56 protein-coding genes and 3 pseudogenes (1 of these 59 only partly in view) are annotated in these 55,431 nt (G+C 59.0%); 40 read left to right on the top strand and 19 right to left on the bottom strand.

The genetic code is table 11. The annotated features are described in order from the left end of the window. The 6 genes from ACP7BN_RS17270 to cysG form a co-directional block, all read left to right on the top strand. On the top strand, positions 1-1,057 hold the final stretch of the coding sequence (locus ACP7BN_RS17270; RefSeq protein WP_426205388.1) for a DNA translocase FtsK. It extends 1,385 nt beyond the left edge of the window; only the last 1,057 of its 2,442 coding nucleotides appear in the window; the start codon falls outside the window, past its left edge; its stop codon occupies positions 1,055-1,057. A 65-nt stretch (positions 1,058-1,122) separates the two neighbouring features. Further along, positions 1,123-1,743 carry an outer membrane lipoprotein chaperone LolA gene (gene lolA, locus ACP7BN_RS17265; RefSeq protein ID WP_426205387.1) on the top strand — a complete coding sequence of 207 codons (621 nt, stop codon included), beginning with the start codon at positions 1,123-1,125 and terminating at the stop codon, positions 1,741-1,743. A gap of 24 nt (positions 1,744-1,767) precedes the next feature. Then, entirely contained in the window at positions 1,768-3,090 is a 1,323-nt protein-coding gene (locus ACP7BN_RS17260) for a replication-associated recombination protein A (protein WP_420648957.1), read from the top strand. Beyond that, on the top strand, positions 3,090-3,464 hold the full coding sequence (gene crcB / locus ACP7BN_RS17255; protein ID WP_420648956.1) for a fluoride efflux transporter CrcB: 375 nt from the start codon (positions 3,090-3,092) through the stop codon (positions 3,462-3,464). Before ACP7BN_RS17260 ends, crcB begins: the two co-directional genes overlap by 1 nt. A gap of 15 nt (positions 3,465-3,479) precedes the next feature. Beyond that, positions 3,480-4,760: a serine--tRNA ligase gene (gene serS / locus ACP7BN_RS17250; RefSeq protein ID WP_426205386.1), complete on the top strand. Its 1,281-nt coding sequence runs from the start codon at positions 3,480-3,482 to the stop codon at positions 4,758-4,760. Continuing rightward, the gene (cysG, locus tag ACP7BN_RS17245; protein ID WP_426205385.1) at positions 4,761-6,155 is read left to right on the top strand and encodes a siroheme synthase CysG; all 1,395 of its coding nucleotides are present in this window, start codon (positions 4,761-4,763) and stop codon (positions 6,153-6,155) included. A 178-nt stretch (positions 6,156-6,333) separates the two neighbouring features. Here cysG and ACP7BN_RS17240 read toward each other — a convergent pair whose 3' ends face one another. The 7 genes from ACP7BN_RS17240 to ACP7BN_RS17210 form a co-directional block, all read right to left on the bottom strand. Then, on the bottom strand, positions 6,334-7,335 hold the full coding sequence (locus ACP7BN_RS17240) for a glutathione S-transferase family protein (RefSeq protein ID WP_426205384.1): 1,002 nt from the start codon (positions 7,333-7,335) through the stop codon (positions 6,334-6,336). Positions 7,336-7,426: 91 nt separating this feature from the next. Beyond that, a complete protein-coding gene (locus ACP7BN_RS17235; RefSeq protein ID WP_426205383.1) occupies positions 7,427-8,428 on the bottom strand; it encodes a glycosyl transferase family protein in 1,002 nt (333 codons plus the stop codon). Beyond that, on the bottom strand, positions 8,425-8,760 hold the full coding sequence (locus ACP7BN_RS17230) for a TusE/DsrC/DsvC family sulfur relay protein (RefSeq protein ID WP_426205382.1): 336 nt from the start codon (positions 8,758-8,760) through the stop codon (positions 8,425-8,427). Before ACP7BN_RS17230 ends, ACP7BN_RS17235 begins: the two co-directional genes overlap by 4 nt. Then, the gene (tusB, locus tag ACP7BN_RS17225) at positions 8,757-9,050 is read right to left on the bottom strand and encodes a sulfurtransferase complex subunit TusB (RefSeq protein ID WP_426205381.1); all 294 of its coding nucleotides are present in this window, start codon (positions 9,048-9,050) and stop codon (positions 8,757-8,759) included. Before tusB ends, ACP7BN_RS17230 begins: the two co-directional genes overlap by 4 nt. Further along, positions 9,050-9,406 (bottom strand): sulfurtransferase complex subunit TusC, encoded by a 357-nt coding sequence (tusC, locus tag ACP7BN_RS17220; RefSeq protein ID WP_426205380.1) that lies wholly within the window; start codon positions 9,404-9,406, stop codon positions 9,050-9,052. The genes tusB and tusC overlap by 1 nt, the downstream gene beginning before the upstream one ends. A gap of 1 nt (position 9,407) precedes the next feature. Next, positions 9,408-9,800: a sulfurtransferase complex subunit TusD gene (gene tusD, locus ACP7BN_RS17215; protein WP_426205379.1), complete on the bottom strand. Its 393-nt coding sequence runs from the start codon at positions 9,798-9,800 to the stop codon at positions 9,408-9,410. An 81-nt stretch (positions 9,801-9,881) separates the two neighbouring features. Beyond that, positions 9,882-10,211 (bottom strand): DUF6388 family protein, encoded by a 330-nt coding sequence (locus tag ACP7BN_RS17210; RefSeq protein WP_420648947.1) that lies wholly within the window; start codon positions 10,209-10,211, stop codon positions 9,882-9,884. A 135-nt stretch (positions 10,212-10,346) separates the two neighbouring features. Here ACP7BN_RS17210 and ACP7BN_RS17205 point away from each other — a divergent pair, with 135 nt between their 5' ends. Further along, positions 10,347-10,697 carry a hypothetical protein gene (locus ACP7BN_RS17205; protein WP_420648946.1) on the top strand — a complete coding sequence of 117 codons (351 nt, stop codon included), beginning with the start codon at positions 10,347-10,349 and terminating at the stop codon, positions 10,695-10,697. Between the two features lie 20 nt (positions 10,698-10,717). On the opposite strand, the gene ACP7BN_RS17200 is transcribed toward ACP7BN_RS17205, so the two are convergent. Further along, complete coding sequence (locus ACP7BN_RS17200; RefSeq protein ID WP_426205378.1) at positions 10,718-11,143, bottom strand: GNAT family N-acetyltransferase; 426 nt, start codon at positions 11,141-11,143, stop codon at positions 10,718-10,720. Positions 11,144-11,289: 146 nt separating this feature from the next. Between ACP7BN_RS17200 and ACP7BN_RS17195 the strand changes: the two genes are divergently transcribed. The 4 genes and pseudogenes from ACP7BN_RS17195 to ACP7BN_RS17180 all read left to right on the top strand — a co-directional run bounded on the left by ACP7BN_RS17195 (position 11,290) and on the right by ACP7BN_RS17180 (position 14,386). Further along, the gene (locus tag ACP7BN_RS17195) at positions 11,290-11,727 is read left to right on the top strand and encodes a hemerythrin domain-containing protein (RefSeq protein ID WP_420648944.1); all 438 of its coding nucleotides are present in this window, start codon (positions 11,290-11,292) and stop codon (positions 11,725-11,727) included. Between the two features lie 221 nt (positions 11,728-11,948). Then, positions 11,949-12,584 carry a lytic polysaccharide monooxygenase auxiliary activity family 9 protein gene (locus tag ACP7BN_RS17190; RefSeq protein ID WP_426205377.1) on the top strand — a complete coding sequence of 212 codons (636 nt, stop codon included), beginning with the start codon at positions 11,949-11,951 and terminating at the stop codon, positions 12,582-12,584. 39 nt (positions 12,585-12,623) lie between these two features. Further along, positions 12,624-13,658, top strand: a pseudogene (locus tag ACP7BN_RS17185) (chitinase); the annotation flags it as partial. A gap of 137 nt (positions 13,659-13,795) precedes the next feature. Continuing rightward, positions 13,796-14,386 carry an NUDIX domain-containing protein gene (locus ACP7BN_RS17180; protein WP_426205376.1) on the top strand — a complete coding sequence of 197 codons (591 nt, stop codon included), beginning with the start codon at positions 13,796-13,798 and terminating at the stop codon, positions 14,384-14,386. 136 nt (positions 14,387-14,522) lie between these two features. Here ACP7BN_RS17180 and ACP7BN_RS17175 read toward each other — a convergent pair whose 3' ends face one another. Continuing rightward, a complete protein-coding gene (locus ACP7BN_RS17175; RefSeq protein WP_426205375.1) occupies positions 14,523-15,038 on the bottom strand; it encodes a methylated-DNA--[protein]-cysteine S-methyltransferase in 516 nt (171 codons plus the stop codon). Between the two features lie 135 nt (positions 15,039-15,173). Between ACP7BN_RS17175 and ggt the strand changes: the two genes are divergently transcribed. From ggt to ACP7BN_RS17130, 9 genes and pseudogenes are all read left to right on the top strand, one after another. Continuing rightward, complete coding sequence (ggt, locus tag ACP7BN_RS17170; protein WP_420648940.1) at positions 15,174-16,901, top strand: gamma-glutamyltransferase; 1,728 nt, start codon at positions 15,174-15,176, stop codon at positions 16,899-16,901. Between the two features lie 63 nt (positions 16,902-16,964). After that, positions 16,965-17,498 (top strand): cysteine hydrolase family protein, encoded by a 534-nt coding sequence (locus ACP7BN_RS17165; protein WP_426205374.1) that lies wholly within the window; start codon positions 16,965-16,967, stop codon positions 17,496-17,498. 35 nt (positions 17,499-17,533) lie between these two features. After that, positions 17,534-18,589 (top strand): lysozyme inhibitor LprI family protein, encoded by a 1,056-nt coding sequence (locus ACP7BN_RS17160; protein ID WP_426205373.1) that lies wholly within the window; start codon positions 17,534-17,536, stop codon positions 18,587-18,589. A 606-nt stretch (positions 18,590-19,195) separates the two neighbouring features. After that, positions 19,196-21,694, top strand: a pseudogene (locus ACP7BN_RS17155) (type VI secretion system Vgr family protein). Positions 21,695-21,769: 75 nt separating this feature from the next. After that, the gene (locus ACP7BN_RS17150; RefSeq protein WP_426205372.1) at positions 21,770-23,476 is read left to right on the top strand and encodes an esterase/lipase family protein; all 1,707 of its coding nucleotides are present in this window, start codon (positions 21,770-21,772) and stop codon (positions 23,474-23,476) included. Positions 23,477-23,583: 107 nt separating this feature from the next. Next, positions 23,584-24,750 carry a T6SS immunity protein Tli4 family protein gene (locus tag ACP7BN_RS17145; protein WP_426205371.1) on the top strand — a complete coding sequence of 389 codons (1,167 nt, stop codon included), beginning with the start codon at positions 23,584-23,586 and terminating at the stop codon, positions 24,748-24,750. A gap of 43 nt (positions 24,751-24,793) precedes the next feature. Beyond that, positions 24,794-25,132: a hypothetical protein gene (locus ACP7BN_RS17140; protein WP_426205370.1), complete on the top strand. Its 339-nt coding sequence runs from the start codon at positions 24,794-24,796 to the stop codon at positions 25,130-25,132. A 175-nt stretch (positions 25,133-25,307) separates the two neighbouring features. Further along, positions 25,308-25,568, top strand: a complete 261-nt coding sequence (locus ACP7BN_RS17135) for a PAAR domain-containing protein (RefSeq protein WP_426205369.1) — start codon at positions 25,308-25,310, stop codon at positions 25,566-25,568. Positions 25,569-25,960: 392 nt separating this feature from the next. Further along, positions 25,961-27,406, top strand: a complete 1,446-nt coding sequence (locus tag ACP7BN_RS17130) for a SulP family inorganic anion transporter (RefSeq protein ID WP_426205368.1) — start codon at positions 25,961-25,963, stop codon at positions 27,404-27,406. A gap of 19 nt (positions 27,407-27,425) precedes the next feature. On the opposite strand, the gene ACP7BN_RS17125 is transcribed toward ACP7BN_RS17130, so the two are convergent. After that, entirely contained in the window at positions 27,426-27,944 is a 519-nt protein-coding gene (locus ACP7BN_RS17125; protein ID WP_426205367.1) for a carboxymuconolactone decarboxylase family protein, read from the bottom strand. Between the two features lie 129 nt (positions 27,945-28,073). Between ACP7BN_RS17125 and ACP7BN_RS17120 the strand changes: the two genes are divergently transcribed. Then, a complete protein-coding gene (locus ACP7BN_RS17120; RefSeq protein ID WP_420648935.1) occupies positions 28,074-28,895 on the top strand; it encodes a cupin domain-containing protein in 822 nt (273 codons plus the stop codon). Positions 28,896-28,898: 3 nt separating this feature from the next. Here ACP7BN_RS17120 and ACP7BN_RS17115 read toward each other — a convergent pair whose 3' ends face one another. After that, on the bottom strand, positions 28,899-29,792 hold the full coding sequence (locus ACP7BN_RS17115; RefSeq protein WP_426205366.1) for a DMT family transporter: 894 nt from the start codon (positions 29,790-29,792) through the stop codon (positions 28,899-28,901). A gap of 91 nt (positions 29,793-29,883) precedes the next feature. Between ACP7BN_RS17115 and ACP7BN_RS17110 the strand changes: the two genes are divergently transcribed. Further along, positions 29,884-31,215 (top strand): PLP-dependent aminotransferase family protein, encoded by a 1,332-nt coding sequence (locus tag ACP7BN_RS17110; RefSeq protein WP_426205365.1) that lies wholly within the window; start codon positions 29,884-29,886, stop codon positions 31,213-31,215. 170 nt (positions 31,216-31,385) lie between these two features. Beyond that, positions 31,386-31,757 (top strand): annotated as a pseudogene (locus ACP7BN_RS17105) (c-type cytochrome); the annotation flags it as partial. Here ACP7BN_RS17105 and ACP7BN_RS17100 read toward each other — a convergent pair. Beyond that, positions 31,739-32,626 (bottom strand): LysR substrate-binding domain-containing protein, encoded by an 888-nt coding sequence (locus ACP7BN_RS17100; RefSeq protein WP_426205364.1) that lies wholly within the window; start codon positions 32,624-32,626, stop codon positions 31,739-31,741. The pseudogene ACP7BN_RS17105 and the gene ACP7BN_RS17100 sit on opposite strands and share 19 nt — an antisense overlap. Positions 32,627-32,786: 160 nt before the next feature. Here ACP7BN_RS17100 and ACP7BN_RS17095 point away from each other — a divergent pair, with 160 nt between their 5' ends. Then, a complete protein-coding gene (locus ACP7BN_RS17095; protein ID WP_426205363.1) occupies positions 32,787-34,088 on the top strand; it encodes an NAD(P)/FAD-dependent oxidoreductase in 1,302 nt (433 codons plus the stop codon). 51 nt (positions 34,089-34,139) lie between these two features. After that, a complete protein-coding gene (locus ACP7BN_RS17090) occupies positions 34,140-35,228 on the top strand; it encodes a polyamine ABC transporter substrate-binding protein (protein ID WP_426205362.1) in 1,089 nt (362 codons plus the stop codon). Here the strand turns inward: ACP7BN_RS17090 and ACP7BN_RS17085 are convergent, their stop codons facing one another. After that, the gene (locus ACP7BN_RS17085) at positions 35,229-36,869 is read right to left on the bottom strand and encodes a sensor domain-containing diguanylate cyclase (RefSeq protein ID WP_426205361.1); all 1,641 of its coding nucleotides are present in this window, start codon (positions 36,867-36,869) and stop codon (positions 35,229-35,231) included. Positions 36,870-37,048: 179 nt separating this feature from the next. Here ACP7BN_RS17085 and ACP7BN_RS17080 point away from each other — a divergent pair, with 179 nt between their 5' ends. Continuing rightward, positions 37,049-37,384, top strand: a complete 336-nt coding sequence (locus tag ACP7BN_RS17080; RefSeq protein WP_426205360.1) for a hypothetical protein — start codon at positions 37,049-37,051, stop codon at positions 37,382-37,384. A gap of 79 nt (positions 37,385-37,463) precedes the next feature. On the opposite strand, the gene ACP7BN_RS17075 is transcribed toward ACP7BN_RS17080, so the two are convergent. Then, the gene (locus ACP7BN_RS17075; RefSeq protein ID WP_426205359.1) at positions 37,464-37,943 is read right to left on the bottom strand and encodes a phage infection protein; all 480 of its coding nucleotides are present in this window, start codon (positions 37,941-37,943) and stop codon (positions 37,464-37,466) included. A 265-nt stretch (positions 37,944-38,208) separates the two neighbouring features. Between ACP7BN_RS17075 and ACP7BN_RS17070 the strand changes: the two genes are divergently transcribed. From ACP7BN_RS17070 to ACP7BN_RS17060, 3 genes are all read left to right on the top strand, one after another. Further along, a complete protein-coding gene (locus ACP7BN_RS17070) occupies positions 38,209-39,570 on the top strand; it encodes an MATE family efflux transporter (RefSeq protein WP_426205358.1) in 1,362 nt (453 codons plus the stop codon). A gap of 92 nt (positions 39,571-39,662) precedes the next feature. Beyond that, the gene (locus ACP7BN_RS17065) at positions 39,663-40,220 is read left to right on the top strand and encodes a YceI family protein (protein WP_426205357.1); all 558 of its coding nucleotides are present in this window, start codon (positions 39,663-39,665) and stop codon (positions 40,218-40,220) included. 66 nt (positions 40,221-40,286) lie between these two features. Next, positions 40,287-40,973 carry a GNAT family N-acetyltransferase gene (locus ACP7BN_RS17060; RefSeq protein WP_426205356.1) on the top strand — a complete coding sequence of 229 codons (687 nt, stop codon included), beginning with the start codon at positions 40,287-40,289 and terminating at the stop codon, positions 40,971-40,973. Here ACP7BN_RS17060 and ACP7BN_RS17055 read toward each other — a convergent pair. Next, the gene (locus tag ACP7BN_RS17055) at positions 40,967-41,584 is read right to left on the bottom strand and encodes a TetR/AcrR family transcriptional regulator (RefSeq protein WP_426205355.1); all 618 of its coding nucleotides are present in this window, start codon (positions 41,582-41,584) and stop codon (positions 40,967-40,969) included. The two genes, ACP7BN_RS17060 and ACP7BN_RS17055, sit on opposite strands and share 7 nt — an antisense overlap. 66 nt (positions 41,585-41,650) lie before the next feature. On the opposite strand from ACP7BN_RS17055, the gene ACP7BN_RS17050 reads away from it, so the two are divergent. After that, the gene (locus ACP7BN_RS17050) at positions 41,651-42,232 is read left to right on the top strand and encodes an NAD(P)H-dependent oxidoreductase (protein ID WP_426205354.1); all 582 of its coding nucleotides are present in this window, start codon (positions 41,651-41,653) and stop codon (positions 42,230-42,232) included. An 18-nt stretch (positions 42,233-42,250) separates the two neighbouring features. Here the strand turns inward: ACP7BN_RS17050 and ACP7BN_RS17045 are convergent, their stop codons facing one another. Then, positions 42,251-43,192 (bottom strand): class I SAM-dependent methyltransferase, encoded by a 942-nt coding sequence (locus ACP7BN_RS17045; RefSeq protein WP_426205353.1) that lies wholly within the window; start codon positions 43,190-43,192, stop codon positions 42,251-42,253. A gap of 190 nt (positions 43,193-43,382) precedes the next feature. Between ACP7BN_RS17045 and ACP7BN_RS17040 the strand changes: the two genes are divergently transcribed. Both ACP7BN_RS17040 and ACP7BN_RS17035 read left to right on the top strand, forming a co-directional pair. Beyond that, positions 43,383-43,799, top strand: a complete 417-nt coding sequence (locus ACP7BN_RS17040) for a response regulator (protein WP_426205352.1) — start codon at positions 43,383-43,385, stop codon at positions 43,797-43,799. 62 nt (positions 43,800-43,861) lie between these two features. Continuing rightward, on the top strand, positions 43,862-44,530 hold the full coding sequence (locus ACP7BN_RS17035; RefSeq protein ID WP_426205351.1) for an HAD family hydrolase: 669 nt from the start codon (positions 43,862-43,864) through the stop codon (positions 44,528-44,530). 13 nt (positions 44,531-44,543) lie between these two features. Here the strand turns inward: ACP7BN_RS17035 and ACP7BN_RS17030 are convergent, their stop codons facing one another. Then, complete coding sequence (locus ACP7BN_RS17030) at positions 44,544-45,437, bottom strand: LysR substrate-binding domain-containing protein (RefSeq protein WP_426205350.1); 894 nt, start codon at positions 45,435-45,437, stop codon at positions 44,544-44,546. A gap of 114 nt (positions 45,438-45,551) precedes the next feature. On the opposite strand from ACP7BN_RS17030, the gene ACP7BN_RS17025 reads away from it, so the two are divergent. From ACP7BN_RS17025 to ACP7BN_RS17015, 3 genes are read left to right on the top strand one after another with little or no spacing between them, the layout of a single operon-like run. Further along, positions 45,552-46,574, top strand: coding sequence for an aldo/keto reductase (locus ACP7BN_RS17025; protein WP_426205349.1), 1,023 nt, complete (start codon positions 45,552-45,554; stop codon positions 46,572-46,574). Then, positions 46,571-47,368: an SDR family NAD(P)-dependent oxidoreductase gene (locus tag ACP7BN_RS17020; protein WP_426205348.1), complete on the top strand. Its 798-nt coding sequence runs from the start codon at positions 46,571-46,573 to the stop codon at positions 47,366-47,368. The genes ACP7BN_RS17025 and ACP7BN_RS17020 overlap by 4 nt, the downstream gene beginning before the upstream one ends. A 25-nt stretch (positions 47,369-47,393) precedes the next feature. Further along, entirely contained in the window at positions 47,394-47,804 is a 411-nt protein-coding gene (locus tag ACP7BN_RS17015) for an SRPBCC family protein (protein WP_426205347.1), read from the top strand. 120 nt (positions 47,805-47,924) lie between these two features. Here ACP7BN_RS17015 and ACP7BN_RS17010 read toward each other — a convergent pair whose 3' ends face one another. Further along, positions 47,925-49,319 (bottom strand): sensor histidine kinase, encoded by a 1,395-nt coding sequence (locus ACP7BN_RS17010; RefSeq protein ID WP_426205346.1) that lies wholly within the window; start codon positions 49,317-49,319, stop codon positions 47,925-47,927. Continuing rightward, positions 49,297-49,980 carry a response regulator transcription factor gene (locus ACP7BN_RS17005; protein WP_420648913.1) on the bottom strand — a complete coding sequence of 228 codons (684 nt, stop codon included), beginning with the start codon at positions 49,978-49,980 and terminating at the stop codon, positions 49,297-49,299. The genes ACP7BN_RS17010 and ACP7BN_RS17005 overlap by 23 nt, the downstream gene beginning before the upstream one ends. Before the next feature lie 299 nt (positions 49,981-50,279). Here ACP7BN_RS17005 and ACP7BN_RS17000 point away from each other — a divergent pair, with 299 nt between their 5' ends. From ACP7BN_RS17000 to hcnC, 5 genes are all read left to right on the top strand, one after another. Then, a complete protein-coding gene (locus ACP7BN_RS17000) occupies positions 50,280-51,218 on the top strand; it encodes a hypothetical protein (protein ID WP_426205345.1) in 939 nt (312 codons plus the stop codon). A gap of 237 nt (positions 51,219-51,455) precedes the next feature. Next, positions 51,456-51,995, top strand: coding sequence for a hypothetical protein (locus ACP7BN_RS16995; protein WP_420648911.1), 540 nt, complete (start codon positions 51,456-51,458; stop codon positions 51,993-51,995). A gap of 243 nt (positions 51,996-52,238) precedes the next feature. Further along, positions 52,239-52,553, top strand: a complete 315-nt coding sequence (locus ACP7BN_RS16990) for a (2Fe-2S)-binding protein (protein WP_426205344.1) — start codon at positions 52,239-52,241, stop codon at positions 52,551-52,553. Next, positions 52,550-53,959 carry a cyanide-forming glycine dehydrogenase subunit HcnB gene (hcnB, locus tag ACP7BN_RS16985; RefSeq protein ID WP_420648909.1) on the top strand — a complete coding sequence of 470 codons (1,410 nt, stop codon included), beginning with the start codon at positions 52,550-52,552 and terminating at the stop codon, positions 53,957-53,959. Before ACP7BN_RS16990 ends, hcnB begins: the two co-directional genes overlap by 4 nt. Then, positions 53,952-55,211, top strand: a complete 1,260-nt coding sequence (gene hcnC / locus ACP7BN_RS16980) for a cyanide-forming glycine dehydrogenase subunit HcnC (RefSeq protein WP_426205343.1) — start codon at positions 53,952-53,954, stop codon at positions 55,209-55,211. The genes hcnB and hcnC overlap by 8 nt, the downstream gene beginning before the upstream one ends. The last annotated feature ends 220 nt before the right edge of the window (positions 55,212-55,431 follow it).

Raw genomic sequence — 55,431 nt, 5'->3', positions numbered from 1 at the left:
GCCGCATTTGCTGGTGGCCGGTACCACCGGTTCCGGTAAGTCGGTGGGCGTCAACGCGATGATTCTGTCGATCCTGTTCAAGTCCGGCCCGGAAGACGCCAAGCTGATCATGATCGACCCGAAAATGTTGGAACTGTCGATCTACGAAGGCATTCCGCATTTGCTGTGCCCGGTCGTGACCGACATGAAGGACGCCGCCAACGCCCTGCGCTGGAGCGTCGCCGAGATGGAACGGCGCTACAAACTAATGGCAAAAATGGGCGTGCGTAACCTGTCCGGCTTCAACGCCAAGGTCAAGGAAGCGCAGGACGCCGGCGAGCCGCTGAGCGATCCGCTGTACAAGCGCGAAAGCATCCACGACGAAGCGCCGCTGCTGCAGAAGCTGCCGACCATCGTTGTGGTGGTCGACGAATTCGCCGACATGATGATGATCGTCGGCAAGAAGGTTGAAGAGCTGATCGCGCGTATTGCGCAAAAAGCACGTGCCGCCGGTATTCACTTGATTCTCGCGACCCAGCGTCCATCGGTGGACGTGATTACCGGTCTGATCAAGGCCAACATTCCGACCCGTATGGCGTTCCAGGTCTCGAGCAAGATCGATTCCCGGACCATCATTGACCAGGGCGGCGCTGAGCAATTGCTCGGCCACGGTGACATGCTCTACATGCCACCCGGCACCAGCCTGCCGATCCGGGTTCATGGCGCGTTCGTTTCCGACGAAGAAGTACACCGTGTGGTCGAAGCCTGGAAGCTGCGCGGCGCACCGGAATACAACGACGATATCCTCAACGGTGTCGAAGAGGCGGGCAGCGGTTTCGAAGGCAGCAGTGGTGGTGGCGACGGTGATGATCCGGAAGCCGACGCGCTGTACGACGAAGCCGTGCAGTTCGTGCTGGAAAGCCGCCGCGCCTCGATTTCCGCAGTACAGCGCAAGCTGAAGATTGGGTACAACCGCGCCGCACGCATGATCGAAGCCATGGAAATGGCCGGGGTCGTGACGTCGATGAACACCAACGGTTCGCGTGAAGTACTGGCCCCTGGCCCGGTGCGCGACTGATTCAAATGTAATGGACGGTGCATGAGGCGCCGTCCACTTTCCTACGCGTATTCAAGAGGACTCCCATGCGTCTTATCCGCATGTTGCTGCCAGTACTGGCGCTGACCACTTTTACAGCCCACGCCGATGACAAGGACGTGGCGCGTCTGACCCAATTGCTGGAGCAATCCAATACCCTGACCGCGCGTTTTTCGCAGCTCACGCTGGATGGCGGCGGCACCCAGTTGCAGGAAACCACCGGCGAAATGTCCCTGCAGCGTCCGGGCCTGTTCTACTGGCACACCGAAGCGCCTAACGAGCAGACCATGGTCTCCGACGGCAAGAAAGTCACCTTGTGGGACCCGGATCTGGAACAGGTCACGATCAAAAAGCTTGATCCGCGCCTGACCCAGACTCCAGCGCTGTTGCTGTCAGATGATGTATCGAAAATCAGCCAGAGCTTCGACATCAGCGCCAAAGAAGCCGGTGGCGTGATCGACTTCACTCTGAAGCCGAAAACCAAAGACACCCTGTTCGACAGCCTGCGTCTGTCGTTCCGCAACGGTCTGGTCAATGACATGCAACTGATCGACAGCGTCGGCCAACGCACCAATATCCTGTTCACCGGGGTCAAGGCCAACGCAGCGATCCCTGCATCGAAGTTCAAGTTCGACATCCCCAAGGGTGCCGATGTGATTCAGGAATAAGCACAGAGGTTTCAACGGTACGTGATGGATCTGTTTCGCAGTGCACCGATTGCCCAGCCGCTGGCCGCCCGTTTGCGCGCGACCAATCTGGATGAGTACGTCGGTCAGGAACACCTGCTCGCTCGCGGCAAGCCTCTGCGTGAGGCGCTGGAGCAGGGTGCCCTGCATTCGATGATCTTCTGGGGCCCGCCGGGCGTGGGTAAAACCACGCTGGCGCGGCTGCTCGCGGAAGTCTCGGATGCGCACTTCGAAACGGTCTCGGCGGTGCTCGCCGGGGTCAAGGAGATCCGTCAGGCGGTGGAAATCGCCAAGCAGCAAGCCGGGCAATACGGCAAGCGCACTATTTTGTTCGTCGATGAAGTGCACCGCTTCAACAAATCCCAGCAGGATGCATTCCTGCCATATGTTGAAGACGGCACGCTGATCTTCATCGGCGCTACCACCGAAAATCCCTCGTTTGAACTGAACAACGCGCTCCTTTCGCGGGCGCGAGTCTATGTACTCAAAAGCCTCGACGAAGCCGCGTTGCGCAAACTGGTGCAGCGCGCGCTCACCGAAGAGCGCGGTCTGGGCAAGCGCAATCTGACGCTGAATGACGAAGGCTTCCAGATGCTGCTGTCCGCCGCCGATGGCGATGGCCGGCGTCTGCTGAACTTACTGGAAAACGCCTCCGATCTGGCCGAAGACGACAGCGAAATCGGCACTGAACTCCTGCAAAGCCTGCTCGGCGACACGCGTCGGCGTTTCGACAAGGGCGGCGAAGCTTTCTATGACCAGATTTCCGCACTGCACAAGTCGGTCCGCGGCTCGAACCCTGACGGCGCGTTGTACTGGTTCGCCCGAATGATCGACGGCGGCTGCGATCCGTTATACCTGGCCCGGCGCGTGGTGCGCATGGCCAGCGAAGACATTGGCAACGCCGATCCACGTGCGCTGAGTCTGTGCCTCGCGGCGTGGGAAGTGCAGGAACGCTTGGGCAGTCCCGAAGGCGAATTGGCGGTAGCGCAGGCGATTACCTATCTGGCCTGCGCGCCGAAAAGCAACGCGGTGTACATGGGCTTCAAAACCGCTCTGCGCGCCGCCGCCGAACACGGTTCGCTGGAAGTCCCGCTGCACCTGCGCAACGCGCCGACCAAACTGATGAAACAGCTCGGCTACGGCGATGAATACCGTTACGCCCATGACGAGCCAGACGCGTATGCCGCCGGTGAAGACTATTTTCCGGACGAACTCGAGCCGATCCCGTTCTACCAACCGGTGCCCCGTGGCCTCGAATTGAAGATCGGCGAGAAGCTCAATCACCTCGCGCAACTCGACCGTTTAAGCCCAAGACAGCGGAGAAAATAGTGCTTCCATTGATCGTTGCGGTCTCGGCCGGCGGGGTTGCCGGCACCTTGTTGCGCTTCGCCACCGGTAATTGGATCAACGCCAATTGGCCGCGGCACTTCTATACCGCGACGCTGGCCGTTAATATCGTGGGCTGCCTGCTGATCGGCGTGTTGTACGGCCTGTTTTTGCTACGCCCGGAGGTGCCGATCGAGGTGCGTGCCGGGTTGATGGTCGGCTTCCTCGGGGGGCTGACGACTTTTTCATCCTTTTCACTGGATACGGTGCGCTTGCTGGAAAGCGGGCAAGTGCCGCTGGCCCTGGGCTATGCGGCAATCAGCGTATTCGGCGGGCTGCTCGCCACGTGGGCCGGCCTGTCCCTGACCAAACTTTGATAACGAGAAACCGACATGCTCGATTCCAAACTGTTACGTAGCAACCTTCAGGACGTAGCGGACCGCCTGGCTTCCCGTGGCTATGCCCTGGATGTCGCGCGCATCGAAGCGCTGGAAGAACAGCGCAAGACCGTCCAGACCCGCACCGAAGCACTGCAGGCTGAGCGTAATGCGCGTTCCAAGTCCATCGGTCAGGCCAAGCAGCGCGGCGAAGACATCGCGCCGCTGATGGCGGACGTCGAGCGCATGGCGGGCGAATTGAGTGCCGGTAAAGTCGAACTGGACGCAATCCAGACTGAACTGGATTCGATCCTGCTCGGCATTCCCAACCTGCCGCACGAATCGGTGCCAGTCGGTGCTGACGAAGACGGCAACGTCGAAGTGCGCCGTTGGGGCACGCCGACTGCATTCGATTTCGAAGTGAAAGACCACGTTGCGCTGGGCGAGAAGTTCGGCTGGCTCGACTTTGAAACCGCCGCCAAACTGTCCGGCGCACGTTTCGCCCTGCTGCGTGGCCCGATCGCCCGTCTGCACCGCGCCTTGGCGCAGTTCATGATCAACCTGCACGTCAACGAGCACGGTTACGAAGAGGCCTACACGCCTTATCTGGTTCAGGCGCCGGCGCTGCAAGGCACTGGTCAACTGCCGAAGTTCGAAGAAGACCTGTTCAAGATCACTCGCGAAGGCGAAGCCGATCTGTACCTGATTCCGACTGCGGAAGTGTCGCTGACCAATATCGTGGCCGGCGAAATCGTCGATTCGAAACTGCTGCCGATCAAGTTCGTCGCCCACACACCGTGCTTCCGTAGCGAAGCCGGTGCATCGGGTCGCGACACCCGTGGCATGATCCGTCAGCACCAGTTCGACAAGGTTGAGATGGTGCAGATCGTTGAGCCATCGCAGTCGATGGAAGCGCTGGAAGGCCTGACCGCCAACGCTGAAAAAGTCCTGCAACTGCTCGAATTGCCTTACCGCACTCTGGCGCTGTGCACCGGCGACATGGGCTTCAGCGCGGTCAAGACCTACGATCTGGAAGTGTGGATCCCGAGCCAGGACAAGTACCGCGAAATCTCCTCGTGCTCGAACTGCGGCGATTTCCAGGCGCGTCGTATGCAAGCGCGTTTCCGCAACCCGGAAACCGGCAAGCCTGAGCTGGTGCATACCCTGAACGGCTCCGGTCTGGCAGTGGGGCGTACCCTGGTTGCCGTGCTGGAAAACTATCAGCAGGCTGACGGTTCGATCCGCGTGCCGGACGTTCTCAAGCCGTACATGGGTGGCCTCGAGGTCATCGGCTAAATGAAATATCTGCCGCTGTTTCACAACCTGCGCGGCAGTCGTGTGTTGGTCGTCGGTGGGGGGGAAATTGCCTTGCGCAAATCCCGCCTGCTGGCCGACGCCGGTGCGCTGCTGCGGGTGGTCGCACCTGAAATCGAAACGCAATTGGCTGAACTGGTCGCTGCCAGCGGTGGCGAGTGCCTGTTGCGCGGTTATGTCGAAACGGATCTGGACGGTTGCGGGCTGATCATTGCCGCCACTGATGACGAAACGCTGAATGCACAAGTTTCCACCGATGCCCATCGGCGTTGCGTGCCGGTCAACGTGGTCGATGCGCCTGCGCTATGCAGCGTGATTTTCCCGGCGATCGTCGACCGCTCGCCGCTGATCATCGCGGTGTCCAGCGGCGGCGATGCGCCGGTGCTGGCGCGGCTGATTCGCGCCAAGATCGAAACCTGGATTCCTTCGACCTACGGCCAACTGGCCGGTCTGGCCGCGCGTTTTCGGAATCAGGTCAAAGGCTTGTTTCCGGATGTGCAACAGCGCCGTGGCTTTTGGGAGGACGTGTTTCAAGGCCCGATTGCCGATCGGCAACTGGCCGGGCAGGGCACCGAGGCCGAGCGTCTGTTGCAGGCGAAAATCGACGGTGAAGCAACGATCACCACCGGTGAGGTGTATCTGGTCGGTGCCGGGCCGGGTGATCCGGATCTGTTGACTTTCCGGGCCTTGCGTCTGATGCAGCAAGCCGACGTGGTGCTGTACGACCGCTTGGTGGCGCCAGCGATTCTCGAACTGTGTCGTCGCGACGCCGAACGGGTTTACGTCGGCAAACGCCGCGCCGAGCACGCCGTTCCGCAGGATCAGATCAATCAGCAACTGGTCGATCTGGCCAAGGCCGGCAAACGCGTGGTGCGCTTGAAGGGCGGTGATCCGTTCATCTTCGGCCGTGGCGGCGAAGAGATCGAAGAACTGGCGGCGCATGGCATCCCGTTTCAGGTGGTGCCGGGCATTACCGCTGCCAGTGGTTGTGCGGCGTATGCCGGGATTCCGCTGACTCATCGTGACTATGCGCAATCAGTGCGCTTCGTCACCGGTCACTTGAAGGACGGTTCCACCGATCTGCCATGGGCGGACCTTGTCGCACCTGCGCAAACCCTGGTGTTCTACATGGGTTTGGTGGGCTTGCCGGTGATTTGCGAGCAGTTGATCAAGCATGGTCGAGCGGCGGATACCCCGGCGGCGTTGATTCAGCAGGGCACTACCGTCAATCAGCGGGTGTTTACCGGGACGTTGGCCGACTTGCCACGTTTGGTGGCGGAACATGAAGTGCATGCGCCGACACTGGTAATCGTCGGCGAAGTGGTGCAACTGCGCGAGAAACTCGCATGGTTTGAAGGCGCGCAGGCGCAGGTCTGACAGACCGAGTTGCGCCCATCGCTGGCAAGCCAGCTCCCACAGGTTTTGTGTTGAAGCTGCAATCTCCAGCATCACCCAAGGCCTGTGGAATTGTAGTGGAGCTGTAATCACCAGCATCACACAAATCACTGTGGGAGCTGGCTTGCCAGCGATGGGGCCCTCAAATACACCGAATCAATCAACCCCGGCGCCAAACGCCTTTGCCGTTCAGCCGTTCGCGGTCATGCGCCACGGTGAAATCCTGCTCCGGCCCCTTCGGCACCACACCAGTCGGGTTAATGGTCTTGTGGCTACCGTAGTAGTGATGCTTGATGTGCTGAAAATCCACCGTCTCGGCCACACCCGGCACCTGATACATCTCGCGCAACCAGTTCGACAGGTTCGGATAATCGGCAATCCGCCGCAGATTGCACTTGAAGTGCCCGTGATACACCGCGTCAAAGCGAACCAGTGTGGTAAACAAGCGCACATCCGCTTCAGTCAGGTATTCGCCGCTCAAGTAGCGATTCGCGCCCAGCACCTGCTCCAGATGATCCAGCTCGGTAAACACCTCATCGAAAGCTTGTTCATACGCTTGCTGCGAAGTGGCGAACCCGGCGCGATACACGCCGTTATTCACCGCTGGATAAATCCGCTCGTTCAGGGCATCGATTTCACCGCGTAATGGCGCGGGATAGAAGTCCAGCTCATTGCCGGTCAGATCATCAAATGCGCTGTTGAACATGCGGATGATCTCCGCCGATTCATTGCTGACGATGCGTCTGAGTTTTTTGTCCCATAGCACCGGCACAGTGACGCGACCAGTGTAGTTGGCAGTGTCGGCCGTATAGCGCTGGTGCATGAAGTCGAAGTGATCGAGCTTGTCGCCGGTCGAACCGAGGTTCTGGTCGAAGGTCCAGCCGTTCTCCAGCATCAGCCAGCTAACCACCGACACATCAATCAGGTTTTCCAGCCCTTTGAGCTTGCGCAGGATCAGCGTGCGATGCGCCCATGGGCACGCGAGCGAAACGTAGAGGTGATAACGTCCGGGCTCGGCAGCAAAACCGCCTTCACCGCTCGGGCCAGGCTGGCCGTCAGCGGTGACCCAATTGCGACGTTGCGCCTGTTCGCGCTGGAACGCGCCGTCCTTGCTGCTTTCGTACCACTTGTCCTGCCAGCGGCCATCGACGAGTAAACCCATGATCAAGACTCCAGAATCAATAATTCGTTGGAGTCGAGTCTATTCCGATGAGTTCGAACAAAAAGCGCAAAGATCGGGCGTGAATGATCGGTTAAATCGATTTGTTGCGTGCGGCCCAGTATTGCTCGGCGGTTGTGAAGGCCTGTTCGCGGCTCTGACCCAAACCGCGCAGCGCCAGTGCCATGGTCGAAATCAGGGCCATTTGCGGGTAGCTGTCGACCACATCACCGCGCCACACCGCTTTCAAATGTTCGATATCCAGCGATGCTGGTTTGACGTGGCGCTGTGCCGACAACTGCGGCCATTCCTCGTCCCAGCTCTGACCGCCAGTGGTGCCGTACAAATGGCTGTCGGCGTCCGGGTTGATCTCGATTTCGCCGCCATCGCCCTTGACCACAATTGCGGTGTCGCCGAGCAAACCGCTGGCATCGCGATGCACTGCTTGATAGCCAGGGTGGAAAATGCTTTGCAAGCCGCAACGCGCGCCCAGCGGATTGAGAATCCGCGCCAGCGAATGAATCGGCGAACGCAAGCCGAGGGTGTTGCGCAGGTCGATCATGTTCTGCAACTGCGGCGCCCAGTCCACCAGCGGCATGAATGCCAATCCGCCGTTGTCCAGCGCGCTGCCGACCTGCTGCCAGTCGCGGCACAACGGGATGTTCAGATCGCCAAGCAGTTGCTCCGAGTACATACGCCCGGCAGTGTGTGCGCCGCCGCCGTGCATGAAAATGCGCACGCCGTTCTGCGCCAGGCACTTGGCCGCCAGCAGATACCACGGCAGGTGACGCTTTTTACCGGCATAGGTTGGCCAGTCCAGATCGACATTCAACGCCGGCGCCTGCAAGCGCTCGCGCAAGGCCTCGGTGAAACCGGCCATTTCTTCGGCGCTTTCTTCCTTGTGCCGCAGCAACATCAGGAAGGCGCCGAGCTGGGTGTCTTCGACTTTATCGTCGAGCACCATGCCCATGGCCTCGCGGGCTTCGGCGCGAGTCAGGTCGCGGGCGCCGCGTTTGCCTTTGCCGAGAATCCGCACAAATTGCGCGAATGGATGCTCGGCGGGCGTTTCGAGGGTCAGCGCTGGAAAGTCGGTCATAAGCAATTCGTCGGTTTGGGCAGGCCCGCCAGTTTCGCGGCGAGTTTGGCGGGGGTGCCTTTGAACAATCGGTTCAGGTGCAGGCTGTTGCCTTTGTCCACGCCAAGTTTCAGCGCGGTGTACTTGATCAGTGGCCGGGTCGCTGGGGACAGCTGGAATTCTGCGTAAAAGCTGCGCAGCAGTTCGAGGACTTCCCAGTGTTCCGGGGTGAGCTCGATGTCTTCGGCCGCAGCGAGGGCGCTGGCAACGTCTGCCGACCAGTCGCTGAGGTCGAGCAGAAAGCCGTCCTTGTCCACTTCGATGGCGCGGGCGCCGACGTTCAAAACATTCATAGCCAGCTGTTGACCTTGTCATAGCGGATCGACAATTCGACGAAGCCCGGGTAATCGATCACTTCGGCCCAATGCGGGACCAATACCGCACGGGCTTCGGCATCTTCAGCCAGCACGTACAAATTTTCCTGACGGCGTTGCAAAGCAGCCAGCGGCGCGGTGTCCGGTTGCAGCGCGTAGACCGCGTCACCGGACAACAGCAAGGCATCAGAGCTGCCGATCAAACGCAGGCAACTGGTCAGTCGGTCGTCGCCGAACGGGGAATGAGACAACACATGCAAAGTCGACATCAGAGGGTGATCACCTGGTCGTAACGGTCAATAAGGGCGGTGATGTGAGCGGCAGAAAGTGGTTCCGCTTCGTCCAGCGACAGTCGGCCCATGCCGCGAGCGTTGGCGCTTTCAGCGCAATAGAACAGTTCCTCAACGCCAAACATCGGCAGCGCTTGCAGGTTGGCGCTCAGGTCTTTCTGTTGCAGGGCTTTGGCGTTCTGCCCGGCGCCGAGTTGCAACACTCCGTCATCGAGAAACAGCAGGCCGATCGGCAGATCGAACGCGCCACCGGCCAGCACGATGTCCAGCGCCTCGCGCGCACTCGGGCCGGACCACGGCGACTGGCGGCTGATGATCAACAGGGATTTAGCCATCTCACGCGCCTCCGAAACAGATCAGTCGGTCGGCGTCTTGCACCGCATCGTGCAGCTGACCGAGGCCGGACAATTCCCACGGTGCGCTGACGGCGACCGCTGCGCGCTGATAGCGCTTGGCTTCTTCGTCATTCAGCACACCACGGCGCAGGGCGGCGGCAATACACACCACACCGTCCAGATTTTGCTCGGTGATGAAGGCCCGCCATTGCTTGGGCAAGTCCAGTTCATCTTGCGGGGTGACCAGCGCATCCGAGGCGTTGAACACACCGTCCTGATAGAAAAACAGCCGGACAATTTCATGCCCCCCGGCCAGCGCCGCCTGAGCGAACAGCAGGGCGCGGCGCGAGGAGGGTGCGTGGGCGGCGGAGAACAACGCAATGGCGAACTTCATGACGGACTCGATCAGCAAAACTGCGGCCATGATAAAGCTTTCTCGGCGGGGCGGCGAAGTCGATGTTGTCCGTGCGATGCGTTACGGCTCTATGCCGTACAAATCGCAATACTCCAGCCAGTCCATACCGGCCATCTCCGCTACTTCGCGATGCACCTCAAGCCGTTGTGCCTGATATTCCTCAGGCGTGTCAGCGGTCAATTTCAACGTCAGTTCCCAGGCGAACAGGTTCAGGCTTTCAGCCTCGGCCTCAAACGCTTCGTGCAGGCGTTCTTCGCGGTACTGCGCCTGGGTTTCACCCTTGGCCTGGGCCAACAACGGATTCAGATGATCGAGGGTCTCGCGCAGTTCGGGCCGCGCATCGAGAAACAGTTTCAAGGCGTGTTCGTGTCGCTGGTCGGTAGGCGCCATGGGCTTTCCTTGTAGGGCTTGATGACCATAGGGTGCAGGAGCAGGCGCAATGTGTCGCGCGCTAAATGCAGTAAAGCAGAACGTTTCGCGGCGCTGCGGTGATACAGTCCGCTTTTTTCTGAATGAGCGAATGCAATGCGAATTCTGATGGTGGCGCTGGCAGCGAGCATGCTGGCCGGTTGCGCAGGTTCGGTGATGGAAGATGCCCGCACCCAAACCCCGTACAAGGTGTTGAATTCGGACAAACCCGAGAAAGTCGTGGCCCAGTGCATCCAGTTCTCCTGGCAGGACGAAGCGGTGTTCGGCGTGGATGCGGGCGCGTATCTGCAACCGGGCAAGAAGGGCGGCTCGACGGTTTATACGCGCTCGGCGGAGTCGTTCGTCGATGTCAGCAGCGATGCCTCCGGCACGTTGTTGAACTACTACGCGCAGAAGGACGACTTCGTCGCCAAGCGCCGGTTGGCAGCGTTGGCGACCTGTCTGTAAAGCACAGTAGATCCGCCGGCTCAGCTGTTCAGGCGCTTCTGAAAGAAGTGGCGCTTGTGCCCCGGCGGATAATCCGCCAGCTCACCAAACTGCCTGAACCCGAGCTTCTTGTAGAATTCCGGCGCCTGAAAATCAAAGGTGTCCAGCCAGATCCCGATGCACCCGTTTTCCCGCGCCAGGTCTTCGGCCATTTGCATCAGCCTCGTGCCGATTCCCTGGCCGCGCCCCGCCTCTGGTACCGAGAGCAAATCCACGAATAGCCACTGGCAGACCAATCTTCCATAGAGACCGCCGAGTATGACGTCCTGCTCATCACGCACCAGCAAGGTCAGCGGCTTGGATTTGGCAATTCCAGCCTTGGCAACGTTGTAAGCATGTAACGGCGCAAGAATCGCCAGGCGTTCTTCTTCCGTGTTGGTTTGCGACAGCTCGATCCGCAACGTCATGTGCTACTTCCTTATGGCAGAGACCCGCAGCCTATCTGTGTCCAGCCAATTGTTCTATCCCTCGATTCATGTATGGAACCGCCGCTCTCGCGCCGGGGTCTAGGCATTTACAGCGTCAATTCAGAACGCATAGCCGAGGAGACTCCATGAACATTTTCGAAGCCCTGCGCGAAAGCCACGACCGTCAGCGCACCTACGCCAAAGCGTTGATCGAGACCAGCGGCGACAGCCCGGAACGCGTCGAGGCCTACAAACAGCTCAAAGCCGAGTTGCAGGCCCATGAAACCGCTGAGGAGCGCTTCTTCTATATCCCGTTGATGGAGATGGACCAAGGCGTCGACCTCAGCCGCCATGCCATCGCCGAACACCATGAAATGGACGAGATGATGGAAGAACTGGACGAGACCGAGATGTCCAGTCCGGCCTGGCTCGCGACTGCGAAGAAGCTGTCGGACAAGGTCCATCACCATCTGAAGGAGGAGGAGCAAAAGTTCTTCCAGATGGCCGGCAAACTGCTCGACGAAAAACAGAAAGAGCAACTCGCGGGGCAATACCAAAAGGAGTTCAAAGCTCAATTGGCTTGATCGCGGGATGCAGGTTTATGTGGTCTTGGCGTGTAATCCTTTCTCCATATGTCGAGTAGGATTACTCATAAAGCACTGTGTTTATATCCAGTGTTTTCAGCGTTTTCGTGAACCAGTGCCTGCGACCGCGACAAATCCGCCAATGGACAAAAAATCCACCTCCGTTAGGTTGAAGGCCTCTCCTCGGAAAGGAGAGTTCTTAAATCAACGGAGTGAAAAACATGAATCAACCACTAGCTGAAAACCAACTGCGACACGGTCGCGTCATCTCCCCGGCCAGTCGTGGCGCGGTGGCCATCGAGCAAGGATTGCTCGGCGGCTGGCAAGTCAATGAGATGGAAGGGGGCAAGAATTTCCCGGCGCTGGTGGCCGGTCCGTTCCCGGCGCCTTACGAGTCGGATAGCCCAAGCGTAGTGCCACCGGCCGACGGTCACATTCTCAGCGGTGGCAAGGATGACGCCCGGGATTGTGTGAACTTCACCGCAGCGGAAATGAGCAAGAAGCTCGGTCGCCCGTTCACCTGGCCGTTGCTCAACGTCACCCCGGGTCAGACCCTCAAGGTCAATTGGGAGTACACCGCACCGCACACCACCCGTGGCTACCGTTGGCTGATCACCAAGGATGGCTGGGATCCGCAGCAGCGCATCAGCCGTGCGCAATTGGACGCGCAGCCGTTCGCCGAGGATTTCTACACTCAGGTTCCGTACTACAGTCATTCGGCGGAATTGAAGGCCAAGGTCAATCACGAGGTGAAACTTCCGGCCAACAAGAAGGGTCACCACGTCATCGTCCTGATGTGGATCGTTGCCAACACCGGCAACGCGTTCTATCAAGCGTTCGATGTGGACTTCAAATAAGTCCGCAACACCAACCCACACGTTCTGAAGGATTAGAACATGTCGAATATCGATTTCACCTTATTGCAAAACAAGGCGAGCGACGCCGCTTCGCTGATGCCGAGCATCGCCGGCAAGAAGATCCTCATGGGCTTCTGGCATAACTGGCCGGCGGGGCCGAGCGACGGTTACCAACGCGGTCAGTTCGCCAACATCGCGCTCGAAGATGTGCCCAAGGACTACAACGTAGTCGCGGTGGCCTTCATGAAGGGCAGCGGGATCCCGACCTTCAAACCGTACAGCCTCTCCGATACCGAGTTCCGCCGTCAGGTCGGTGTGCTCAACAGTCAGGGGCGGGCGGTGCTGATCTCCCTCGGCGGCGCCGACGCGCACATCGAGTTGCGCAGCGGTCAGGAACAACCGCTGGCCAACGAAATCATCCGTCTGGTGGAAACCTACGGCTTTGATGGTCTGGACATCGATCTTGAACAGAGCGCGATTGATTTCGCTGCCAACAAGACTGTCCTGCCGGCCGCGCTGAAACTGGTCAAGGATCACTACGCCGGCCAGGGCAAGCACTTCATCATCAGCATGGCGCCGGAGTTTCCGTACCTGACCAGCAACGGCAAATACGTCGACTACTTGCGGTCGCTGGAAGGCTACTACGACTTCATCGCCCCGCAGTTCTACAACCAGGGCGGCGACGGCGTCTGGGTGCCGGAAGCCAACAATGGCAGCGGCGCGTGGATAGCACAGAACAACGATGCGCTGAAGGAAGACTTCCTGTACTACCTGACCGAAAGTCTGGTAACCGGCACACGCGGCTTCACCAAAATCCCGGCCGACAAGTTCGTCATCGGCCTGCCCACCAACGTCGACGCCGCTGCGACCGGTTACGTGATCGACAAAAACGCGGTCGGTAATGCGATGAAGCGCCTGGCCGTCAAAGGGCTGGCGATCAAGGGCTTGATGACCTGGTCGGTGAACTGGGACAACGGCGTGAGCAAGGATCGGGTGCCTTACAACTGGGAATTCAGTCGGCGGTATGGGCCACTGATTCACGGAGCGGCGTCAGCCACCCATGAGCCTGACGCTGCAACGGCGAACATCGCCCGTCAGTCGTAAGAGAATGAAAAAGCCCGGTAGCGCTGCCGGGCTTTTTTTCGTTAATTGCGCGGAATTTTTTCGCCTAACATGGTCGCCCCTCCAATGACAAAGAAGGATCAAGCGTCATGCCCAATACAGCCGAGCGAGTCAACATTGTCGAAACTCAGGTGTTGTCCGAAGACTGGTATCTGCTGAAAAAAATCACCTTCGACTACCTGCGCAACAACGGTGAATGGCAGCGCCAGAGCCGCGAGGTTTATGACCGGGGCAACGGTGCCGCGATTCTGCTGTTCAACCGCGGGAAGCGCACGGTGGTGTTGACTCGCCAGTTTCGTCTGCCGGTGTTCGTCAACGGTCACGATGGCTTGCTGATCGAAGTGGCGGCGGGGTTGCTTGAAGGTGTGGCGCCGGAGCAACGGATTCGTGAGGAAGCCGAGGAGGAGACCGGCTACCGCGTGCATGACGTCAAGAAGGTGTTCGAGGCTTACATGAGTCCGGGTTCGGTGACCGAAAAGCTGCATTTCTTCATTGCCGAATACGATGCGGCGTCGAAAGTCAGCGAGGGCGGCGGACTGGAAGAAGAAACCGAAGAACTGGAAGTATTGGAGTGGCATTTCGACGATGCGCTGCGGGCGTTTCAACGAGGTGAGATCTGCGATGCGAAGAGCATCATGCTCTTACAGTACGCGGCGATGAATAACCTGTTTACAGCATGAGACTGCAACAGGTTTTTGTGGCGAGGGAGCTTGCTCCCGCTCCAGTGCGCAGCGCTGGTAAATTTTCAGGGCCGCTTCGCAACCCAAGCGGGAGCAAGCTCCCTCGCCACAGATGCTTTCTCGCCGTGCTCTACGATTAAAACAGTTCGCCGGTCTTGCCGACAGTAGTCCGCTGGCCGCCCTCCAGCGTGAGCAAACGCTCCTTGGCTTCAAGGCCTCCGGCAAATCCGGTCAGTTTCCCCGATGCGCCGATCACCCGGTGACACGGCGCAATGATCGAGATCGGGTTGCGCCCGTTCGCCGCGCCGACTGCACGCACGGCGCTGGGGTGGCCGATCTGGATTGCGATCTGGCTATAGGTGCGAGTCTCACCGAACGGAATGGTCAGCAACGCGGCCCAGACTTTTTTCTGAAACTCCGTGCCGACGAAATCCAGTTCCAGCTCAAAGCTACTACGCGAGCCGAGGAAATATTCCTCTAATTGCTGCGCAGTTTTCATCAGAACCGGATCGTCCGGTGATTCAGTCATAGGCCCCAGCCGCACCCTGTTCGGTTTGTCGTTTTCCCAGAGGATGGCCACCAGTCGTGAACCATTCGCGACCAGCTTCAATTCGCCGACCGGCGAGGGCAGGGTGATGAACGTGTGGGCCATGGGGAAAACTCCGGGGCGAGGCGGGAACGACGCTCAGCATACTGCCTCACCGGGGAGGCGCAAATCGTAATCGCGACCATACTGGCTGTTGCTCTTGAAGCGTTTTCCTACCTAATAAAAAGAAGAGATCGACTCATGAAGTACGAACCTTTTGCCAAATCGCTGATTGCGACCTCGTTGGCCCTCAGTTGCCTCATGGCCCACGCCGCCTCAGTGGCACCGGTTGCTGCCGAAAACGGCATGGTGGTCACGGCCCAGCATCTGGCCAGCCACGTTGGCGTCGATGTTTTGAAGAGCGGCGGCAATGCCGTCGATGCGGCAGTCGCCGTGGGTTACGCGCTGGCGGTGGTTTACCCCGCCGCGGGCAATCTCGGTGGCGGCGGTTTCATGACCATTCAGCTGGCTGACGGGCGCAAGACCTTCCTCGACTTCCGCGAAAAAGCCCCGTTGGCCGCCACCGCCAATATGTACCTGGACAAGGAAGGCAACGTCATTCCCGAGCTGAGCACTCGCGGCCATCTGGCGGTCGGCATACCAGGCACCGTCTCGGGCATGGAAATGGCGCTGAGCAAATACGGCACCAAACCGCGCAAGGAAGTGATTGCCCCGGCGATCAAACTGGCTGAAGACGGCTTCGCGCTGGAGCAGGGCGATGTCGAGATGCTGGAATACGCCACCGATGTGTTCAAGAAGGACATCAAAGACTCCGGTGCGATTTTCCTCAGCAACGGCGAGCCAATGCAGGTCGGGCAAAAACTGGTGCAAAAGGATCTGGGCAAAACCCTGCGGGAAATTTCCGAGAAGGGCGCCGATGGGTTCTATAAGGGCTGGGTGGCCGACGCCATCGTCACTTCCAGTCAGGCCAACAAAGGCATCATCACTCAGGCGGACCTCGATAAATACAAGACCCGCGAACTGGCACCGGTGGAATGCGATTATCGCGGCTATCACGTGGTTTCAGCGCCACCTCCGAGCTCCGGCGGCGTAGTCATCTGCCAGATCATGAACATCCTCGAAGGCTATCCGATGAAGGATCTGGGCTTTCATTCGGCCCAGGGCATGCACTATCAGATCGAAGCCATGCGCCACGCGTATGTAGATCGCAACAGCTACCTCGGTGACCCGGATTTTGTGAAAAATCCGATCGAGCATCTGCTGGACAAGAACTACGCGACCAAGCTGCGCAACGCCATCGCCCCGCAGAAGGCCGGCGTGTCGGCCGAGTTGAAACCCGGTGTGGCACCGCATGAGGGCAGCAACACCACCCACTATTCGATTGTCGACAAGTGGGGCAACGCGGTATCGGTGACTTACACCCTCAACGACTGGTTCGGTGCGGGCGTGATGGCGAGCAAGACCGGGGTGATCCTCAACGATGAAATGGACGACTTCACCTCCAAAGTCGGCGTGCCGAACATGTACGGTCTGGTGCAGGGCGAGGCCAACGCCATCGCTCCGGGCAAGGCACCGCTGTCGTCGATGAGCCCGACCATCGTCACCAAGGATGGCAAGGTTGTGATGGTAGTCGGCACGCCGGGTGGCAGCCGCATCATCACCGCCACGCTGCTGACCATGCTCAACGTGATCGACTACGGCATGGGCTTGCAGGAAGCGGTCGATGCGCCGCGCTTCCATCAGCAGTGGATGCCGGAAGAAACCAATCTCGAAGACTTCGCCGCCAGCCCTGATACAAGGAAGCTTCTCGAGAGCTGGGGCCACAAGTTTGCCGGACCGCAGGACGCCAACCACATCGCGGCGATCCTGGTTGGCGCGCCCTCGCTGGACGGTAAACCGGTAGGCAAAAACCGTTTCTACGGCGCCAACGATCCACGGCGCAATACCGGGTTGTCATTGGGTTACTGAGCAGCGTAAAAAGGGGGCGGGCACACCGCCCCTGACTCAAGGTTCGATCAAGGAAGGCTCACCATGACCACCGCATTGCTGATCATCGATGTCCAGCGCGCCCTGTGCTCCGGCGAATATGAATGCCACGACATCACACGCGTGATCGACACCATCAACGGCCTCAGCGCTCGGGCGCGCACAGCGGGCATTCCGGTTGTTGTGATTCAGCATAATGAGAAGGACAGCCCCTTGGCTCACGGCGCCGAAGGCTGGCAACTGGCTGATGGTTTGAACACCGCGCCCGGCGATCTGCGCGTGGATAAAACCGCCAATGATTCGTTCTACCAGACCAACCTTTCGAAACTGATTCCCCGTGAAGACTTTGATCGTCTGGTGATCTGCGGTCTGCAAACCGATTACTGCGTGAATGCCACGGTGCGCCAGGCCCATCAACTGGGTTACGACGTGGAACTGGCGTCAGACGCGCATTCCACCATCGACAACGGCAACATGAGTGCCGAAGACATCATTGCCGAGCACAACAAGGATCTGGCGCACTTGACCGGATCTGTTGCGCGGATCGATGTGAAACCAGCGGCACAAATCACCTTCTGAAAATCTGCGCAATTGCTCCCTGAATGACGTCGGGGGTGGCTGAAGGCATACTGCCGCCGCCCGAAGAATGGAATCTGCCGATGCTCACTTTTACATTGCGTCACGCCCTGTGCGTGACGTCCCTCGCTTTTGTCTCCATTACCCACGCCAGCAGTTTTGATTGCGCCAGTGCTGCCAGTCCTGTTGAAAAAGCGATTTGTGCGGATCCGTACCTTTCGGATCTGGACGAGAAGCTCGGTGCGGTGTGGAAGACGACGTTGGCGAAAGTCGCAGATCCGACAGCGTTGAAGGCCAGTCAGCGGCAATGGCTGAAGAATCGCAGTGCTTGCGGCCAGGAGCCTGCATGCTTACGGCGCGATTACCTGATGCGTCTCACCGAACTTGAATACGCCACCAAGCCGTTCAATTGGAACGCCACCTGGCAACGCATCCCCGGCACTCCCTCATCGGGCGCAACGCTGAACACCAAGCAGCTCGACACCACGCATATCTCGTTCGATATTTCGGCGGCGGAGGGTGGTAATTCTGGCGATCTGGATGGCGTCGCGTTATTGAAGGGCAACCAGGCCAATTACGTCGAAGGGCAATGTGCGGTGAGTTTCACTGCGGTCAACGGAATACTCAACGTGACGCAGGATGGTTCCGACGGCGAGTGCAGCGCGGGAATGGGGGTTTATTACTCCGGTACCTATGTGGCCTCTGACCAACCGTTACTGCTCGATTACGATTTGCTCTCACTCGGTTTGGCCCGCTCCTCTCAGGAAAACGCTGCACTGCACGCTTTGCTCAAGAATGACTATCAGGTGATGGTGAACCTTGCCGGCTCAATAATGGAAGGCGACCCGAGCGCAGATGTACCGGGAAGCAAGGTCACCCGATTGTGGGTGCGTGGTCTCGGAGCTACATCAATCTTGATGAACACTCCCGACGCTCGGCTTTGGGTGATGTTGATGACCTACGATGTGCAGGGTAACCCCCGTGTCCGTTACTACACCAACGTTTCGCAATGGAAGGGACGTCTGCCCGATGTCATGCAGGCATGGCACAAAGATACCTATGACGGAACCCTGCCACTCGACTTCATGCCCTGACGTCTCAAACTCGCCGGCCATATGCCGGTATGCCGCTGCCAAAGAACTTTTCTTTTAGGTGGTTTGCTTCAAGCAAAGTCACGCATCTGACTGTGGGAAATGATCGTTGCACCATTTTTACCGTCGTTGTCACTCTCTGAGGTAATATTTCTAATGATTGAAAGCTCGGATGAAGTTCAAGACGCGTTCTACAGCAATTGTGCTGCCACCTTGCTAGCGTGTCCGCTAATGTATACATGCAGGCCGGGGTAAGGTTCATCGTGCTTTTGACGCCTGCGGTATCAGCGTTGAATCCTCGTGCCGCGCCACTGCAAAAAGGAACAATGGATGTTCACTACCTTCCTTCAGTTGCACTCCAATTTGACGGTCAATGACCTCACTCTGCCCTTCTACTCCTCGCATTTAACGGCAAAGAAATCCATTAGCAGCCTTGTGTGTTCGATGTCGAATTCGTCATTGCGCGCCGAGATCAGAGCCTCAATGGCGTGCCGCAAAAACCAACCTTTTGGGCGCTCGAAGAGCGCGGTAAGCGCGCACCGCTTTTAACTGTCATGTGAGGCAATTTTCCTCACGTGTCGCTCACCATTTTGACTAGGGAACAGTTATATGCGCCAAAGGGACTTGAGATTCACCTTTTCCGTGCTGTCCGGGCGGACCGAGTTCGAGGTCGTAGAGTTCACGTTGGAGGAGGCGCTTTGCGAGCCTTTCCGGCTAACGGTCGAGCTTGCCAGTGACAATTCCAATATCGACTTTCAGCAGGTACTTGATCAACCAGCGCTGCTAACGATCTGGCAAGGTTCTATGGCTGTCCGTTACGTTCATGGCTTGGTGTCAAGCTTCACTCAAGGCAAAACCGGGTTCCGACGCACGCGTTACCGAGTCGTAGTTGAGCCTCAACTGGCCCGGTTGGCTCTGAGTTCGAACTGGCGCATATTTCAGCAAAAAAATGTGCCCGACATACTCAAGTCAGTACTGACCTAGCATGGAGTGATGAACTATGAACAAAACATCAATGTAGAACACTTGCCCCGTGAATACTGCGCTCAGGCGGGCGATACCGACCTCTACCTGTTCGACAGGCTTTCTACCGAGGAAGGACTTTTCTACTATTTCAAATTCGACGCAAGCACTCATACGCTAGTTCATGGTGACAAGCTCTATGTTCAGGAGCGTATCAAGGGTGGGCCGGTGCTCTACACCACTCAGCCAGCAGCAGATGCCGAGCAACCGGTGCTGTATGCGTTCAGTTACACCGAAAACGTCCGCACGGCTGAGCAGACGCAGCGCGATTACACTTTTAAACGCCCCACCTTCGACCAGCAGCAAAATCTTGCCGGTGATGATCTGAACCATCAGGCCCAAGACTACGAACGTTACGATTACCCTGGACGCTACAAGGTCAGTGCGGTCGGCAAATCTTTTACTGAGAATCGCCTGCGTGGTCATCGCCGGGATGCGCAGATTGCAGTGGTCGAAGGAGATGATCCTCGTCTGATTCCCGGCCTGTCGTTCCAGCTTACTGGTCACCCTAGAGAAGATTTCAACCGGTGGTGGCGTTCGGTCAGAATCACCCATAAAGGTGTACAGCACGCCAGCCAGCAAGAAGAATCTGCCGGCGCGGAGATGGGGGTTAGTTACGACTTTACCGCCGAGATCATTTCCGAGGAAACAGAGTGGCGCCCTGCGCCAATGTCGAAGCCCCGTATTGATGGGCCACAGATCGCCAGCGTGGTGGGGCCTGAAGGCGAGGAAATCTACTGCGACGAATGGGGGCGGGTAAAAATCCAGTTCCCATGGGATCGGGAAGGCAAGAACAATGAGTTCAGCACTTGCTGGATCAGAGTGTCGCAAAACTGGGCCGGCGCGGAATGGGGGCACATGGCGATTCCGCGCATCGGGCAGGAAGTTATCGTCGACTATCTCGATGGAGATTGTGACCAACCGATCATCACTGGCCGCACCTACCGTGCGACCAACTCTCCGCCATACCAACTCCCGAATCACAAAATTCTGAGCACCATCAAAAGCAAAGAGTACAAAGGGACCAGGGCCAACGAGCTGCGCATCGACGACACTACCAAACAAATCAGTGCTGCATTGATGAGTGATCATGGCAGTACCGCATTGCACCTGGGCTATCTGACTCACCCGCGTCCAAGTGGTGGAGAGCCACGCGGTGAAGGTTTCGAGCTGCGCACAGACGAACATGGCGCGCTGCGCGCAGCCAAGGGCCTGCTGCTCAGTACTGAAGAGCAACTGAATGCCAACGGTGGGCATCTCAATCGTGCCACTGCCGTTCAGGTATTGGAGGCAGCTCTTCAACTGGCTAAAGAGTTGGGTGACTACGCCGCAGATCATCAGGGTGTTGGCCATGACACCGAGCCACAGAAGACGCTCAGTGAGGCGGTTCGCGACTTGGGTAATGGTGCGAATGATGAGTCTGGGAAAACCAACGGTGGTAAACCTGCTATTGCTTTGAGTGGTCAGGCCGGTATTGCGGCGGTGTCTCCAAATAGCGTCACTCTGGCAGCTGGCGAGCATATCGATAGCGTTGCGCAACAAAATCAGCAACTCACCTCGGGTCAGAAATTCGTAGTTAACGCAGGCACCGACTTGGGGCTATTCGCTCAAAGCGGTGAGATGCGACATATCACTCACCAAGGACCGATGCTCCTACAGGCTCAAAAGAACAACATCAGCTTGGAGGCGGATCAAAGCGTAGAGATTAGCGCGAGCACTCAACACGTGGTGATCTCTGCCAAGGAGCACATCACCCTGACCTGCGGCGGCGCCTACCTAACCCTTAAGGGAGGCAACATCGAACTGGGTATGCCCGGCAATTTTATCGTCAAGTCGGCCAAGCACAGCTTTATCGCCCCAGCTCACGCGTCCACTGTCTTCAACACGTGGGCCCAAACTCCGTTCAATGAGCGAGTACGGGTGGTACGCAATGGGACGCCATTACCGAATTACCGTTATGCACTTACGCGAAGTGATGGTGCCCGGGTGGAAGGCGTTACTGATGGTGATGGTTGGGCCGCAATGCAGCAGGGTCTCACGACTGAAGGTTATGAGTTCCATCTGCTTGGTCCAAGTGAGACATGACCATCATGCAAATCCCTATATCGGAAAAGTCAGAATCCACATTTAAAGTCGTCAAAACAAGGCAGGGAGAGCCTAATGAGTGAGCCAACAAGGCCAGTGCCAACCCAAATTGGCCCGGACGGAAACGTTACCGCGCGTGTGACCATGAGCCGCACATCTAACAACGTCCGCGCTGAAGTCCATGCACCTCCGGACAAAGCCATCCCCATCATTTTTGTTCCCGGCATCATGGGCAGTCCGTTATTAGCGACAGGCGCTAATGCTCGCATCATGGGTAACGATAATCGATGGGCGTGGTTTCCCGACGATGCCGCTGGTTGGGTCGCGGGAGTCACCAAATGGAAAAGCTACAACAGTTTGACCCCGGTCGAACGCAAGCAGCTGCTCGATCCGCAACTAACCCGCGCGCTGTCGAATCCTCAGGATTCCGATCTTGAAACGGTGAGCAAATTTGTCAGTACCTTGCCGGTTCAAGAGGCAAGGAATCGTGGTTGGGGATCCGTGTCGCTCGATTCGTATGGGAGTATTCTTAACTTCCTTGAAGTACAGCTACGTTTCATTGCAACCCCGGAGGGCAAACCCTACCCAGGGGTTATGGCTGCGGTGCCAAATAATGCCCCGGCTTGGGGCGAGCTCAAGGGCTACAGTCCACTGAAACCAGAAGCATTGAAAGCTGCGGCTGAATTTCGGTACCCCGTGTATGCGGTGGGTTACAACTGGCTCAACTCCAATGCCCAAGCCGCTGACTATCTTGCAGGTCGAATCCAAGCCGTTCTTGAACGATGCAGAAAAGAGCTGGGCGTTAAGTGTGAGCATGGTGTGATTTTGGTCACTCACTCCATGGGTGGATTAGTGGCGCGCATGTGTGCCAAGCGCAACCCAAACCTGATCCAAGGCGTGGTTCACGGTGTCCAACCAGCCATCGGTGCAGCAACCGCCTATCGTCGTGTTCGAGCGGGATGGGAGGATATGGCAGGGGCCATTGGGCTCGGCGGGACTGGCAAAAAGATCATGCCAATCTTTGCAAATGCTGCGGGGCCCTTGGAGTTGTTACCTAATCAGCGTTATGGCACTGGTTGGTTGAGCATCACTTGCAATGGAAAAGAATTATTTCAGATGCCTACTGGGCCAGATCCATACACGCAGATTTACTTAAAGAAGAACGCGTGGTGGAAACTGATGGATGCCGCCTGGATAAATCCAATCGGGAATTCATCCCCGGGTACGCTAGCCAGCGCTTGGAGCAACTATGAAAAAATGCTCAGTCAAGCAAAGTCTTTTCACGCTGGGCTAGGTACTTATTATCACCCCAACAGCTTCGTTCATTACGGGGCAGATAGCAGTCATCAGGCGTTCCATCGAGTCACATGGAAACTTGGCACTGGAGTTATCCCTTCCCATAAGCCAGGAATGCCCGCTACCCCCGTTCCGACGCCCTCACGCGAACATGCTTTGTCTCTGCGACTGAGGGGTGAAAATCACGAAGGGCGAGCGTGGATGGTTGATGACATCAGCGAGGACCAGTTGATTAACCAGTACGGTGTGGGAATTGGCCATAACACCCGTGGGGATGGTTACTTCGCAGATCTTCAAGGCCAGGATCAAGCGGGCGACGGCACCGTGCCTGCACATGCCGCCGAAGACGCTGCGGAGCAAGCAGTGTTCGCTGCCCGTATGACAGGCTATGACCATCAGGGCTCCTACAAGAACCGCAACGTACAGAACCTAACGCTGTATTCGGTTCTGAGAATAGGTGCCAATGCCAAGAAGCTCTCGGCATGATCGCTCGCCGCCATTTTCTAATCGTTGCCCTTGTAGTCTCAATACTGGGGGCATCCGCATACGGATGGCACCAGTGGCGCTTACCCCATTCCAACCAGAGCCATACCATGAGTGACTTGACACAAAATATGCAGACCTACTGCGTCGGTCGGTTACTAATCGACCTGCCAAAAGGGACCACTTGGACCTCCCAGGCAAGTGGAGCGCAATTAGGCAACATGGCACTTTCCGTGACTACTGACGTCACCCAGCAGCAATACGACGAGCTAGTTGAGCGCCGATGGCAAGAAGTGCTGGCAATCAAGACAGACAACAATGGAAAAGCTTATCTGCGACCCTCGGAACGCATTGCAACGCCCGAGGGAGGAGCCGTCTTTGTCTATGAGTTTGAACACGTGGATGGTTTGGCTGAGGATGACGAGACTGTCGTGCAGCAGCTTTTTCACCAAGCCGAAGGCTACCTATGGCGCGACGGCACTCTCTTCAAAATCACCCCATCACTCAATAGCAAAGATGCCATTGCCAAACTGTTTCCTCGACTGCATGCGCGAGCAGCGGATGAAATACCGAGTCGCCCTGGCTTATGCTTGAGCGGCGCATTCGTGGATGGGTACTACGATCTCGCCAACGGTGATCAGGAAGAGGTGAGCTGGGGATTTACGCTGCCTCGCAACTTGGGCGTGGTAGTGCGACACGGAATGATATGGGAGCCTGAGCAGCCTATGCTTGAACGGCGTCGTGAAGCCGACAGGGAAAGTGCTGGATTAATAGCTCGCATGCTCGCGGACCCGAGTGTCGTTGCTGGGCGCAAAGAATATCGAGCTGCAACGCGTGTTGTTGGAGAGATGGATGGCGAGGAATACGTCATGGGTGGAACAGAAGGCAAAGGCCCACAAGAATTCAAAACGAATGTTGGCGGTGAATGGAACTTTGTCGGACGTGGAACTCCTACGCCATTGCCAAGTGTTAATTTGGGTATGGACACTACCTATCTGACATCTAGAAAACCATCGACATTGGGCGAGTTTCCTAATTTTGAAGATGTTTCTGGAGGCCCAACCGAGGCAGAGTTCTTCGAGATCTGGGACGCCATAATTGAAAGCGTGCGCTTTCGTCCAGGAGCCCTGACGCCACCATCAGGTGGAAAACCCCTCATTAGTCCTCCTAGCCCGGTGACATCAACTCCGGTCACCAAGCCAGGAACAAATGACTACGCTCTGGAGGAGTTCCTGACTGGGCTACCACCTTCCCAGGACTGGATGGATAAGCTTTAGGGCTGATCAGCACTTGGTACATATCAACCCTTCGAACGCACACATGGATGGAAAAGTAATGCACCCACCTAGCACCGACTCGATCAAACCGGATCACTCTCGACTTGCTGTCGCTTCAGTCCTGGTCGTGATATTTGGCTTGCTGTTTATGGTGCTGCGTATCGCTCAGCAAAATTACGTGATGGCCATTGGCGCGGTCTGGGTAGCGAACAGCCTGACAATGGTCCTGCATGCGCTGTATTGGCAGCGCTACGGTTTGTCGGGGCCATATAAAGTTGCTGTTGTAGCTCAAGGTCTGATTACGATCGCCCCACTGCTGTTCGGACAGTCCGGCCTAGCACTGATTCTTTTCATGCTGGGCGGAGAGATACGTTTCTGGTAGTGCAGGTAGGTCAACTAATCGCGGACATCCCGATAGTTGATTCAGGCAATCTCCCGTTCGCAACAGGAATGCGAGCAACACCCCTGCGTTCACACAGGTCCGCAGGGGCTCGTCAAGCAAGCAACCTTTAAGCGTTTACGGGTCAGCTTCGTTGGTGCACCTCAAAGGAAGAGACATGGATATCATTCGACTCGGCGACTCCACCAGTCACGGCGGAACCGTAATTGAAGCTTTCAGCCAAACTGACTTATATGGCAAACCCATGTCTGGCGTGGGACATAAGGTCGACTGTCCTAAATGCAAAGGAACATTTCCCATATCTGAAGGAAGCGCCACGCTGGATGTCGGTGGTGTGCCCGTGGCGCTTCACGGAATGAAAACCGCCTGCGGTGCCAGCCTGATAGCGAGTAATCCCAACGGCAACGCCGATCGTTGAAAACTGCAGAGGGTATTTTCGATGATCACTTAGCGTGTGCTGCATTTGAGTCTAACCAGCTAAACGAACCTTTTATGTCAAAGAAACCACCGCTACATGTGGTCTTGGATCGTTCCAAGCGATTGCGCCAAGCCACTGGACGTTTGGGTTTGTCGAGCGATGAAACTCTTTGGTCTGGTTGGCATGTGAAATACCAATTCACTTGCTTGTACGGACACCTCTTCAGCACGACTACCGTCACGCTAATGAGTCCGACCGCCAAAGGCTGCCCAGAGTGCAGCGCACAGTCCCTGATCACTGGCCCGCACCCACGCATTTGCGTAACATCCGCAACCCTCTTTTCTCCGCGAATTTCAGCGGCCGCGCTCGTCGGTCGCTCTGTCAGGTAAGCCATGAAACCGATTCGTCTGCGCGCCGATGTCCTGGCCGGACTCACCACCTCGTTTGCCCTGTTGCCCGAATGCATTGCATTTGCGCTGGTGGCGCACCTCAATCCGCTGATGGGCCTGTACGGCGCGTTCATCATTTGTACGCTGACTGCGTTGTTTGGCGGTCGGCCGGGCATGGTGTCGGGCGCGGCAGGTTCGATGGCGGTGGTGATCGTTGCGCTGGTGGTGCAGCAGGGCGTGCAGTATCTGCTGGCGACGGTGTTGCTCGGCGGTTTGATCATGATGGCGTTCGGGCTGTTGCGCTTGGGCAAACTGGTTCGCATGGTGCCGCACCCGGTAATGCTGGGTTTCGTCAACGGTCTTGCGATCATTATTGCGCTGGCGCAGCTGGAGCATTTCAAACGCGGTGAGCAGTGGCTCAGCGGCACGCCGTTGTACCTGATGACCGGGCTGGTGCTGCTGACCATGGCCATCGTCTACGTCCTGCCGCGCCTGACCCGCGCCGTGCCGCCGGCATTGGTGGCGATCCTCGGCGTCGGTCTGTTGGTCTACCTGTTCGGCCTGCCGACGCGCACCTTGGGCGACATGGCGCACATTGCCGGTGGTCTGCCGACGTTCGCGCTGCCGGACATCCCGTGGAATTTCGAAACCCTGCGCATCATCGCGCCCTACGCGATTTTGATGGCGATGGTAGGCCTGCTGGAAACCCTGCTGACCCTGAACCTCACCGACGAAATCACCGAAACCCGTGGCTATCCGGATCGCGAATGCGTGGCGCTCGGCGCGGCGAATATGGTCTCGGGTGTGTTTGGTGGCATGGGTGGTTGCGCGATGATCGGCCAGACCGTGATCAACCTCAGTTCCGGCGGGCGCGGGCGCTTGTCTGGCGTGGTTGCGGGCGTGCTGATTCTGCTGTTCATCCTGTTTCTGTCGCCGCTGATCGAGCGCATTCCGCTGGCGGCGCTAGTCGGCGTGATGTTCGTGGTGTCGCAGCAGACCTTCGCCTGGGCGTCGTTGCGCGTGCTCAACAAAGTGCCGCTCAACGACGTGCTGGTGATCATCGCCGTGACCACCATCACGGTGTTCACCGATCTTGCGACAGCGGTGTTGTGCGGGATCATCATCGCAGCGCTGAACTTCGCCTGGCAGCAGGCGCGCGAGTTGTATGCGGATGAACATCTGCAAGCCGACGGCAGCAAGCTCTATCGCCTGCACGGCACGCTATTTTTCGCCTCGACCACACCGTTTCTCAACCAGTTCGACCCGGCCAGCGATCCTGATCGGGTGACGCTGGATTGCCGGCATCTGAGTTTCGTCGATTATTCGGCGATTGCTGCGCTGAAAACCTTGCGCGAACGCTATGAGAAGGCTGGCAAACATTTACAGGTGTTTCATCTGTCGGAACGCTGCAAGAAACTGCTCAAACGTGCCGGGGTTGATCACGAGTGAGATCAACCCCAGTCACTGATCAGGCATCGATGGCCGGAAAGTCGATGTCGGTCAGGGCGACGTTGTTGAGGTAATTGGTCAGCGTCTGCGCGGCGACGATGGCGATTACCTCGATGATCTTCTTGTCGTCGATACCCGCCGCACGTGCGGCCGCAATCTGCTCGGCGCTCAAGTGTCCACGGGTTTCAGTCAATTGTTGGGCGAGGGCGGCGAAGGCATTCAGCCGACCGTGTCGTGCTTCGACAATTTCCTCCCCGGACAGCCCGGCCTTACCGCCAAAAAAAGTGTGCGCCGCCAGGCAATAGTCGCAACCGTTGACCTGCGAAGTGGCGAGATACACCGCTTCTTTTTCCTTGGCGCTCAGCGACGTTTTACCCAGCGTGGCGGAGATCTGCACGTAGGCATCCAGCGCTACCGGCGCGGTGGCCAGGGTGGCGAACAGGTTCGGCAGAAAGCCGATTTTCTTTTGCACGCCTTCAAGCACGGTGCGGGTGGCGTCGGTAGTGGTTTCGAGGCTGACTGGGCTGATGCGGCTCATGATGATTCTCCGAAAATCCGACGCGAAGTGCGCCGGGGATGGAGCCATGTTATGCACCGCGGCTGGTGCTTTGGCTGCATATCGTCGAGGATATGCGACAGATCGTCCAAACCTGCCGGGGAATCATCCATGGATCGCCTGTCGACCTTGCTCAGTCATTTCGGCGTCAATGCCGGCACCTTCCATAGCGGGACTTTCTGCGGTATCAGCGCTTACGGCGGCGAGCAAACATGCGGGCATGTGCACTTGTTGCAGGCTGGCGAGTTGTTGCTGAAGCCGGGCAATGAGCCGCAAATCACCCTGAATCAACCGACACTGATTTTTTTTCCGCGACCGTTTGCCCATCGGCTGTTCGCCGACGAAGCGATGGGTACGCAACTGGTCTGTGCATCGCTGACCTTCGACGGCGGTGCCGGCAACGCGTTGGCGGCGGCGCTGCCGGATTACCTGGTGCTGAAACTCGCTGACATTCCTGAACTCGGCAGCACGCTGGAATGGCTGTTCAAGGAAGCGTTCGACGGACATTGCGGGCGCGAAGCGGTGATGGATCGACTGTTCGAACTGCTGGTGATTCTGCTGTTGCGGCACATCATCAGCAGTCGCGATCAACGTCCTGGAATGATGGCGGGGCTGGCCGATCCACGACTTTCCCGTGCCTTGAGTTTGATGCATGAGCAACCGGCCAAAGCCTGGAGCGTTGCCGAACTGGCGGCCGTCGCAAACTTGTCGCGCGCCGGTTTTGCCGAGCAATTTCGCCGGGTGGTGGGGCAGACGCCGCTGGATTATCTGCTGAGCTGGCGCGTCAGCCTCGCGCAGAAACGTCTGCGCGAAGGCCGGCCGATTGCGCTGATTGCCGAAGAGGTCGGCTACGAAAGTCCTTCGGCGCTGGCCCGGGCATTTCGGCGCAAGACCGGGTTGAGTCCGCGTGAATGGAAGGCCAGCGCCAGTTGAGGGCTACCTGGCGAACTTCTTCGCCCCGGCCACACACAGAATCACCCCCAAAGTGACCAGCAGCATGCCGAGGCTGACCTGCTCATGCAGTAACGTCGCCGCTAGCGCCAAGCCAAAAAACGGCTGCAACAGCTGCAGCTGGCCGACCGCCGCAATCCCGCCCTGCGCCAGCCCGCGATACCAGAACACAAACCCGATCAACATGCTGAACAGCGAGACGTAGCCAAGGCAAACCCACGCCGAAACGCTGATACCGCTGAACGAAGCGGGTGCTAGCCACAGACTGAGCACGGCCATCAGCGGCAACGCCAACACCAGCGCCCAACAAATTACCTGCCAGCCACCGAGAGCGCGCGAAAGTTTTGCGCCTTCGGCGTAACCGAGGCCGCACGCGATAATCGCCGCCAGCATCAGCAAATCACCAGTGGGCGAGGCGCTCAGTCCCTGGGAAACAGCGAAACCGACCACCAGCGCGCTGCCCAATACCGAAAAGATCCAGAACACCGGTCGTGGCCGTTCACCGCCACGCAGCACGCCGAAAATCGCCGTGGTCAGCGGCAGCAATCCTACAAACACAATCGAATGTGCTGACGTCACATATTGCAGCGCCAGTGCCGTGAGCAACGGAAAACCGAGCACCACGCCCAGCGCCACGATCAATAACGACAGCCACTGATTGCGCGCCGGGCGCCGTTCACGGAACGCCCACAATACGCACAGCGCCAAGACACCGGCGATGGTTGCGCGCAGAACGGTGAGAAACACCGGATCGAATTCCAGCACCGCAAGCCGTGTAGCCGGTAGCGAGCCGCTAAAGATCAGCACGCCGATAAAGCCATTGATCCAGCCGCTGGTTTTTTCCAGGGCCGGGTTGGTCAGATTCGATGTTCGTTCCATTCGAAGTCGTGCTCGGTTGTGGGGTTGCGTGGTTTCGATCCTATGGCTGAGAATCAGGACAATCAAAGAATTGTCATGGATACACCTCGACATGCCGCGCTCCCGTTACAAGACCCTGGTCGACACTTACGCCGCGGACATTCGTTCCGGGCAACTGGCGCCAGGCACGCGCCTGCCCACTCACCGGCAACTGGCAGCCAGCGAAGGTCTGGCGCTGGTGACTGCTTCGCGGGTTTACGCCGAGCTGGAGGCGATGGGCCTGGTCAGCGGCGAAACCGGGCGTGGCACGTTTGTGCGCGAGACATCGTTGTCGACGGGGCAGGGCATTGATCAGAAAGACGTAGCGGTCGGGATGATCGACCTGAATTTCAACTACCCGTCGTTACCCGGTCAGGCGGATATGTTGCGCACTGCGTTGCGACAATTGGCGTTGTCCGGCGATCTCGAGGCGCTGCTGCGCTATCAGCCACATGCCGGACGCCAGCACGAACGAGCCTCGGTCGCTCGGCATTTGCAAACTCGCGGATTGAGTGTCGAGGCCGAGCAGGTGTTGATTGTTAACGGCGCGCAACAGGGACTCGCGGTAACGCTGATGGCGTTGCTCAAACCCGGTGACGTGATCGCCGCTGACGCCCTGACCTATTCGGGGTTCAAGGTGCTGGCCGAAGCGCTGCATCTGGAGCTGGTGGCGATCCCTGTCAGCGCTGATGGCCCGGATTTGGCCGCCTTGGAAAAACTCTGCCGTAGCCGACCGGTGCGTGCGGTTTACAGCATGCCGACCCTGCACAATCCGCTGGGTTGGGTGATGTCGCGGGCGCAGCGTGAAGAACTGGTGTCCGTTGCCGGTCGGCATGATCTGACCATAATCGAAGACGCGGCCTACGCGTTTCTGGTCGATAACCCACCGCCGCCGTTGGCCGACATGGCGCCGGAGCGGACGGTTTACGTATCGGGTCTGTCGAAAAATATTGCCACCGGTTTACGTGTAGGTTTTATCGCCGCGCCAGTGCCGATGGTGCCGGCGCTGGAGCGGATTATCCGCGCAACCACCTGGAATACGCCGGGAGTGATGACTGCCATCGCCTGCGGCTGGCTCGACGACGGCACTGTCATCGAGCTGGAAGCACAGAAGCGCAGCGATGCTCGGGCACGGCAGGCGCTGGCCGCCGAAATCCTCAAAGGCTTGCCGACCATTGGCCATCCGTCCTCGTATTTCGTCTGGCTGCCGTTGCCGGAAGATGTGCGGGCGGATCAGATTGTGGTCGAGTTGATGCAGGCGCAGGTCTCGGTGACCAGCGCGGAGCCGTTCTCCGTATCGGCCCATGTCCCACATGCAATTCGCCTTGCGTTGGGGTCGGTGGATATGGATGTGTTGCGCGAGGCGTTGAGCAAAGTCCGGCAGATTGTCGGTGCTTACACCTAGCCCGAGTTGAATGAATTCCTGTGGCGAGGGAGCTTGCTCCCGCTGGACTGCGCAGCAGGCCCCGGCTATTGCGATGAAAAGCGAGGGCCGCTTCGCGACCCAGCGGGAGCAAGCTCCCTCGCCACAAAGTTGTTACCCTTGCACCGCCGATTTACTGATCCGGAACCCTGATGAAAAGCTTTGCCTTCTTGATTTTCTTCAACGCCTGCCTGCTCAGCACCCCAGTCCTCGCGGTTGGTGACACCGAGGCCGGCAGCAAAATCTTCCCGCGCCTGTGTGGCGGCTGCCATCAGATCGGCGAATCCGCCCGCCCGGGATTCGGCCCTGTGCTCAATGACATCTTCGGCCGAGCTGCCGGGACATCGGCCAACTATGTCTATTCCGATGCGATGAAAAACTCCGGCGTGACTTGGGATACCGCGACCTTGACCGCGTATCTGCAAGATCCGAAAGGCGTGGTGCCGGGCACACGGATGATTTTCTGGGGGCTGAGTGATCAGGAGAAGATTGATAATTTGCTGGCTTATTTGCAGTCGTTTTCCGCCTTGCCGGCAAACCATTCCAGCACTACCCCACATGCCGGATGCGACGAAGCCGCAGGCTGCAAACACAACGAATAAATCCCCCCGGTTTTCAGCGGCTGGCCAAACGGCACCACCAACACGCCGCGTTCAAGGGATTCCGCCGCGAGCGTCATGTCCGTCACTGCCACGCCCAATCCTCGTGCCGCTGCATCCAGTGCCAACTCATCGAGGTTGAACGGGATGTGCCGGTAATCCTCCAGCGCTTTGCCGTCGTTGGCTGCCAGCCATTCAATCCACGCTTGCCGATCCGCCGAGCGGTGCAGCAATGGGAAACGCAGCAGATCTTCCACCGAGCGCGGCGCCCCGGCCAGGGTTGGGGCGCACACCGGCACCAGCGTTTCCTGAAATAGCGTCAGGCAATCGGCAGCGTTGGACGGCGTCGGCAAATACAGGATGTACGCATCGCTGTCGCTGGCCGGTTCGACGACTTCAGTGGCGACGGTTTCAATTGCCAGCGATATCTCGGGATGACGCAGATAAAAGTCGCTGAGTTTCGGCAACAGCCAACGTACCGCCAACGACACATGCATGCGAATGCGGAACGGGCGCTTCTGCGGAGCGAGGCGCTCTTCCAGGGTTTTCAGTTCAGCGAGGATGTTGCGCGCGCTGGCCAGCACCTGTTCGCCTTCCGGGGTCAGGCGCAGGCTGCGGCTGGTACGCAGGAACAGCGCGACATTGAAATGACTTTCCAGTTGCTGAATCTGCCGGCTGACGGCGCTTTGGGTCAGACACAGCTTCTGCGCGGCCTGAGTGAAGCTGCCGGAGTCGGCGACTTCCACCAGCGCTTGCATGGCTTGCAGGGACGGGACGTGACGAATTTTATCCATGCGCTTTCGGAATGGCTCGATGATTTTATAACGTTGGTTGGCGCTGCAAAGACCTAATAGATTCTAGCTCTGGCGGCGATCTTCACCACCTGCGCATGCGATTCACGCATGGCGAGGGACAGAAGGCAAGCCGCCGAACGACAGTCGAATGAGGTGTTGCATGGAAAACGTATGTGGCTGGATCGCTCAGACCGGAAACTCTCCGGCACGCGGTCGCCTGAGTGGCGCGCAGAAGGCTGACTGGCTGGTGATTGGCGCCGGCATCACCGGGCTCAGTGCCGCGCATAACCTGGCTGAAATGCACCCTCAGGCGCGCATCGTGGTGGTCGATCGGCAGCGCGCGGCGCAGGGCGCTTCCGCGCGCAACTCGGGTTTCGTCGTGGCCCACGAACATCCGGCCGAAAGCGAGCTGATCGACGCGGTCGGGTACGCCGGATTTGAAATCGACACCGGCATTTCCCGCGCAGCGAGCGAAGAAGTGCGCCAGCGTATCGCCCGGCATGCCATCGACTGCGATTTCCGTGACAGCGGTTACTTCTTCGCGGTGAATGATCCGGCCAAACTCAATCAGGTCGCCACCAAACTGGCCACGCTGCGGGCACTTGGCGCCAGCGCAGAATTTCTTGAGGGTGAGCAACTGAGTCGCAAACTCGGGACTGCTCACTATCAAGCGGCGATCTGGTGCGGTAAAGGCAATGCGTTGTTGCAACCGGCCAAGTACGTGCAGGGTTTGCTCAATGCGCTTCCGGCCAATGTCACCGTGTTCGAAGACACCGATATCACTGGTCTGGAACGCCTGAGCCAGGGACGTCTGCGCGCCAATAGCACCGAAGGCTGCATCGAAGCTCAACGTGTATTGGTCTGCCTCAACGCTTTCATTCCGCGGGTCGGCATCGCCGACAGCGCCACATTTCCCATGGAACTCAGCGCCAGTCTTACCCGCCCGCTCAGCGATCAAGAATTTCAAGCCATCGGCGCTCCAGAGCCCTGGGGCGTGCTCTCGACCCGGCCGCTTGGCGCCACCGTACGGCTGACGCCGGATCGCCGGGTGATGATCCGCAACACCGCCGAATACCGCACGCGCGACCTGTCCAACAGCGACCTCGCCTTGCGCCAGCAACACCATGTGCGTGGCCTGCAACGGCGTTTTCCGTTTCTCGGCGTGCAAGACATTCAGTACACCTGGACCGGTCACTTGAGCGCGACGCGCAGTGGTCAGGCGTATTTCGACCGGGTGGAAGAGGGCGTGTTTGCCGTCGCCGGGTGCAACGGTTCCGGCGTGGCGCGCGGCACTTTGTGGGGGCGGTTGCTGGCGGAACTGGCGTCGGGCGTCGACTCGCCATTGCTGCAACAGGTGATGCAACGCGCCGAACCCGGCTGGCTGCCGCCGCGCCCGTTTTTCGATATCGGTGCCATGCTGCGTATGCGCGTGGAGGCCGTCAGGGCCAGAAGCGAAATCTGACTTTCAGCAATCCAGACAACAACAAAAAACACTCAACCCAGGTGACAGAACATGCGCATCCACACACTCTCGCTGGCGGTCTTGCTCGCTACTGGTCCGGCGGCCGCGTTCGCGGACGAAACCGTCAACATCTCTAACTGGAACGGCTACATCGCCGATGACACCCTGGTCAGTTTCACCAAGGCTACCGGGATCAAGGCTACTTATGACATCCACGACAGCAATGAAGTGCTCGAATCGAAGTTGATGACCGGCAACACCGGTTACGACGTGGTCAGCCCGTCCAACCACTTCTTGTCGCGGCTGATCAAAGCCGGAGCGATCCAGAAACTCGACAAGTCGCAACTGCCGAACTGGAAAAACCTCGACCCGGTATTGCTGAAAAAACTTGAGGTCAACGACCCCGGCAACCAGTACGGCTATCCGTACATGTGGGGCACGGCGGGCATCGGTTACAACGTCGAGAAGATCAAGGCGATCTTCGGTAACACCGACATTACCAAGTCGTGGAAGCTGTTTTTCGACGAAGACAACATCAAGAAGTTGAGCCAGTGCGGCGTGGCGATCATCGACAACCCGACCCAGGTGTTGCCGATCACCCTCAACTATCTGGGCCTGCCAGCGCACAGCCATGAACCGGCCGATTACAAAAAAGCTGAACAGGCACTGCTGAAAATCCGTCCGTACGTGCAGTACTTCCATGCGTCGAAGTACATCAGTGATCTGGCCAACGGCAACGTCTGCGCGGTGATCGGCTTCAACGGCGATGTGGTTCAGGCAGCGGCGAGTGCCAAGGAAGCCAAAAACGGAATCGACATCGCCTATTCGATTCCTGACGAAGGCACGACCTTGTGGTTCGACATGGTGGTCATGCCCAAAAGCGCTCCGCATGAAAAGAACGGCTACACCTACATGAACTACCTGCTCGAACCCAAGGTGATCGCCAACATCAGCAACAGCATTCACTACGCCAACCCCAACGCGGCGGCCGATGAATTCGTGACCCCGGCGGTGAAAGAAGATCCGGCGATTTATCCGCCGAAGAGCGTGATGGAAAGGTTGTTCACCGTGGAAGAGCTGCCGGCATCGATTGCCCGGTTGAGCACGCGGCTGTGGACCAAACTGAAAACCAATACCTGATCAAGCGACCTGATTGCGACCCGCGGCTTTCGCTTGATACAGCTGCTGGTCCGCGCGTTTGATCAGCGCGGTCTGGTTGTTGTCGGCAGGGTCGGCCAGGCCCACGCCAATGCTCACCGTCAGATGTCCGACCACAGGAAAAACCGCCCCGGCGACCGCTGCACGAATCTTTTCGGCGACGGTGTCGGGGCTGTCTGGTTTGGCGATTTCCGGCAGCAGAACAGCGAACTCTTCGCCACCGTATCTGGCGACGAAATCGGTGGTGCGGGTAGTCGACTGAATCAATAGCGCCAATTGCTGCAGCACTTCATCACCCACCGCGTGCCCGTGGCTGTCGTTGATCTGCTTGAAGTGGTCGGCATCGATCAACAGCAGTGCGAACGGTCGGCCGGTGCGGCGGAACAGCAGGCTGTATTCGGTAAGCTTTTCATCAAAGCGCCGGCGGTTGAAAACGCCGGTCAGGGCATCGTGGGTCGCCAGCTGCAACAACTCGGCGTTGGCCTGGGTCAGGGCAGCGGTGCGTTGCGCGACAGTCGCTTCCAGCGAAGCATTGGCTTCTTGCAGTTCGCGCTCCTTGCCGAGCAGCGATTGAGTCATGGCATCGATGGATTGGCCGAGCTGCGCAATCTCCCGCACTGGATGCTGCAACTGGAAATGCGCCCCCGGGTGGTTGTTCAGCACCTGTTTGGCCGACCGCGCCAATTGCTCGATCGGGCGGCTTAGATAAAGCGCCAGGTAATAGGCGACCAAGCCGAACACCACCGCAGCCACAACCCCCAGCAGCAATAATTTATAGAGCAGCAATCGCGCCGGTTGCAGCGCGGCCTCCAGTGGCTGACGCACGGCAATCGACCACGACAACGCGGTACTCGACGGCGTGGGTACCGTCACCATGCTGGTCAGAAAACCATTGCCGACGGTCCAGCCCTGCGACTTCGGATCGCTTGCGGGCAGTTGCTCACCGACCAGTGCTTCGGGGTACAAGACTTTGCCGTCGTGATCGATGATCAACGCTTCGATGTCCGCTGCCGCGCCCTTGTGCGAAACCGCCGAATCAACGATTCGCGTTACCCAGCTCCAGTGCGCGTGGGCACCAAGCACACCGATGACCTGACCTTCGGCGTTGTGAATCGGCGCGGCGAAATCGATGAAACGCAGCGGCTCGCCATTGGGTAAGCCCGGCAGTAGTTTGGCCAGGAGAACTGCTTCATGCGGGTCGCCGGTGTATTCGCTGCGCAATCCGGCCTGAAACCATGGTCGCTGCTGCACTGACTGGCCAACCAGCAAACCGTTCACCGCCTGATGCACCTTGCCCTCGGCATCGACCACGCCCATCCACGCATATTCGGCACGCGCCCGAGTGCGCAACTCCATTGAAGTGAGGATCGCCGGATTGTCCAGATTGCCGCGCTCCAGATGCGGCGCGCGGCTGAGCAAGTAGACCTCCAACTGCCGCTCGCGCAACTGCTCGCCCAGCAACACGGCGGCCGAGCGCGCGGTGCTTAGCAAAGCATTGCCGCTGGCCTGCTTCATCTGTTCGGTGGCGATGTGGCCGACGTAGAAACCCACGCTCAACAGCGTCAGCAGGGAGAGACCGGCAAACCAGAGTGTCAGGTGGCTACGCAGGCTGGCTTTGATCATGGGCAGGCGGATTCTGTTCTGATTGGCGTGGCCGCATGGTATGCGCAATCGACGGTGCGCGGCCAGTAACGCAATTTCAACAAACGTATCAAGCCGATACCAACGCCCGGACGCGTCCGGTAAAGTGTGCGCCGCCCGAGAGATGGATCCCGGGCGTTTCCTCATGGAGTTTTTTTGCAGTGAAATACCTCAGCAAAGTAGTCGCCACCGCCCTGTTCGGTGTGGTTCTGGCAGGTTGCACCGGCACCCCGATGAACACCAAACAATACGACAGCAGCCAGTACACCGTGCTGGGCCACAGCGAAGCCACCGCTACCGGCCTGCTGCTGTTCGGCGTGATCCCGATCCAGCAGAACAGCCGCTTCGTCCGCGCGCAGAACGCTGCGATCAAAGCCAAGGGCGGCGACGCCATGATCAACACCCAAGTCCAGGAAAACTGGTTCTGGGCCTGGGTCCTGACCGGCTACACCACCAAGATTTCCGGTGACGTGGTCAAGCTGAAAACCGTGCAGTAAGCGACGGTCCAGACGCAAAAAAGCCCGGCTGATCAGGCCGGGCTTTTTATTGGGCGTTGCGCTGGGGCGATTTATTCAATCAGGCAACACGACGTTCGATCAGCCGATCCGAGCCACCTTCGGCAACACGACGTTCGATCAGCCGATCCGAGCCACCTTCGGCAACACGGCGTTCGATCAGCCGATCCGAGCCACCTTCGGCAACACGGCGTTCGATCAGACGATCCGAGCCACCTTCAGCCACACGGCGTTCGATCAGACGATCCGAGCCACCCTCAGCCACACGGCGTTCGATCAGACGATCCGAACCACCTTCAGCCACACGGCGTTCGATCAAACGATCCGAGCCACCCTCAGCCACACGGCGTTCGATCAGACGATCCGAACCACCTTCAGCCACACGGCGTTCGATCAGACGATCCGAACCACCCTCAGCCACACGACTTTCAATCAATCGGTCAGAGCCGCCTTCAGCGACCGTGGTGCCTGAGTGAGTAGCGGCAAAAGCGTTAAGTGCAAAAACCGAGAAAGCGATGCTGAGGATGATTTGGCGTTTCATGATCGTGTGCTCCGGGGTGTTGTTGGTTGGTATGGAGCCGATCTTACGCCCGGGATTTTTTATGAGAACTTCATTGACGTGATGGTGACTATCGACGCCGGCAATGACAGGCAGAAGCCCTGATTTAGAGGGCTGGCGAGCGAATGCACAGCTCTGCGGTGGCAGGGTGCGCGTCAGAATCCATGAGATGTTCATTGCACCTCGCCTTCAACTCACCGAAGCTATTCTGTATCGCCCTTCAGCAGTCGAGATGGACCTCCAGCCCATGCAAACCCCAACCCCCACCAACCACTCCCTCTGGAAAACCTACCTGCTGTTCCTCGCCCCGATGGTCCTGTCGAACTTTCTGCAATCGATGTCCGGCACGATCAACAGTATCTACATTGGTCAGATGCTCGGGACGCAGGCGTTGGCGGCGGTTTCGGGGATGTTTCCGGTGGTGTTCTTCTTCATCGCGCTGGTGATCGGTCTCGGCGCCGGGGCCGGGGTGTTGATCGGGCAGGCGTGGGGCGCGCGCGAGACGCATATGGTCAAGGCCATTGCGGGGGCAACCCTGTTGCTCGGGGTGTTGATCGGGTTGGTCGCGGCGGTGTTGGGCAGTGTGTTTGCGCGCTCGGCTTTGCAGGGGCTGGGGACGCCGGCGGATGTGCTGGATGATGCGGTGGCCTACGCGCACGTGATGATGTGGATCTTGCCGTCGTTGCTGGTGTTCGTGTTGTTCACGCAATTGCTGCGCGGGGTCAGCGATACGCTTACGCCGTTGCTGGCGCTGGTGGTGTCGACCTGCGTTGGACTGGCGCTGACGCCGGCGCTGATCCGTGGCTGGTTCGGTTTGCCACAAATGGGAATCCAGAGTGCAGCATATGCCGGTTTGGCGGGGAACCTCGCGGCGATGGCGTGGCTGTCGTGGCGTTTGATCCGCAACAGCCATCCGCTGGCACCGGATCGAGAATTTTTCAGATCACTGCGGCTGGACGGGGCAATCCTCGGCAAGGTGTTGCGCATTGGTCTGCCGACCGGAGTACAGATGATCGTGCTGTCGCTGTCGGAGCTGGTGATTCTGGCGCTGGTCAACCAGCACGGTTCGCAAGCGACAGCGGCCTATGGCGCAGTGACGCAGATCGTCAATTACGTGCAGTTTCCGGCGCTGTCGATTTCGATCACCGCGTCGATCCTCGCCGCTCAGGCGATTGGCGCCGGACGGCTGGAGCGCATGGGGCCGATTCTGCGCACCGGGTTGTGGATCAACGTATGCCTGACGGGTGGTCTGATCGTGCTCGGTTACCTGCTGTCGCACTGGCTGCTGGGCTTGTTCCTCACTGAGGATTCGACGCGGGTGATGGCTGAGCATCTGCTGCACATCATGCTCTGGAGTCTGTTGGTGTTCGGCTTCCAGGCGATCATCGGCGGGATCATGCGCGCCAGTGGCACGGTGTTGGTGCCGATGGCGATTGCGATTGTCTGCGTGGTTGGCGTGCAATTGCCGGCCGCATACTGGCTGGATGGGCACTTTGGATTGCAGGGTGTGTGGATGGCGTTTCCGGTGGCGTATCTGGGCATGCTGGTGTTGCAGACGCTGTATTACAAAGTGGTCTGGCAGCATCAGAAGATCCAGCGCCTGGTTTGACGACCTCTACGCGGGGCTGATTTCGAACTGGCGATACCGGCGGATGTTTGCTTAAGTCAACCGAGGCGCCACTTGCACGCCGGAGAAATCCCATGTCGATCCGATTGTTGCTGGCCGCCGCATGTTGCCTGATCGTCATGCCAGCGGCGCAGGCGGGCGAGTACACCCGCGTCAATGCCACCGCCAGCCAGATCAGTTTCACCTACAACCAGATGGGCTCGCGGATGTACGGCACTTTTGGCAAGTTCGACGCGACCCTCGAATTCGATACCGCCAATCTCGCTAACGCCCGCACCACCCTGCACATCGACCTGACCAGCATCGATGCCGGCAGCGACGACGCCAACACAGAGCTGGTGAAACCGGCGTGGTTCGATACGGCGAAATTCCCGGTGGCAGTCTTCGAATCAACGCGATTCAGCCAGGTCAGCGACAACCGATATCTGATCGTCGGCCAACTCACACTAAAAGGCGTCACCCGCGAAGTGCAGGTGCCGGTGGAACTGAAACCGGGCAACGCCATTGGCATCTTCGATGGCGAACTGGTGCTCAAGCGCGACGAGTTCGGCCTCGGTGCGGGGGAGTGGGCGGACAGCGTGGTGTCCAAGGACATTGCGATCAAGTTCAAGGTTGTCGCGCCGCAGCAGTGAGGCCGCTCGGTCTGGAACGCACAGGCGCGGTATGATGGCCGGGTTTTCCGCCGGAGTCCGTTCGCCATGCCCCGCATCACCCACTACAAATCGCCATGCCCCGAAGGCGTCAACAGCCAGATCTTGCAGATGGTCGTCGATTACCTGACCGACATCAGCGCGGTCGGCCTCGGCCCGAGCAACCTGCTGTACAACGTCTATCAGTACGCGGTCGGCTATGAGGTGCATTTGTATCTGGAGGCGTTGAACGGCGAGAAGGGCATGGACGTGGAATTGCTGGTGGCCACCGACGATGACGACCCGGAACAAGTCATCGGTTTCCTGTTGTACCTGCCGGTGCAGGGCGATTGGGAAGCCTGCAATGTGGCCTATCTAGCTGTTCGCGAGGGCCATCGGCATCTAGGCGTGGCGCGCTCGATGATCGCGGAAATGGTCGGGCGTTATCCGCATGCCGAGCTGACCTGCACCGTGGGCAAAGTCCCGTATTTCGAAGCGCTGGGCTTTGAAGTGCTGGGGCAGCGCGCGACTCAGGTATTGATGAATACCCGCTCTTATCGCAGCAACGGCTTGAGCGGCTTCATCGATACCACGCCGATTTATCGTTCGCTGGAAGTGCAGCAGATTCACACCTATCTGCTGCAAAAACACGGCAAGCGGGCGATGCTCGATGCCGAGAAACAGCGTGATCGGCATCTGGATCAGGTGACGCGGCGCACCGAAGATTTCGTGCGCCAGCGGCTGACCGTTCACTGATTACGACTGGCTCTTTCGACTAGCGCCACGATGCTCGCAAACAGTTCATCGCGCGCTTCTGCGGCGCTGATTTCGCCGGTGGCCGCTGCGTTGGACAATGCTTCAGCGGCACCGAGCATGGCGCGCAATCCGGCCTGAGCAATCGCGCCGCCAGCTGCGAACGGCGAGAGCACGCTGCGGCATTTTTCGAGGAAAATCACCTCGTATTCACGCTTGATCTTCTCCAGTTCCGGGGTGCTCGCCAGTGCGGCGATCACCCCGGGAATCTCGTTACCCTGGGTCAACACGCAATCGACATACGCCGTGGCGATCACCGTCGCCGTGTCCGTCAATGTCGCGCCGCAATCGGCTAGCGCGGCGTCCATCAGCGTGGTCTGGCGCTGGTCGAAATCCTGATACAGCGCGGCGAGCAATCCGGCGCGGGTGCTGAAATGGTCGTAGACCACCGGTTTGGTCACGCCGGCCTTTTCTGACAGATAGCCGAGGGTCAGGGCGTCGGTGCCTTGTTCACGGATCAGTTGCCAGGCCATGTCGAGCAACTGGCGCTGGCGATCCTCGCGGGACATGCGTCGACGGGGTTGAGCAGCTTCGGGGATTTCAGTGGTTGACATCGCTTATATACCAAACGTAGCTTACTGTTCGTAACTTACCAAGAGTATATAACTGGAGATTTTCCCATGCACGCATTGATTGTCGTCGCCCATCACGATCCGCGTTCGCTGACCCACGCGTTGGCCGGGCAGATTGCCCAGGGCGTTAGCGCTACGCATCACACCTTCGAAATTGCTGATTTGCACAGTGAAGGTTTTGATCCGCGCTTCACAGCGGCGGATCTGGCGGTGCATCACCGAGAATCCCTGCCGCCGTCGGACGTACTGGCCGAGCAGGCAAGAGTCGACCGCGCCGATGCGCTGGTGCTGGTCTATCCGGTTTACTGGTGGGCGATGCCGGCGCTGCTCAAGGGCTGGATCGATCGGGTGTTCAGTAATGGCTGGGCGTTTGATTTTGCCAGCGATGCCAAGCTGGAAAAGAAACTCGGACGCCTGCGGGTGCATCTGGTTGGCATCGGCGGGGCGGATGCCGGGACTTACCAACGCCACGGCTATGGCGCGGCAATGAAGGCGCAGATCGATCACGGCATCTTCGATTATTGCGGGGCGACGGTGGGCAGTTCGACGTTGATGCTGGAATCCGAGTCGCGCGATTCTGCAGAGCATCTGCCAACGGCGCGCGAACTCGGAACCCGGTTATTCCTTTGACGCTGTGGGGATGTCTGATCAGTCGGCGCGTTTGAAGACCAGCGCTTTGAGGCCGCTTTCAGGGTCGATATCGGGAAATTCCGGGGGATTTTCCAGGCGCTTTTCAAAACGCAAACTCGGCGCTTCCTGGGTTACGCCTTCGATCAAGAAGTCCGAACCCAGCGCCGGATCGTTCATGCACGCCAGCACCGTGCCATGCTCGGTGAGCAGTTCCGGCAGACGGCGCAGCACACGCCGGTAATCCTTGGTCAGCAGAAAACTGCCTTTCTGGAACGATGGCGGATCGATGATCACCAGATCGTACGGGCCGCTATTGATTACCTTGCCCCAGGACTTGAACAGGTCGTGGCCGAGGAATGTCACTTTGCTCAGGTCATGCCCGTTCAAACGGTGATTGTCACGGCCGCGGCTGAGCGCGGCGCGCGACATGTCGAGGTTGACTACATGGCTGGCGCCACCCTCGATCGCCGTCACGGAAAAGCCGCAGGTGTAGGCGAACAGATTGAGCACGCGTTGGCCCGCCGCCTGCTCGCGCACCCAGTCGCGGCCGTAGCGCATGTCGAGAAACAGTCCGGCGTTCTGTTTGCGGCCCAGATCCACGAGATATTTCAGCCCGCCCTCGACGATGGTCAGTTCGTCGATTTCCGCACCGAGCTGCCATTCGGCGGTGCTTTGCGGCAGGTAGCGATGCTGGATCAGCAGAGTGTGGGCGCCGGACTGCTGCCATTGCGTCGATCCAGTGATGGTCATCAGCAAGGCTTTCAGGTCAGCAAGGTGCGCAGGCTCTGATTCCTTGAACAACGCTACCAGCACCACGCCTTGAAGCCAGTCGACCGTCAGCTGCTCCAGCCCCGGCCAGCAACGCCCGCGCCCGTGGAACAGACGCCGGGTTTCAGCCGGCGGGGAGGTCAGCGCGGTGAGCAGATGGGCGTGCAGGGTGGCGAGAGCTTCAGGGGTCATCAATCGGGATCGGCAAAGCAAAAGGGCGGGCATTTTAACCACAAATGCAGCCGCACGAAGGGCTTACGGTCGGGTGTTATCAAAAAGAGCTGTATCAAAAATGAATTTCTGCAAAGGCCGCCGCTCATACCAGATAAGCAGCGGAACAAGCCGCTACAAAATGTTCATGCAATTCAGGGAGAGTCAGTTCATGAGTCCAATTCCGACGCCGAGCGCGCACCTTCCTGGCGGGTTGATTCTGGTGGTCGAGGATGATCCGTTGATTCTGGAGTTTCTATGCGAAATTCTTCAGGAGGAGGGTTTCACCGTCGAGCCGTATTCAAGTGCTGACGCGGCCTCGATCTATCTGGAAACCCACGCGCCGGAAGTTGCGCTGTTGCTCACCGATATCACCATGCCCGGCAAGCTTAACGGCGCGGATCTGGCGAATCTGGTGGGCGAGCGCTGGCCGGACAAACCGGTGATGGTCATGTCCGGTTATGAAACGCCGGAGACGTCCGGGGTCAAGCGTCCGGTGGCGTTTATCAAAAAGCCTTGGGCGATCGGCCAATTGCTCGATTGCGTGCAGGATGCGTTCAACTCCAAGGAGTCGCACCAACTGCATTGAGGGCCAGCGCAAGTGCTACATTGCCGGGTACATTTTCCGGCCCCTTGCGAGGATGCAATCCATTGTCCGCTCACGATGCTGTTTTCAACCGCGCGTTTGGCGCGTTCCTGTTCGACATGGACGGCACCGTCCTCAACTCCATCGCGGCCGCCGAGCGCATCTGGTCAGCATGGGCCGTGCGTCATGGGGTGGATGTCGAAGCGTTTTTGCCGACCATTCACGGTGTGCGGGCGATTGATACGATTCGTCGGTTGAACCTGCCGGGTGTGGATGCAGAGGCGCAAGCGGCGTTTATTACCGAGGCGGAAATTGGCGATGTCGACGGCATTGTCGAGGTTCCGGGTGCTGCGGCATTTCTCCAATCGTTGCCAGCGGATCGCTGGGCGATGGTGACTTCCGCACCACGTGATCTGGCGTTGCGACGAATGGCCGCCGCCGGGATTCCCGAGCCTGCGGTGATGATCACGGCTGAGGACGTGACGGCCGGAAAGCCTGATCCGGCGGGTTACCGGTTGGCAGCCAAACGACTGGGGCTGGAACCGCAGGATTGCCTGATCTTCGAAGACGCCACGGTCGGAATTCTTGCAGCGGAAGCTGCGGGTGCGCAATTGATGATCATCACCGCTACGCATCAGCATCCGATCGAAACCCCACACGCCACCATCGCCAGTTACAACGCGATCACTCTCAATATCGCCAGCGACGGCCTCCTGCATCTGCAACCCATCTGACCCAACGCAATCCCTACAGTGTTGGCGGGGTATCAGTCAGCACTTTGCGAAATGTCTCCACCAACGGCCGCAAATTCACCCGATGCCAGGCCGCCCACAATGGCGTGGTGAACACCAGCCACGGCACCTCGCGCAACACCACCCCCGGCGGCGCGTTGTGGCTCAGTCCTTTCTGAATCATCGCAATCCCCAACCCCGACGCCACCAACCCGAGCGCAGTAAACGGCTCGGTCGCCTGCATCCGCACATCCGGCGTGAAGCCCGCCCGGATGCACGCGCTGACAAACTCATCACTGGCATCCTGGCGCGGCTGCACGCCGATCCATTCCTGACCGGCCAGATCCGTGGGTTCCAGCGAAGCCTGCTGCGCCAGCGGATGCTGTTCCGGCAGCGCCAGCAGCATCGGATCGTCCAGCACCTGAAACCCCAGCAAATCTGGATCGTCAGCCGTCGGCGGCTCACTCACCAGTGCGATATCGAGACTACGCTGACGCAGGCCTTCAAGTTGCTCGGCGGAACTCAGGTTGTACAGCGCGACATGCACGCTCGGCCGATCCACCCGCAGCACGCGCAAGGCATTTGGCAAAACCCCGGCGTGCATGGCGTTTTCTATGTAGCCGATGCACAACCCACCTTCTTCGCCACGGCCCAAGCGCTTGCCGAGGGACTCCAGGCGATTGGCGTGGGTCAGCAGGGCGCGGGTTTCAGCGAGAAAAGTCTGGCCGTCGCGGGTCAGGCGGATGCGTTGCTGGCTGCGCTCGAACAGCGTCAGGCCCAGGCGTTCTTCAAGCTGGGCAATCTGCCGACTGAGTGGCGATTGGGAAATGTGCAGGCGCTCGGCGGCGCGACCGACGTGTTCCTCCTCGGCGACGGCGACGAAGTAGCGCAATTGGCGGATATCGATCATGTCAGACCTAAAGGGACTCAAGTGCTGCGGATTATGTCTTGGACGGTCTGGGTCGCGCAATCTACGATCTGCTCAACGGTCAACCACGACCCACCGCAATCGAGGAAAAATTTCATGAGCCTGAAAGACAAACTCCCCGGCCAACTCGGCTTTGGCACCGCGCCACTGGGCAATATGTTTCGCGCCATTCCTGAAGAGGAAGCGCAAGCCACCGTGCACGCCGCTTGGGATGCTGGCGTGCGCTACTTCGACACCGCGCCGTTCTACGGCTCGGGCCTCTCCGAAATCCGCCTCGGCGAAGCGCTGTCGCAATACAAACGCGATGACTTCGTGCTTAGCACCAAGGTCGGCCGCGTCATTCTCGATGAAGTCGAAGACGCTGCGGCCCGTGATCTCGGCGAAAAGAGCGGCGTATTCGAACATGGCCGCCCGAACAAAATCGTCAACGACTACAGCGCCGACGCCACCCTGCGCTCAATTGAAGACAGTCTCAAGCGCCTGAAAACCGATCGCCTCGACATCGTCTGGGTGCACGACATCGCGCAGGATTTCTACGGCGATCAATGGCTGGAGTACTTCAATCAGGCGCGCACCGGCGCGTTCAAAGTTCTTACTCGCTTGCGTGAAGAAGGCGTGATCAAAGGCTGGGGCCTGGGCGTGAACAAGGTCGAGCCGTGCGAGCTGACCCTCGATCTGACCGAAGCGCAACCCGACGGCTTCCTGCTCGCCGGCCGCTACACGCTGCTCGATCACGACCGCGCCTTGCAGCGCCTGATGGATGCGGCGTTGGCGCAGCAGGTTGAAATCGTCGTCGGTGGCCCTTATAGCTCAGGGATCCTGGCCGGTGGCGCGCACTTCGAATACCAGAAGGCCAGCCCGGCAGTCATCGCCAAGGTCGAGCACATCAAGCGCATCGCCGCCGCGCATGGCGTGGATGTGAAAGCTGCTGCGCTGCAATTTTCGCTGGCCAACCCGGCCGTGGCGGCGGTGATTCCTGGCGCAAGCAAGCCGGGGCGCATTGCTGAAGATGTGGCTGCGTTGTCGGCGACTATTCCGGCTGGTTTCTGGCAAGCGCTGCGTGAAGCGAAATTGATTTCTGAACGTGCACCACTCCCAATTGATGAGGTGAAAGCATGAAGATCGATCTAAGCGGCAAACTCGCAATTGTCAGCGGCAGCACCGCTGGCATCGGCCTGGGCATCAGCCAGTCATTGGCCGAGGCGGGCGCCACGGTGGTGGTGATTGGCCGCGACTCGGCCAAGGTTGAACAGGCGCTGGCGAGCATTCGTCAGCAAGTGCCGAATGCGCAGTTGCGCGGCTTGACTGCGGATCTGGGCACTGCCGAGGGCGCGGAAAAGCTGTTCGCCGCCGAACCGACAGCCGACATCCTGGTAAACAATCTCGGGATCTACAACGCTGTGGATTTCTTCGATGCGCCCGACGCTGAGTGGACGCGCTTCTATGAAGTCAACGTGATCTCCGGCGTGCGCCTGTCGCGGCATTACGTGCCGGCGATGGTCGAGAAGGGCTGGGGCCGGGTGATCTTCCTGTCTTCGGAATCGGGTGTGGCGACCCCGGCCGACATGATCAACTATGGCGTGACCAAAAGCGCCAACCTCGCGGTGTCGCATGGTCTGGCCAAACGTCTGGCTGGCACTGGTGTAACCGTCAATGCGATCCTGCCCGGGCCGACCTTCACCGACGGTGTCGAGGAAATGCTCAAGGACGCCGCCGCGGAATCCGGCCGCAGCCTGCGCGAAGAAGCTGACGCGTTTGTACGTCGGGCCCGCCCGACCTCGATCATTCAGCGCGTGGCCAACGTCGAAGAAGTTGCGCACCTGGTCACCTATATCGCTTCGCCGCTGTCCTCGGCCACCACCGGCGCCGCTCTGCGGGTCGATGGCGGTGTGGTCGACAGCATGACAATCTGAATTCCTGTTTTATAGAGAGATTTTTATGGCAACTGCATCAGCAACAATCGACATCCCGGCCTCGGCCGATCAGGTCTGGCAATTGATTGGTGGCTTCAACACGCTGCCGGACTGGCTGCCGTTCATTCCCAAGAGTGAGCTGAGCGAAGGCGGGCGCGTGCGCAGCCTGCAAACGGCGGACGGCGCGGTGGTGATCGAGCGTCTGCAGACGTTTGATAACGCCGGCAAGACTTACAGCTATTCGATTGAGCAGGCACCGTTCCCGGCGACTGATTATCTGGCGACGATTCGCGTTGAAGCCCAAGGGCAGGGCGCGCGGGTAACGTGGTCGGGACGTTTCAACGCCAAGGGTGTGAGCGACGAGGAAGTGGTGGCGCTGTTTGGCGGCATCTACCAGGGCGGCCTCGAAGCGCTGCGCGCCAATTATCCATCCTGAGATTCACGCATAACCTGTGGGAGCGGGCTTGCCCGCGATAGCGGTGTGTCAGTCAACACTGTTTCGACTGAACTGCCGCCATCGCGGGCAAGCCCGCTCCCACAGGTTTTTTGGGTGCTTTCAAGATTGTGCGATCAAGCTCTGCCGGCAATCGAGCACCAACCGCGCTCCACCCAGGTCACTGTTGCCCACCTCAAGTTTGAAGCCATGCAGGCTGACAATCGCCGCGACAATCGACAGTCCCAAACCAAAGCCGCTCTGCGGTTGCCCACCCTCGGCGCGATAAAACCGTTGAAACACCGCCTCGCGTTCGGCCTCGGGGATGCCCGGCCCGGAATCCAGCACTTCAATGCGCGTCTGCCCAGCGTCATTCACGCCACGCAAAATCACTGCGCCGCCAACCGGGGTGAACTTGATCGAATTGCTCAGCAGATTGGCCAGGGCTTCAAACAGCAGCGCGCGGTCGCCATGAATCAGCGGCAACGATTCGGGCATGGCCAGTTGGAAAGTCAACTCGCCTTCCTCGGCCAGCGGCAGATAGAAGTCGTGCAACTCCTCCAGCAACAACACCGGATCCAGCTCGACAAAGCCTGAACGGCGCTGACGATCCTCTAGTTCGGAAATCCGCAGCAACCCGCGAAAGCGCGCCATCAGCGTATCGGCCTCGGCCAGTACCAGATCCAGTTGCGCGCCTTCCTGCGAACCTTCGCCCGCCTGCTGTTGCATGCGATACAACTGCGCGCGCAATCGGGTCAGCGGCGTGCGCAAATCGTGGGCGATGTTGTCGCACACGCCTTTGACTTCATTCATCAAATGTTCGATGCGATCGAGCATGGCGTTGACGATGGCGGCGAGCATATCCAGTTCGTCGCGGCGATTCGAGAGCGGCAACCGGTGGGTCAAGTCACCGGCAACAATCGACTGCGCGCTGGCCTGAATCGCCCGAATCCGCCGCAGCGGTCGGCGCCGCAGCAAATGCCAGCCAACGATCCCCGGCACAATCGTCAGCGACACGCCCCAGAACAACGCGTGCAGAATGATCCGCGTCACCGCGAACAGCGAACCGTTGTCGCGCAGCAGTACCAGCCAGCGACCGTCGCGAGTCTGGGTCGCGACCGCATCGCAACTGTCGTTGGGCAGGGTCGGATCGTCGGAGTTGGCGCATTCGGCGAGCATGTGAATCTTGCCGTCCAGCGGCAGGCCTTCAGGAATCTCCTGCAACGCACCACCGAGGTAGCGTTGCTGCGCATCGAACAGGCCGTAGGCGTCGATCCCACGAATGTCGAAGGTCATGCTCGCCGCCAAGGCGTCTTCCAGTTGCTCGCCGCGGAAGTGCGAAAACAGGTGCTGGCGCTGCATCAGCGAATGCTTGGCGAGGTTGTCGAGGTAGCCGGAGACCTCGTAATACATGACCCCCATGAGGATCGCGCTCCACGCCACGAACAACGAACTGTACAGCGCCAGCAGTCGGCTGCTGGAGGAACGCCAACCGTCAGACGGGTTCGGCAATGACATAACCCGAGCCTCGCACGGTGCGGATCAGCGGGACATTGCCCGGCGGGTCGATCTTCTTGCGCAGACGGCCGATGTGCACGTCGATCAGGTTGGTGCCGGGGTCGAAGTGATAGCCCCAGACCTCCTCGAAAATCATCATGCGCGAGAGGATCTGGCCGCAGTTGCGCATGAGGAACTCGAGCAGCTTGTACTCGGTCGGCAACAGGGTGAGTACCTGCTCGGCGCGGCGTGCTTCGTGGCTGATCAGATCCAGCTCAAGGTCGGCCACGCGCAACGTCGTCGGCTGGGTGCCACCGCTGCTCTGGCGCCGTAGCAATACTTCGACGCGAGCGGCCATTTCGTCGGTGGCGAACGGTTTGGTCAGGTAATCGTCGCCGCCGGCCCGCAGGCCGCGCACGCGCTCATCGACGTCGGAGAGGGCACTGATCATCAAAATCGGCGTCGACACGCCCATGGTGCGCAGGGTGGTGACGATGGCCAGACCGTCCAGCTCGGGGAGCATGCGGTCGAGGGTGATCAAGTCGTAATTGCCGCTGACGGCCCGGTCGAGGCCTTCGCGGCCATTGTCGACCCAATCCACGTCGAGGCCGTGGCTGCTCAGTTCGGCGACGATTTCCCGCGCGGTCACGGCGTCGTCTTCGATGGTCAGGATGCGAGTCATGAGGGGCCTGCTGATCTGGTTAAACGCAATGGCAGCATTTTGCCAAGATTTTAGCGTCCCGCTTTAAATTAACTTTCATGTTGTAGCTGATGCACAGTCAGATCGCCGAGGCTTTTGCGCCAGTGCAGAAAGCACGCTGTTTTCGATCATTTATTGCAATTTGCAAGGTTCAGGGAAGTTCAGTCTTTGTAATCATCTGAAAAATAACGATTTATTTTATTTGTGCGGCTGGCACGGTCACTGCAATTCCTCTCTCGACGAGTTGTAACACCATTTTTCATGCCTGGAGCAGAACAACAATGAATAGATCCTCTGATGGGTTTTATCCTGCCTTTGAAGGAGATTCGAGCAACGTCTCAGGTGTGTCCTGGGGCGCGATCTTCGCTGGCGCGGCTGCGGCTGCGGCATTGTCGTTGATCCTGGTGCTGCTCGGTTTCGGTCTGGGCTTCTCGGCGGTTTCACCGTGGGCCGGAGAGGGCGTCAGCGCCAAGGGCCTGGGCATTTCGACAATCGTCTGGCTGGCTGCGACGCAAATCATCGCTTCCGGTCTGGGTGGTTACATCGCCGGTCGCCTGCGGGTCAAGTGGGCGAACATGCACGGTGACGAGGTGTATTTCCGCGACACCGCGCATGGCTTCCTGGCCTGGTGCGTAGCGACTCTGGTGACCGCGATTCTGGTGGTCGGCTCGGTCAGTAGCGTCATCAGCGGTGGCGTGCAGGCCGGTGCCAGTGTGGCCGGCGGTGCAGCCAGTGCCGTAACGCAAGCGGCTGGTACAGCAGCGGCCAATACCGACAGCAATCAGTACGGCTACTTCATCGACAGCCTGTTCCGCGATGATCGTCCGGTGGCTGTCAGTGATGACGCTGCTCACGGTGCCGTGGCACGTATCTTCACTCAGAGCCTGGCCAACGGTCAGCTCAGCGCTGAAGATCGTACCTACCTTGCGCAACTGGTGGCCCAGCGTACCAACCTGACTCAGGCCGATGCCGAACGTCGGGTTGATGAAGTCTACGCTCGCACTCAGAAAGCCATTGCCGATGCCAAAGTCAAAGCGCAACAGGTGGCTGATGCTGCTGCAAAAATCGCTGCCCTGACTGCGCTGTGGATGTTCGTCGCGCTGCTGGCCGGTGCGTTCTTCGCCAGTTTCGCCGCTACTTTCGGCGGTCGTCGCCGGGATGCAGTCGAGTACGTCGAAGTCGAAACCTACACCACGACCACCATTCCTCCGGTTCGTTAATCAGATCTCTTGATCAAGGAGTACCTCCATGCGTTCACTACTGCTGTTTTTCCTTGGCATCCCGATCCCGATCATCATCCTGATCGCTCTGTTCACGTAATTGATTGATTGAGGCATCTGCCTCGGCCGCTTTCACCTTCGGGTGAAAGCGGCTTTTTGCTTTCTGCAGGACGAGCAGGGACAATCTCGCGGCGGAAGGGGATTGGCCGCTTCTGTCTGTTTTTAAGGATGAGCACGTTGGACAAGAAGGAAATCAAACGGCAACTGGTCGAGATGCTCGATGCCGGACGCTCCAAAACCGAAACGTTCAAGGCGTTGTCGGGTGGCAAGGTCAAGGATCGGGTTCTCGCCGCATGGATTGGCGCTCGCCCGGATCCGGCGCTTAGAGAGCGGCACTCGCTAAAGGTCACCATTCTGGTAGTGCTGACCTGCCTTCAGGCACTGCTTGGCGCGTTTGCCGGGTTTTTCCTGTTTTACGAAGTCAGTCTGGGAGTCGCCCTGGCGGTCACGCTGATGGTGGGGGGCATTCCGCTGCTGTTCGCTTGGGGCTTCTACAAAAATATCGCCGCGTTCTACACCGTGTTCGTGTTGCTGACGATCAGTCAGATGCCGCGCATGTTCAAAGGCTACGCCGAGGAGCCGGTGTCGACTCTGATTATCGTCGCCATCACTCTGGCGCTGGTGTTTTACACCGCCTGGGTCAAAACCCTGCTGTTCCCGGACCTCGGCTTCATCGGTGCGAAAAAGATCAAAGGGCAGTTCGTGTTCTCCAACTGACCGACGGAAATGCCCCCAGCGGTTTCACTGGCCTGGATCAATATTTCACCGCGCAATATCCCCTACCGTGAAATAACCCGGCCCTTGCCGCTGGATCGACTACATTGCTTGCGCGCGCACCTTGTGCCGCTGACGGAGTAACCCTGCCGGCCCGATAGAGAGATAACCCCCACGAGCCGGTCAGGTGTAGTGCAGCAAGGAGCTGTCGCAAACTCACTGAACATTTCACGGAAGATCAACGCAATGCACTGCCAAGAAAGAACCTTCGATATCCAGCCTTTGGCGCAGGCGGACATGACCGTCCACGTCAACGGCCAACCGGTCAGCGCCGCCATCGGCGAAACCGTCCTCAGCGTCATACAAGCCCTCGGCGTGCGCCAGGTTGCACGCAATGATCACGATCAGATCAGCGGTGCCTATTGCGGCATGGGCGTGTGCCAATGCTGTCTGGTGAAAATCAACGGCCGCCACAAACGCCGCGCCTGCCAGACCGTGGTGCGCGACGGCATGCTGATTGAAACCCAGGTCAACCGCATCCACGGGCAGGAGGTCGTATGAGCCTGCAACCGGTGATCGTCGGCGGTGGCCCGGCGGGAATGGCGGCGGCCATTGAACTGGCGCGCCACGGCGTGCGCTCGACCCTACTCGAAGAAGCCTCGCGCCTCGGCGGCGTGGTTTATCGCGGACCGCTGCGCGATGGTGTGCAGCTTGACTACTTGGGGCCGCGCTATTCCGAGGCGCTGAGCAAACTGCATGGCGAATTTCAGGAACAGGCCGGGCTGATCGACGTGCGCCTGAATCACCGCGTGGTCGGCGCTGAGGGCACGCGTTCGCTGGTGGTGCTGGATGGCGATGAGCATCTGCACGAGATCGAGTATCCGCAGTTGCTGCTGGCCGCCGGTTGCCACGAACGCAGCGTGCCGTTTCCCGGCTGGACCCTGCCGGGGGTGATCATGCTGGGTGGTCTGCAATTGCAGATCAAAAGCGGCGTGGTCAAACCGCAAGGCCCGGTGGTGATCGCCGGCACCGGGCCGTTGTTGCCGCTGGTGGCGACGCAGCTGCACGCGTCGGGAGTCAAAGTGGCCGGAGTGTATGAGGCCTGCGCCTTCGGCAAGATCGCCCGCGAGAGCCTGGCACTGTTGAACAAACCGCAACTGTTCCTCGATGGCTTGAGCATGCTCGCCTACTTGAAACTGCATGGCATCCCGATGAATTACGGCTGGGGCGTGGTTGAAGCGCACGGTGAAGGCGAACTCAAGAGCGTCAGCGTGGCGCCGTATTCGGCGACATGGGAGGCCGACATGAGCCGCGTCGAGCGCTTCGAAGCGCAGACCCTGGCGGTCGGCTACGGCTTCATTCCGCGCACTCAACTCAGTCAGCAGATGGGGCTGGATCACGGCTTCAGCGATGACGGTTATCTGCGCGCCAACGCCAATGAATGGCAGCAAAGCAACGAAGCGCACGTGCATCTGGCCGGTGACATGGGCGGGATTCGCGGCGGCGAAGCAGCGATGCTCGCCGGCAAGATCGCCGCGACCTCGATCCTGCTGCAACGCGGTGTGCTCGAAGAAGACCTGGCGCGAGTTCGTCGTGACCGTTATCTGGGCAAGCTCAAAGCCATCGTGCGCTTCCGTGCGGCGGTCGATCGCTACACCGAACGCGGCGTCGGCCAAACCGCATTGCCGGCCGCCGACACGGTGATCTGCCGCTGCGAACACGCAACCCGCGCCGATATCGATCTGGCGCTGGAGCAAGGCGTGCAAGACATCGCCAGCCTGAAAATGCGCACCCGCGTGAGCATGGGCGACTGTCAGGGACGGATGTGCGTCGGCTATTGCAGCGACCGCTTGCGTCAGGCTACAGGTCGCCAGGATGTCGGCTGGCTGCGCCCGCGTTTCCCGATTGATCCGATTCCCTTTTCCGCATTCCAGTCCCTCGGCACGGAGGCCGTTTCCCATGAGTAAGTTCTATGACGTGGTCATCGCTGGCGGCGGTGTGATCGGCGCGTCCATCGCCTATCAGTTGTCCAAACGCAAAAACCTCAAAGTCGCGCTGATCGACGCCAAGCGTCCGGGCAATGCGACCCGCGCTTCGGCCGGTGGCTTGTGGGCGATTGGCGAGTCGGTGGGGCTGGGTTGCGGGGTGATTTTCTTCCGCATGATGTCGGCCAACCGCAAGCGCGAAACCCAGGGCGCGGCGGTGGCGGTGGATTCGAGTACGCCGCACATTCTGCCGGATTCGTTTTTCGATTTTGCCTTGCAGTCCAACGCGCTGTACCCGGCGCTGCACCGCGAGTTGAAAGACAACCACGGGATGGATTTCAAATTCGAGAAGACCGGGCTGAAGTTTGTGATTTATGACGACGAGGATCGGGCCTACGCCGAACACATCGTCGGCTGCATTCCGCACCTGGCGGATCAGGTGCGCTGGCTCGATCAGGCGGCACTGCGCGAATCCGAACCGAGCGTCAGCCACGAAGCGCGCGGGGCGCTGGAGTTTCTCTGCGACCATCAGGTCAGCCCGTTCCGTCTCTCCGATGCCTACACCGAAGGCGCGCGTCAGAACGGCGTCGACATGTACGTCAACACCAACATCACCGGCGTGTTGCACCACGGCACGCGCGTGACCGGCGTGCAAACGGCCGAGGCCGGCGTATTCCACTGCAAAACCCTGATCAACGCTGCCGGTGCCTGGGCTGCAGATTTGAGCGAGTGGGCCACCGGCATTCGCATCCCGGTGAAACCGGTCAAGGGTCAGATTCTGCTCACCGAACGCCTGCCGAAAATTCTCAATGGCTGCCTGACCACCAGCGATTGCTACATGGCGCAAAAGGACAACGGCGAAATCCTGATTGGCAGTACCACTGAGGACAAGGGTTTTGACGTGACTACCACCTGGCCGGAAATCGCCGGGCTGGTGCAGGGCGCGGTGCGTTGCCTGCCGGAACTGGCCGACATCAACCTCAAACGCACATGGGCCGGGCTGCGTCCGGGGTCGCCGGATGAATTGCCGATTCTTGGGCCGATGCGGGGGGTGGAAGGCTATTTGAATGCTTGCGGGCATTTCCGCACGGGGATTCTGACGTCGGCGATTACCGGGGTGTTGCTGGACAAACTGGTCAACGATGAACCGTTGCCGCTGGATATCACGCCGTTTCTGGCGGATCGATTTGCAGTGGCACCGCTCGCGGCAGAACGGGAGCTGGAAATGGCCTGACCCCTGTGGGAGATTCTATGTTTGGGGGGAAGCCCCCAAACCTGTTTTTGACTGAGTCCATATCCGGTGCTGCGGTAGCGGCTTCCTAGGGTTCCGCCCTGACGGCGGGTCACTTTTTCCAGACGCCGAAAAAGTAACCAAAAAGGCTTTACCCTGACGTTCGGCCCTCGCTGTGGCTCGGGTTCCTTCGCTCCGGGATTGATCCGGGGGCATCGCCTCC

The sequence above is a fragment of the Pseudomonas sp. TWP3-1 genome (genome assembly GCF_049896625.1).
Taxonomy (GTDB): domain Bacteria; phylum Pseudomonadota; class Gammaproteobacteria; order Pseudomonadales; family Pseudomonadaceae; genus Aquipseudomonas.
The sequence above is the reverse complement of the archived record's forward strand: the minus strand, read 5'-3'. Positions and strand labels throughout refer to the sequence as shown.

Bases quoted from the DNA above. Each gene is read 5' to 3' on its own strand.
- lolA (WP_426205387.1), top strand. From the start codon at position 1,123: ATGCGTCTTATCCGCATGTTGCTGCCAGTACTGGCGCTGACCACTTTT.
- ACP7BN_RS17260 (WP_420648957.1), top strand. From the start codon at position 1,768: ATGGATCTGTTTCGCAGTGCACCGATTGCCCAGCCGCTGGCCGCCCGT.
- serS (WP_426205386.1), top strand. From the start codon at position 3,480: ATGCTCGATTCCAAACTGTTACGTAGCAACCTTCAGGACGTAGCGGAC.
- cysG (WP_426205385.1), top strand. From the start codon at position 4,761: ATGAAATATCTGCCGCTGTTTCACAACCTGCGCGGCAGTCGTGTGTTG.
- ACP7BN_RS17240 (WP_426205384.1), bottom strand. From the start codon at position 7,335: ATGGGTTTACTCGTCGATGGCCGCTGGCAGGACAAGTGGTACGAAAGC.
- ACP7BN_RS17235 (WP_426205383.1), bottom strand. From the start codon at position 8,428: ATGACCGACTTTCCAGCGCTGACCCTCGAAACGCCCGCCGAGCATCCA.
- ACP7BN_RS17230 (WP_426205382.1), bottom strand. From the start codon at position 8,760: ATGAATGTTTTGAACGTCGGCGCCCGCGCCATCGAAGTGGACAAGGAC.
- tusB (WP_426205381.1), bottom strand. From the start codon at position 9,050: ATGTCGACTTTGCATGTGTTGTCTCATTCCCCGTTCGGCGACGACCGA.
- tusC (WP_426205380.1), bottom strand. From the start codon at position 9,406: ATGGCTAAATCCCTGTTGATCATCAGCCGCCAGTCGCCGTGGTCCGGC.
- tusD (WP_426205379.1), bottom strand. From the start codon at position 9,800: ATGAAGTTCGCCATTGCGTTGTTCTCCGCCGCCCACGCACCCTCCTCG.
- ACP7BN_RS17210 (WP_420648947.1), bottom strand. From the start codon at position 10,211: ATGGCGCCTACCGACCAGCGACACGAACACGCCTTGAAACTGTTTCTC.
- ACP7BN_RS17205 (WP_420648946.1), top strand. From the start codon at position 10,347: ATGCGAATTCTGATGGTGGCGCTGGCAGCGAGCATGCTGGCCGGTTGC.
- ACP7BN_RS17200 (WP_426205378.1), bottom strand. From the start codon at position 11,143: ATGACGTTGCGGATCGAGCTGTCGCAAACCAACACGGAAGAAGAACGC.
- ACP7BN_RS17195 (WP_420648944.1), top strand. From the start codon at position 11,290: ATGAACATTTTCGAAGCCCTGCGCGAAAGCCACGACCGTCAGCGCACC.
- ACP7BN_RS17190 (WP_426205377.1), top strand. From the start codon at position 11,949: ATGAATCAACCACTAGCTGAAAACCAACTGCGACACGGTCGCGTCATC.
- ACP7BN_RS17180 (WP_426205376.1), top strand. From the start codon at position 13,796: ATGCCCAATACAGCCGAGCGAGTCAACATTGTCGAAACTCAGGTGTTG.
- ACP7BN_RS17175 (WP_426205375.1), bottom strand. From the start codon at position 15,038: ATGGCCCACACGTTCATCACCCTGCCCTCGCCGGTCGGCGAATTGAAG.
- ggt (WP_420648940.1), top strand. From the start codon at position 15,174: ATGAAGTACGAACCTTTTGCCAAATCGCTGATTGCGACCTCGTTGGCC.
- ACP7BN_RS17165 (WP_426205374.1), top strand. From the start codon at position 16,965: ATGACCACCGCATTGCTGATCATCGATGTCCAGCGCGCCCTGTGCTCC.
- ACP7BN_RS17150 (WP_426205372.1), top strand. From the start codon at position 21,770: ATGAGTGAGCCAACAAGGCCAGTGCCAACCCAAATTGGCCCGGACGGA.
- ACP7BN_RS17145 (WP_426205371.1), top strand. From the start codon at position 23,584: ATGAGTGACTTGACACAAAATATGCAGACCTACTGCGTCGGTCGGTTA.
- ACP7BN_RS17140 (WP_426205370.1), top strand. From the start codon at position 24,794: ATGGATGGAAAAGTAATGCACCCACCTAGCACCGACTCGATCAAACCG.
- ACP7BN_RS17135 (WP_426205369.1), top strand. From the start codon at position 25,308: ATGGATATCATTCGACTCGGCGACTCCACCAGTCACGGCGGAACCGTA.
- ACP7BN_RS17130 (WP_426205368.1), top strand. From the start codon at position 25,961: ATGAAACCGATTCGTCTGCGCGCCGATGTCCTGGCCGGACTCACCACC.
- ACP7BN_RS17125 (WP_426205367.1), bottom strand. From the start codon at position 27,944: ATGAGCCGCATCAGCCCAGTCAGCCTCGAAACCACTACCGACGCCACC.
- ACP7BN_RS17120 (WP_420648935.1), top strand. From the start codon at position 28,074: ATGGATCGCCTGTCGACCTTGCTCAGTCATTTCGGCGTCAATGCCGGC.
- ACP7BN_RS17115 (WP_426205366.1), bottom strand. From the start codon at position 29,792: ATGGAACGAACATCGAATCTGACCAACCCGGCCCTGGAAAAAACCAGC.
- ACP7BN_RS17110 (WP_426205365.1), top strand. From the start codon at position 29,884: ATGCCGCGCTCCCGTTACAAGACCCTGGTCGACACTTACGCCGCGGAC.
- ACP7BN_RS17100 (WP_426205364.1), bottom strand. From the start codon at position 32,626: ATGGATAAAATTCGTCACGTCCCGTCCCTGCAAGCCATGCAAGCGCTG.
- ACP7BN_RS17095 (WP_426205363.1), top strand. From the start codon at position 32,787: ATGGAAAACGTATGTGGCTGGATCGCTCAGACCGGAAACTCTCCGGCA.
- ACP7BN_RS17090 (WP_426205362.1), top strand. From the start codon at position 34,140: ATGCGCATCCACACACTCTCGCTGGCGGTCTTGCTCGCTACTGGTCCG.
- ACP7BN_RS17085 (WP_426205361.1), bottom strand. From the start codon at position 36,869: ATGATCAAAGCCAGCCTGCGTAGCCACCTGACACTCTGGTTTGCCGGT.
- ACP7BN_RS17075 (WP_426205359.1), bottom strand. From the start codon at position 37,943: ATGAAACGCCAAATCATCCTCAGCATCGCTTTCTCGGTTTTTGCACTT.
- ACP7BN_RS17070 (WP_426205358.1), top strand. From the start codon at position 38,209: ATGCAAACCCCAACCCCCACCAACCACTCCCTCTGGAAAACCTACCTG.
- ACP7BN_RS17065 (WP_426205357.1), top strand. From the start codon at position 39,663: ATGTCGATCCGATTGTTGCTGGCCGCCGCATGTTGCCTGATCGTCATG.
- ACP7BN_RS17060 (WP_426205356.1), top strand. From the start codon at position 40,287: ATGCCCCGCATCACCCACTACAAATCGCCATGCCCCGAAGGCGTCAAC.
- ACP7BN_RS17055 (WP_426205355.1), bottom strand. From the start codon at position 41,584: ATGTCAACCACTGAAATCCCCGAAGCTGCTCAACCCCGTCGACGCATG.
- ACP7BN_RS17050 (WP_426205354.1), top strand. From the start codon at position 41,651: ATGCACGCATTGATTGTCGTCGCCCATCACGATCCGCGTTCGCTGACC.
- ACP7BN_RS17045 (WP_426205353.1), bottom strand. From the start codon at position 43,192: ATGACCCCTGAAGCTCTCGCCACCCTGCACGCCCATCTGCTCACCGCG.
- ACP7BN_RS17040 (WP_426205352.1), top strand. From the start codon at position 43,383: ATGAGTCCAATTCCGACGCCGAGCGCGCACCTTCCTGGCGGGTTGATT.
- ACP7BN_RS17030 (WP_426205350.1), bottom strand. From the start codon at position 45,437: ATGATCGATATCCGCCAATTGCGCTACTTCGTCGCCGTCGCCGAGGAG.
- ACP7BN_RS17025 (WP_426205349.1), top strand. From the start codon at position 45,552: ATGAGCCTGAAAGACAAACTCCCCGGCCAACTCGGCTTTGGCACCGCG.
- ACP7BN_RS17020 (WP_426205348.1), top strand. From the start codon at position 46,571: ATGAAGATCGATCTAAGCGGCAAACTCGCAATTGTCAGCGGCAGCACC.
- ACP7BN_RS17015 (WP_426205347.1), top strand. From the start codon at position 47,394: ATGGCAACTGCATCAGCAACAATCGACATCCCGGCCTCGGCCGATCAG.
- ACP7BN_RS17010 (WP_426205346.1), bottom strand. From the start codon at position 49,319: ATGTCATTGCCGAACCCGTCTGACGGTTGGCGTTCCTCCAGCAGCCGA.
- ACP7BN_RS17005 (WP_420648913.1), bottom strand. From the start codon at position 49,980: ATGACTCGCATCCTGACCATCGAAGACGACGCCGTGACCGCGCGGGAA.
- ACP7BN_RS17000 (WP_426205345.1), top strand. From the start codon at position 50,280: ATGAATAGATCCTCTGATGGGTTTTATCCTGCCTTTGAAGGAGATTCG.
- ACP7BN_RS16990 (WP_426205344.1), top strand. From the start codon at position 52,239: ATGCACTGCCAAGAAAGAACCTTCGATATCCAGCCTTTGGCGCAGGCG.
- hcnB (WP_420648909.1), top strand. From the start codon at position 52,550: ATGAGCCTGCAACCGGTGATCGTCGGCGGTGGCCCGGCGGGAATGGCG.
- hcnC (WP_426205343.1), top strand. From the start codon at position 53,952: ATGAGTAAGTTCTATGACGTGGTCATCGCTGGCGGCGGTGTGATCGGC.